The organism is Nocardioides salsibiostraticola (genome assembly GCF_054783655.1).
Window position 1 is genome coordinate 34,947 of sequence record NZ_BAAGQD010000016.1, and the last position, 41,939, is coordinate 76,885.

Here is a 41,939-nt window from a genome sequence, read left to right on the forward strand (position 1 = left end):
TTCCCGGCCTCGACCTGGTTCCACAACAACGGGAGCCGGTACCGCAGTTCAGAAACCCGACAGATGTAGGCACCACCACTGTCAGTGGTCATCCCCAACACCGCGGCGAACTCCATCAGATCGAACTCGGTCACGAACGGGGAACCCTCCCCAGAGGTCCGCACCGCCCGGTTGCACATGTGGTCCATCTGATGGGTCGCGGGATCAACCTCGTTGACCACGATCCACTCCACGAGCGCCCGAAGCTTGTTGACCTCGAGGTCTTCGATCTCGCCCCTGATCCCAAGCACCCTCTTGAGCGCCACCTCGGAGGCGTCGGGAGACTCAGCCCCCGAGGGGCACGAATCGAGAGGTAGGTCGGTCATGAACTCATTGAATAGCAACCCACCGACAGTCCTTTTCGGTCGACGGATCGGTCTTCGCGGCGCTGGTTTCGAGGCTCGCTGCGCTCGCACCTCAACCGGCGCCAGGCTCGTTGTGCGTGCGGGGCCGGTGGTTTCGAGACTCGCTGCGCTCGAACCTCAACCGGCGTCCGAAGGCTCGCACCTCAACCGGCGCCTGTACCGGAACCTGCGGTAGGCTGGAAATCGTTATGACGCGACCACTGCTACTCCTTCGTTGCCGCACCGAGGTCTGACAAGTCCGGACCCCTCGTTGCGGAGAGTTCGCTGTGCCGGCCACCAGCTGCAACGAAGCGAGGAAGCATGACGAAGAAGCAGAACCCCCAACAGCCCAGTGGGATGCCTTTCGCGAGGTATGCGCCGTTCGAGCCGGTTCAACTGGCTGACCGGACCTGGCCCGCCAAGACCATCGCCGAAGCACCCCGGTGGTGTGCGGTCGACCTGCGCGACGGCAACCAGGCGCTCATCGACCCGATGTCTCCGGCCCGCAAGCTCAGCATGTTCAAACTGCTGGTCGAGATGGGCTACAAGGAGATCGAGGTCGGCTTCCCCAGCGCGAGCGAGACGGACTTCGACTTCGTCCGCCAGCTCATCGAGGGCGATCACATCCCGGACGACGTGGTCATCCAGGTCTTGACGCAGTGTCGTGAGCCGCTGATCGACCGCACCTTCGAGTCGCTGGTCGGGGCCAAGCAAGCGATCGTGCACTTCTACAACTCGACCTCGACCCTCCAGCGACGCGTGGTCTTCGGGCTCGACAAGGACGGCATCACCGACATCGCCACCCAGGGTGCGCGGCTGTGTCTGAAGTACGCCGAGATCCACACCCCGGACGCGCAGATCTACTACGAGTACTCCCCGGAGTCCTACACCGGCACGGAACTCGACTACGCGCTGGAGGTCTGCAGCGCGGTCATCGACGTCATCGAGCCCACGCCCGAGCGGCCCCTGATCATCAACCTCCCGGCCACAGTCGAGATGGCGACACCCAACGTCTACGCCGACTCGATCGAGTGGATGGATCGGAACCTGCCGCGACGCGACAGCATCGTGCTGAGCCTGCACCCCCACAACGACCGGGGAACCGCCGTGGCCGCCGCAGAGCTGGGGTACCTCGCGGGAGCCGACCGCATCGAGGGATGCCTGTTCGGCAACGGTGAGCGCACCGGCAACGTCTGCCTGGTCACCCTGGGTATGAATCTCTTCAGCCAGGGAATCGACCCGCAGATCTCGTTCGCCGACATCGACGAGATCCGGCGGACCGTCGAGTACGCCAACCAACTGCCCGTGCCCGAACGGCACCCGTACGGCGGAGACCTCGTCTACACCGCCTTCTCCGGCTCCCACCAGGACGCCATCAAGAAGGGCTTCGAGGCGCTGGCCGCCGACGCCGATACCGCGGGAGTCCCGATCGGCGAGCAGGACTGGGCCGTGCCCTACCTGCCGATCGACCCCAAGGACGTGGGCCGCACCTACGAAGCGGTCATCCGAGTCAACAGCCAGTCCGGCAAAGGCGGCGTGGCCTACATCCTCAAGGCCGAGCACAACCTGGAACTGCCCCGGCGGGCCCAGATCGAGTTCAGCCAGGTCATCCAACGCCGCACGGACGCCATCGGCGGCGAGGTGACACCGGAGCAGATCTGGACCGCCTTCCGCGCCGAGTATCTCGACCAGTCCAGTCCGCTCGCCCTCGACTCCGTGCACACCAGTTCAGCGGCGGGGGAGAAGGACGCCCTGACGGTGAACGTCAGCGTGGACGGTCAGATGCGGACGCTCGAAGGCTCCGGAAACGGTCCGATCGCAGCCTTCGTCAACGCCCTGAACGAGATGGAGCGCCCCGACGGGCAGCCGCCCTTCGACGTACGGGTACTCGACTACCACGAGCACGCGCTCTCATCGGGCGGAGACGCCATCGCTGCGGCGTACGTCGAGTGCGCCGTCGGAGATCACGTCCTGTGGGGAGTGGGGCTGGACGCGAACATCGTCACCGCCTCGTTGCGCGCGGTGATCGGCGCGGTCAACCGGTCTCCTCGACCGTAGAGACCAGCGACAGGCTCGGGGGAAGGGGAAGGCGCACCACGACCTTGGTGCCTTCCCCGACCTTCGAGGTCAGATCGATGCGACCCTGGTGGCTCTCCACGATGCTGGAGACGATGGCCAACCCCAGGCCCGTGCCCTGGATCGCGCGCTCCTGAGCCGTGGCGGTCCGGTAGAACCGCTGGAAGACCTTCTCGCGGTCGGCGGCGGCGATACCGATCCCGGTGTCGGCCACCGTGATGCGGGCCTGATTGCCGACGACCTCCAGGCCGACCTCGATCCGGCCTCCGTCCTCGGTGAACTTGATGGCGTTGCTGACCAGGTTGATGATCACCCGCTCGAGTTGGGCGGCGTCGCCCACGACCTCGACGTGGCTGTCCACCCCGGCAAAGACCACGTCGAGCTGACGCTTGGTCAACAGGGGTGGCACCGACTCCTCGGCCGTCCGGAGGACACCGCCGAGGTCGATGCGGCGGGAGTCACGTCGAGTCGTGTCGGACTGGAAGCCACTGAGCAGGAGAAGGTCGTCGCAGATCACGACCAGCCGCTTGCCGTTGCGCTCGATCGCCCGCAGCAGCCGCAGCTGGGCAGTGTCTTCCTCGTCCTCCGCGTTCCCCAGGAGCAGCTCGGTGTATCCGACGATGCTGGTGGTGGGCGTTCGTAGTTCATGCGAGACCGTCGAGACGAACTCGTCCTTCGCCCGATCGAGTTCGCGCAGTTGGCGAATCGCACCGCGCTCTGTCTCCAGCGCCTCCGCCAGCGCCCGTTGCGTCTCCCGAGGTTTGGTCACATCCTGGCCCACACAGAGGAAACCCACCCGGTCGGAGACGATGTCGTCGGTCAGGGACAGCGACATGGACACATCGATGGGTGCGCCGGTCTTGGTGATCCACGTCCAGTCTCGGGGTGGAGCCTCCTGCTCCAGGTCGATCGACCCGACCAGACTCATGAACTGTTCGCCGGGCGTGGAGGCCGAGGTTCGGTTCTGAAGCTGTTGGGGATCGAGGATCTCCACGAACGGCTTCCCCAGCACCTCCTCGGCGTCGAACCCGAGCAGGAGGGACGCCCCGTGGTTGAAGACCATGACCATCCCGCGGTTGTCGATCCCGATCAGGGCCGTACCGATGCCGGCCTGCATCAGGTGGGTCAGCAACCCGGCGCTGGCCCGTTCGGAGGTGACGTCCACCCCGGTCACCACGGCGTACTCCGAGGGGTTGCCGGGCGCAGAGACCACATTGCAGCTCCACATCACCCGGAGCCGCTCCCCGCCCTTGCCGAGCATCGGACGTTCGGCATAGACCGGTTGCCCCGAGCGGTTGGGCCACATCAGGAGTGAATCGAAATCGGTCTCGTCGATCGGAGCCAGCGGGGTGTTCCACACGGGTACTCCCAGCAGGTCCACCTCGGAGTACCCGGTGAGTTCGCGGGTGGCCGCGTTGAGTCTCAGCACGCGACCGCGCGAGTCGACGACCATGATGATGCAGCGAGCGGTGTCGACGGTGGCGTCGGTGAGTTGTTGAACAGACTCCACCCGAGCCATCGCCACCCGTTCGTCGGTCAGATCGATGAGCTGCACGGAGTAGATAAGCCCACGGTCGGTGTGCATGGTCGCGACGTGCACGTCGAGCCAACTCTCGTGTCGCAGTTCGGCCCGCGCCAACCCACGCCAGATCGGTCCTACGTCATCGCGCACCCAAGTGTGCGGCGTGGTGCGTACGTCGATTGGTTCGATGAGGTCGAGGAGATCCCAGCCACCCTCGCCCTCAGACGTCATCCCCAACGATTCTCGGGCGGCTTCGTTGATCTCGTCGACCACGAGGGTCGCTCCCTCGGCGTGCAGCAGCAGGATGCCCACGGGGGAGTCCAGGAACAGTTGATGCATGACCTCCTCGTTGTCGCGCGTGCGAGCCGACACCAAGGACGCCTGGTAGACGGCCGTCACCAGAGGGAGCGCTACGAGGTACAGCGACAGGACGAAGGCGTTGGCCACCAGCGCCACCACGATGGGTTCACTGTCCTGGGGGAGCAGGCTCGCGAAGGGACCGTCCCCGCGGAACGACACCGTGCCGACGATCGCTGAGAGGGCGCCCAACTCCAGGGCAACGACACGCCGGTCGAGACGTAGTGCCGCCCAACCGAGGATGGGAACGAGGAGGAAAGTCAGCGACAAGCCCTCGGTCATCCCGAACACCAGGTAGGCCACGGCGCTGATGACGCCGACTTGAGCAACCAGTTCGGTGGTGGTTCCTCGAGGTGGCGCGTAGCGCAGGGTGAGACCGAGGGCCAGGACCGCCACAACGGAGGTGGCGTGGGCCATCAGCGCTGCTGCGAAAACCCTCCAGTCGGAGGGGTTCAGTTCGGTCACTTCCAGGGCGGGTTGGGCCATCCCGATCGCACCGGCCGCCCCCGCGGCGATGAACAACCACAACACGTCTCGTGGTGTGGCAAGGCTTGGCACCTCGCGCCGACCGCGACGCAGCAACAGGGCCGCGACCAGGGCCGCGACGGTCTCGACGGCCCCGAAACGTACGGCGAGTTCCGCGTTGACCCCTTGCGCGACCGCCGCGCCCACCGGGATGATCAGGGTCAGCGGGACGAGCAGGATCCACCGACTCATGGGGGCGAGGGTCAGAAGAGCCGTAGCGAATCCGACCGCGCTCCAAGCCAACGACGTGCCCGCGAGGGCCACGTCGTTGTCGATGAGGGCAAGGTTCACTGCGATGACAAGAAGGACGAGCCCGAGCGTCCCTCGCCAACCGCTGAGCCGGGGGGCAGCGTTGGGCACAGGCCTATTACAAGCCACAGACGGCTCTCAGTCACGCTAATGGAACAAGTTTTGTCCGGTATCTCGGCCACAACGATAGGATTTGGCCATGTTGGTCTCAGAACGAATCGGCCAGTTCTTCATCGAGGGCGATTCCGGTCGCGACCGATTGGAGTTCACCGAGTACGGCGGCGGCGACCGCTGGGTCGTGTTGATCCACGGTCAACTCATGCCCCGTCGGATGCATCAGCCCCTCGCGATGGCGCTGGCCGCTGAGGGACTCCACGTCGTGACGGTGGATCTGCTGGGGCACGGTCGGTCGGATCGTCCTGCGGACCCGCTGGCGTACTCCATGACGGCGTTCGCGGAGCAAGTGGTGGCACTGCTGGACCACCTCGGTGCCGATCAAGCAGTCATCGGTGGCACCTCGCTGGGCGCGAACGTCTCCTTGGAGGTGGCAACCATCGCACCCGAGCGGGTGCGGGGGCTGATCGCCGAGATGCCGGTCCTGAACAACGCCCTCGAGGCCGGGATCCTCGCCTTCGCCCCGATGCTGTTCGCCGCCCGCTTCCTCCCCTTCACGATCGGCGGACTGCGCCTCCTCACCCGGCCGGTGCCGCGGGGCCTGGTCCCGTTCTGGGCAGGAATCGCCTTGGACACCCTGGACCAGCGCGCCGACTCGATGGCTGCCGTGGTGCACGGGATCTTCTTCGGGCGGGTGGCCCCGTCGTCCACCCAACGACGAGCCATCACCGCACCTGCTCTCGTCGTGGGGCACCCCTCCGACCCGATCCACCCGGCCGCCGACGCTGCGATGCTTGCCGAGGAACTGCCGACGTCGACCTTCGTCGAGGCTCACAGCATCTTGGAGTGGCGGGTCCGGCCCGCGCGATTGAACCGGGCTGCCTCCGAGTTCGCGCTGGAGTGCTGGAAACCGGCAGGCCGTTCGCAGCGCCGCGCCTGAGGTCTCACCGTTGAGGTCCCACTGTGGTCACCGACACGCCCCGCGCCACGCGTCCGCGGCACCGGTGTGGGGCAGACTGGGCCGGTGCCTCTCTATCGCGACGAGGCGATCGTGCTGCGCACCCACAAACTGGGCGAGGCGGACCGGATCGTCACCCTGCTGACCCGCAGCAACGGGAAAGTTCGTGCCGTCGCCAAGGGGGTGCGTCGGACCAGCTCAAAGTTCGGCTCGCGGCTCGAGCCCTTCACCTACGTCGATCTGCAACTGGCTGTCGGCCGCAATCTCGACATCGTCACGCAGGCTGAGACCCGCGCCTCCTTCGCCAACGAACTCGGGTCGGACTACGAGCGGTACACCGCAGGAACGGCCATGTTGGAGACCGCCGAGCGGTTGGCCTCCGAGGAACGTCAACCGAATGTGCAGCAGTTCCTGCTGCTCATCGGCGGACTCCGAGCGTTGGCCTCCGCTGACCGTCGTCCCGGTGCGGTCCTGGACTCCTACCTGCTTCGGTCGTTGTCGGTGGCGGGATACGCACCGTCGTTCGATCACTGCGCGCATTGCGGCCGCGAGGGTCCGCACACCTGGTTCAACCCCTCGATGGGAGGAGTGCTGTGCACGACCTGCCGACTCCCCGGGTCGGCCAGCCCTGCCGCACAGACGATCCAACTCCTCGGGGCCCTCCTCGCCGGCGACTGGGAGGCAGTCGCGGCGGCCGAGCCGCGACACCGCAAAGAAGCCAGCGGGCTCGTCTCGGCGTACCTCGCCTGGCACCTGGAGCGTCAACTGCGGTCGATGGCCTATGTGGAGCGATGACCGGAGCCGCATGTGGCCGGGTCGAGAGGTGAACAGACCATGAAGCGAACCGTCCGTCCTCCTACGCCACACCCCTCGGGTGCCCGACCCCCAGCCATCCCCCCGGCGCTGGTGCCGAAGCACATCGCCGTGGTGATGGACGGCAACGGTCGGTGGGCCCAGGAACGGGGTCTGCCTCGCACGCGGGGCCACCAGGAGGGGGAGAGCTCGCTCTTCGAGGTCGTCGAGGGGGCCATCGAGATCGGGGTCAAAGCCATCTCCGCCTACGCCTTCTCCACCGAGAACTGGTCGCGCTCTCCTGACGAGGTCCGGTTCCTGATGGGGTTCAACCGAGACGTCATCCGTCGGCGCCGCGACGAGATGCACGAGCTCGGCGTGCGGGTCCGTTGGGCCGGCAGGGCCCCGCGGCTGTGGAAGTCGGTCATCAAGGAACTCCAGGTAGCCGAAGAGCTCACCCGGGACAACGACGTGCTCACGCTGACGATGTGCGTGAACTACGGGGGTCGGGCGGAGTTGGCCGACACGGCGCGGTCGATCGCTCGTGAGGTCGCTGCGGGCCGGCTGAAGGCCGACAAGATCGACGAGAAGGTATTCGCCCGGCACCTGTATGTCCCGGAGTTGGCCGACGCCGACATGGTGTGGAGGACGTCCGGTGAACAGCGACTGTCCAACTTCATGCTGTGGCAGGCGGCGTACGCCGAGATGGTGTTCACCGATGTGCTGTGGCCCGACGTCGACCGACGCAGTCTGTGGGCGGCAATCGAGACCTACGCTCGCCGCGACCGGAGGTACGGCGGGGCGGAACCGGCTGGGCCGACTGGGCCGGCTGGGCCGGTTCAGTCAAGTGGCGCATCTGAGCCGAACGACCAGGGCTCCTAGTCATTTCGGGCCATTCTTGGTTGGCCCGTGACGCGGCCACCCAGCGAGGTGGAAGCATGGGGTCTGGTGGGGGCACCGATAGAAAGTGCGAAGCGATGATCAGTTTTCGGGAGGGTTCCGCGGTCATCGGGAACCGTCTGCTGTTCTCCGACGCTCCCGACCCGCGTGGCATCCAGGCTGTGCTCTTACTGTTGATCAGTTTGAACACCGGCGCCTACGTTCTGGCCGGTGAGCAACCGATCACCTCCGGGTGGTGGTTCGCGGGGGCCGGCGTACTCCTGCTGAGTTCCGTGTTGGCATTCGCCTCGTCCAGGGCTCGTCGTCACACGACGATCACCGCTCTGGTTCCCCTGCTCGATATCGGTGGCATCGGGTTGATGCGCATCGACCCAGCGGCCGGGGCGGTGGCCCTGCTCGCACTGATCCCCGCCCTGTGGCTCGCCCACTCCTTCGGCAGGCAAGGCGCCATCGCGGGCTCGCTGGCCGTGATGGCTCTTCTCAGCATGGGTCTGATCACCACGACCGACAGCACCGGCTTCAACATCTCGAGGGCACTGCTGTTCCCCGTCGTGGTGATCTGGGCCAGCCTGGCTCTGGCTCGCAGCATCGAACACGCCGAGGAGGCAGTCGAGGACGCCGAGCACGGGCAGCGATTGTTGCGGGAGGCTCTCGCGGCATCGGACCGGCAACAACGGTTCTCCTCCGCCATCATGGACACCGTCGACGTCGGTCTGGTGCTGGTCGACGAACGCGGCCGGATCCTCTCGGCCAACGACCAGTACCACGGTTTCTTCCACCTCTCGACCTTCCCGGACGGCTGGCACGTCTACACGGAGGACGGGACGACCTTGCTGACCAAGGAAGCCCGGCCGATCACGCGGGCCTGTGCCGGTGAGGAGTTCGACGATCTCCGTCTGTGGGTCGGCAAGGAGATCGAACAGAGACGAGCCCTCTCGGTCTCGGCACGATCGGTGCGCGACGACGACGGAAACATCATCGGAGCCGCGCTGGTCTGCAAGGACGTCACAGACTTCATGCAGGCCCTGAAGATCCGAGAGGACTTCGTCGCGTCGGTCTCCCATGAGTTGCGGACGCCGCTGACGTCGATCCATGGGTACGTCAGCATCATGCTGGAGGACGACGACCTGCCCGAGATCTCCTCACGACACCTCCGGGTGGTTGCGCGAAATGCCGATCGGTTGCACCGCTTGGTGAACGACCTGCTCCACACCGCACAGAGTGATCGCGGACCGATCGAGTTGCTGCGGGCGCCCACGGACGTCACCGAGATCGTGCGGTGCTCGGTGGGCGTCGCCACGGAGTTCGCCGCGAAGCACGCGGTCGAGATGACCCTGCAGGCCCCGCCCTACCTGAGGATCGACGTCGACCCACAGCGCTTCGCCCAGATGACCGACAACCTCCTGTCCAACGCGGTGAAGTACACCCCACCGGGAGGTTGCGTGAACGTCGCCCTGATCGCATGCGGGGACCAGATCGAGCTGAGCATCGCCGACACCGGCATCGGCATCGGGGAGACCGATCGCGAACGGCTGTTCACCCGATTCTTCCGGGCCAAGAACACCGCCGAGATCAACATCCAGGGGATCGGCCTCGGCCTGAGCATCGTGAAGCAGATCGTCGACGGTCACGGGGGACAGATCGAGGTCGAGAGCCAACAGGGTGTCGGCTCCGTCTTCCGGGTCCGTCTCCCTGTCTCGGTGCACAACGAGCTACATACCGCCTGACACGCCGAACCCGCACCGACAAGGAGCGGTTCACTCCAGGGCCCTAGGCTGTCGCCAGAGATGTAGACAGTTCGGAGGAGCCGATGGTGGCGGCGACATCTCTCGGGAAGCAGAACCACCTACGGTCACGCCCTGAGGGGCCCGACCCGAGGTTCCTGCAGGCGACCTTCGGGTTCGTCTTCGTCACCGGAGTCCTGGTCAAGTCGGAGTCGAGCGGGTCCTTTCCGTGGCAGCTGGCGTATGCCGCGGCGATCGCCGCTTTGCTCACAGTGGTCACCTTCCTGATCCGAGGTCGACACGCGCATCGCCTGTTCGCCACGGTAGCCGTGGTCGACATCGCAGTGGGCGGCCTGGCCAGGACGGCACCCGATGCGGCCGGCTTGGGGCTGCTCGCGCTGCTTCCGGTGCTGTGGCTGGGCTATCGCTTCGGCCGCGCCGCATCGGTGCTGGCCTTTGGAGCCCTGCTCGCTTGTGTCTCGCTACCTGCCGTGTTCGTCGCCAACGGTCTCGACCAGGCGCTGCCCGCCTTCGTGCTGCCTCCGGCGGCGGCGGTGGTGTTGATCGCAGCGACCAGGATGACCGAACGGGTGGACCGGCTGCGGAACGACGCTGAGGTCAAGACCGCGCAACTGGGCGCCCTCATGACCAGTGTTTCCCTCGGGGTGATCGTGATGGACGACACCGGCCACATCACGACCATCAACCCGCACGGCCGGGAGATCTTGGCGGTGGCCTACCCCGGCGAACAGACGCTCGATCTGCCGATGGGTCCGAACTCGACGTTCGCTCTGGACGGAGTCACCCCGTTGACGGAGGAGCAACGACCGACCGTGCGGGCGGCTCGGGGAGAAGAGTTCACTGACGTCCAGCTGTGGATCGGGCCCGATCCCGAGACGCGCCGAGCGGTTTCGGTCACCTCGCGACGACTCCGAAGTGTGGATCGGCGGCTACCGGGCCAGGTCATGGTCATCCAGGACATCACGGACCTGGTGTTGGCGACCCAAGCGCGCGACCGCTTTCTCAGCGTGGCGTCCCACGAGTTGCGCACCCCCCTGATGATCGTTCTCAGTCACGCGGATCTGTTGGCGACCAGGACCGATATCGACCTGGATGACTTCCCGGAGATCGCTGCGATCTCACGCGGGGCGGAGCGATTGTCACGGTTGGTCGCCGACATCCTGAGGGTCGCCGAACTACCGCCGGACGCCGCGTCGGCGGAGCGTCTCCTCAGCGAAACACAGCGCGTTCTCGATCCTCCCTACGATCGCGCGCCCGGGGGTCGGCGCGAGGACCAGGTGCCCCCCTCCAGGAGCGTAGAGCGCGACCCGGTCTGAAGTCAGTGCTCGTCGTAGTGCGCGCCGTGCGGGGCGTGCCGGTGGCCGTCGTGGACGTAGTCCACGTGGTCCCCGTGCTGAATCGCCGGATGTCCGCAGTCCTCGCCATGCACGTGAGGGTGCTGATCGGTGTGATCGTGCTCGCCGCCTGCGCGGCCCTCCTCGTCGACGCCCAAGTCGTCGTCGGGGAACGGCGCCCACAGTCGCCGACGGTGACGTAGCCAGGCCCCGATCGGCCAGGTGAGGGTGAAGCCGGCAAGCGAGAGCAGGACGATGCTGGGTCCCGGCTGGACCTTGGCCTGGAAGCCGACGGCGGCGTACGCCGCGATCAGCAGACCTCCCATGGACGCGCCCAGGCCCAGACCCATCGCGGCCAGCAGGGTCGTCCGGAACGAGCGGGTCAGCTGTTGGCAGGTGGCCACCGGCACGATCATCAGGGCTGAGACCAGAAGGAGCCCGACGGTCCGCATGGCCACCGTGACGGTCACGGCCGCGAGCACGGCCACGAGAAGGTTGTATCCGCGGACACTCAGACCCGTGACGCGAGCGAAGTCCTGATCCTGAGCCACGGCGAACAGCTGCGGCGAGAGGCCCAGCCCCACGACGACCACCACGATGGCCAGCGCTGCGGTGATCAGGACGTCGGTGGAGGAGATGGCGTTGATCGAACCGAAGAGGTACTGGTTGAGACTGTTGGCGCTCTGCCCGGCGAGCCCGGTGATGAGCACGCCGCCAGCCAGCCCGCCATAGAACAGCAGGGCGAGCGCGACGTCACCGTTGGTTTGTCCTCGCTCACGGATGGTCTCGATCAGTACGGCGCCGAGCACAGCGACCGCCACTGCGGTCCACGTGGGAGAGGCTCCGGTCCACAGACCCACGGCGACACCGGTGACGGCGACGTGTCCGATGCCGTCGCCCATCAGGGCCAGACGGCGCTGAACGAGATACGTCCCGACCACGGGGGCGGCCAGACCGGTCACGATGGCAGCGATCAGGGCGCGCACCATGAAGGGTTCGGTCAACAGATTCAACATCGGTGAAGTTCCTACCGACCCTGACGGGACGGGTGGTCGAAGGGAGCGGCGAGATCGGGAAGATGGTCGCGCGCGGGAGGCCGGTGGTGATCGCTGTGCTGATGGGAGGATTCCCCGGCTGCGCCGTCACGGCCGAAGCCCGGGAGGTGGACCTGCGCATCGGTCAGCGGTGGACCCGCGTAGGCGACCCGACCCTCTCGCATCACGATCGCCCGGTCGACCAAGGGCGTCATCGGGCCCAACTCGTGGGCGACGAGCACGATGGTGGCTCCGCGGGAGGACAGGACACTGAGCGTGTCGGCCAGGACCTGCTGGTTCGGCAGGTCGACTCCGGCGGTGGGTTCGTCGAGGAAGAACACCTCGGGCTGACCGGCCAGCGCCCGGGCGATCAGGACCCGTTGCTGCTGTCCGCCGGACAGGGTGCCCACCCCGGCCGTCGCCTGGTCGGCGAGACCCACGGTCTCCAGGGCCTCGCTGATGGCGGCGCGGTCCTGCTTAGTCAACCTCCGAAAGGGCTTCCGGCGGGTGAGCCTGCCGGAGGCGGCGACCTCCCACACCGAGGCTGGGATGCCGCTGGTGGCCCCGGCGCGTTGGGGGACGTACCCGATCCGGTGCCACTGCTTGAAGTCGTGGAAGTCCGTGCCGAACAGGCGCAGCGATCCTCGGGCGAGGGGCCGGAGCCCGGTCAGAGCTCGGACCAGCGTGGACTTCCCCGAACCGTTGGCGCCCATCAGCGCCAGAAACTCACCTGGCTCGATGCGCAGATCGACACCCCGCAGCACCGGCCGGCCACCGATGGCCACACTGCCGTTGACCAGTTCCACGACCGGTGCCGCGACGGACTCGGTCATCGGCAATCGTTGGCGAGGCGGAGGGCCGCGAGATTGGAACGCATGACCGAAAGATAGTCCGCGTCGGCCGAATCGTCGCTGAGACCTTCGAGGGGATCGAGGACCGCGGTGTCGATCCCCAGATCGGAGGCAAGGGTCTCCGCGAGCTTGGGGCTGACCAGGGTCTCGCTGAACACAGTGGTGATGCCGTCGGTCTCGACGACCGACCTGACGTCCTGGAGGTCGGCTGCGGTGGGTTCGGCGTCGGGGGAGAGGCCGAGGATCGAGTGCAGCTTGAGGCCGTACTTCTCGAGGTATCCGAAGGCATCGTGGTTGACCACCACCGTGGCTCTGGCGCAGTTCTCCAGGGCCTGGGTGTACTCCTGGTCGAGGGCCTCGAGATCAGCGCGGAGCGCTTGCGCGTTGGCGACGAACGTCTCTTCACCCTCGGGGTCGATCTCGGTCAGTCGCTCGGCCAGAGCATCGCTGACGTCCGCCATCCGCAGGGGGTCCAGCCAGAAGTGAGGGTCGGTCTCGCCCGAGTCGAGCGTCTCGAGTTCCACGACGGCGGTCGCGTCGAGCGTGGCTCCCTCGGCGTTCTCGTCCACGGAGGCGTCGATGGCCGGTTGGAAACCGGATTCGTAGACGACCAGGGCGGCGTTGCTGACCGTCACGGTCTCAGCGATGCCCAACTCCAGGTCGTGGGGCTCGGCTCCAGGGGTGGTCAGGTTCTCCACGGTGTAGGTGTCACCAGCCACCCGCTGGGCGAGGAACTCCAACGGGTAGAAACCGACCGCGATGGTGGTCTCGGAGTCCGAGGAAGCGTCGGTGCCGCAAGCGGTGAGCAGCCCGAGGGGCAGGAGGAGGGCGGCCCAGGTCCGTTTCGCAGTCATCATGATGACGACTCTGCGCCTTAGTGAGAATGATTGTCAACTCCGATAAGGGGCAGAGGGCCCATCGGGCCTGCGGCCGGGGAGCAGGGATATAACTGCACCATGTTGGTCGTGAACCGTTTCGTGGTGCCCGAAGCCGAGTCCGATGCGTTCCGTCGGGACGTCGAACGGGCCCACGAGGTGCTCGCCGAGCGTCCGGGTTATGTGAACGGACAGATCGGACGCAACCTCGACGACCCGACCCTCTGGGTCCTGCAGACCACGTGGGAACACACCGGTGCCTACCGACGTGCGCTGTCGGCGTACGACGTCAAGATGCACGGCGTGCCCCTCCTGAGTCGCGCCATCGACGAGCCCAGTGCCTACGAGCCGGTGGAGCCGGGAGCCGACCTCAACGTCTGGGGCAGTCGGTCGATAGGCTGACGCCGCCGTCGGCAGCCAGCCGACCTCTCATCCTCAGTACCCCAGGAGTGTTGCCTCGTGGCTAAACCGCCCGCAACGACCGTTGATCACGTCGTCTCCCTCGCCAAGCGGCGGGGTTTCGTCTACCCGTGCGGCGAGATCTACGGGGGGACGCGCTCGGCGTGGGACTACGGCCCGCTCGGCGTAGAGCTCAAGGACAACATCAAGCGCCAGTGGTGGGCCTCTATGGTGCGCATGCGCAACGACGTCGTGGGCCTCGACTCCTCGGTGATCCTGCCGCGCCAGACCTGGGAGGCCAGCGGTCACGTCGAGACGTTCTCCGACCCGCTGACCGAGTGCCAGTCCTGCCACAAGCGGTACCGCGCCGACCACCTCCAGGAGGAGGCGGCCGAGAAGGCGTCGAAGAAGGGGGAGGAGGTCGACCCCGACTCCGTCGATCTGTCCAACCTGGCTTGCGCGAACTGCGGGACGCGCGGTGCGTGGACCGAGCCGCGTCAGTTCTCCGGCCTGCTGAAGACCTACCTCGGCGTGATCGAGGACGAGTCCGGCCTGCACTACCTGCGCCCCGAGACCGCCCAGGGCATCTTCCTCAACTTCGCCAACGTCGTCACCAGCTCGCGGATGAAGCCGCCGTTCGGGATCGCCCAGATCGGCAAGTCCTTCCGCAACGAGATCACCCCGGGCAACTTCATCTTCCGGACCCGTGAGTTCGAGCAGATGGAGATGGAGTTCTTCGTCAAGCCCGGTGAGGACGAGGAATGGCACCAGTACTGGATCGACGAGCGCACCCGCTGGTACACCGACCTGGGCATCAACCCCGACAATCTGCGGCACTACGAGCACGCTCAGGAGAAGTTGAGCCACTACTCCAAGCGCACGGTGGACATCGAGTACCGCTTCGGATTCTCGGGTTCGGAGTGGGGTGAGCTCGAGGGCGTGGCCAACCGCACCGACTTCGACCTCTCGACCCACGCCAAGGCCTCGGGCAAGGACCTGAGCTACCTCGATCAGGCGAGCAACGAGCGCTACATGCCCTACGTCATCGAGCCGGCCGCCGGTCTGTCTCGCAGCCTGATGACGTTCCTGGTCGACGCCTATGACGTCGACGAGGCTCCGAACACCAAGGGCGGGGTGGACACCCGCACTGTGCTTCGTCTCGACCCCCGCCTCGCGCCGGTCAAGGTCGCGGTGCTGCCGCTGAGCCGCAACGCTGACCTCAGCCCGAAGGCCAAGGACCTGGCCAGCGAGCTGCGTCGCAACTGGAACGTGGACTTCGACGACTCCGGAGCGATCGGCAAGCGGTATCGCCGCCAGGACGAGATCGGCACCCCGTTCTGCGTCACCGTCGACTTCGACACGCTCGACGATCAGGCCGTGACGGTGCGCGAACGCGACTCGATGCGACAGGAGCGGATCGGTCTGGACGCCATCAGTGGCTACTTCGCCGAAAGGCTCCTGGGTTGCTGAAGCACCTTTCACTCTCACCCAGGGGGCCCGTTGTGGCCACCCGGCATGATGTGGGGGTGAACAGCCAATCGTCACGCCGCCGGGCGACGCGGGTGCGGATGGGTGCGGCCGTCGCGGGAACGGCGCTGCTGGCCGGGGTCCTGACCGCCTGCAGCGGGTCCGACCCGGACGAGGCCGAGCCCACGTCGGGGGCGACTGCTTCCTCGAGCCCGTCGGGGACGCCCGGAACGGCCACGGTCGAGAAGGAGCCCTACCTCGAGGTGCCGGTCGGCGTGGAGTTGACCGAGCCCGGTCGCGCACTGCAGATAGGGGAGACGGCCACGGTCGCCTGGGAGCCGCGCCAAGATCAGATCGGTGCGCTCGACATCGAGGTGACCCGGGTGGACAAGACGAGTTTCAAGGAGTCCTTCGGGGGTTGGAAACTCGACGCCACCACCAAGAAGACGACCCCGTACTTCGTGCGAGCCAGGTTGACCAATGTCGGTGCCACCGATCTGGGTGAACGGCAGGTGCCTCTGTACTTGGTGGACACGAACGGGACGTTGATCCAACCGTCGCGGTTCCAGAGCCGCTTCGCCCCGTGCCCCAGCAACCCCGACTTCCCCAAGAAGTTCGCGGTCGACAAGTCTGAGAAGTTCTGCCTGGTCTACCTCGCCCCGGAGGGCACCGAGTTCCGCTCGGTGAGTTTCCGGCCGACCCAGGAGTTCAACCCGATCACCTGGAACGGTCAGGCCAAGGCCATCAAGCAGCCGAAGAAGAAGCAGAAGAAGTCAGAGAACGAGACCGAGGGCAACTAGGCATGGGCATCCCCACGTCGCTGACCCTCGGATCGCTCGAGGTATCGACCCCTGTGGTCCTGGCTCCGATGGCGGGCATCACCAACGCCGCCTACCGGCGTCTGTGTGCCGAGCACGGTGCCGGCCTGTACGTCTGCGAGATGATCACCTCACGTGGCCTGGTTGAACGCGACGCCACCACCATGAGCATGTTGGTCTTCGACGAGCTCGAGACCACGCGCTCGGTGCAGCTCTACGGCACCGACCCGACCTACGTCGCGCAGGCGACGAAGATCCTCTGCGAGGAGTACGGCGTCGCCCACGTCGATCTGAACTTCGGGTGCCCCGTGCCGAAGGTGACCCGCAAGGGTGGTGGGGGAGCCCTGCCCTGGAAGCGTGGCCTCCTGGGACGGATTCTCGAAGGGGCCGTCGTCGCCGCCGCGCCGTACGACGTCCCGGTGACGATCAAGACGCGCAAAGGACTGGACGAGGATCACCTGACCTATCTCGATGCGGGTCGCATCGCCCAGGAGACGGGGTGCGCGGCCATCGCCCTGCACGGGAGGACCGTGGCGCAGGCCTACTCGGGCGTCGCGGACTGGGAGGCCATCGCCGCGCTCGTCGACCACGTCGACATCCCAGTTCTGGGCAACGGAGACATCTGGGAGGCCTCGGATGCTCTCGCCATGATCGAACAGACCGGCGCGGCCGGCGTCGTGGTCGGACGCGGTTGTCTGGGAAGGCCCTGGATCTTCCGGGATCTCGCGTCAGCCTTCTCCGGTACGCCGGTGGCGACGCTGCCGTCGCTGGGTGAGGTGGCGACCATGATGAGGCGCCACGCAGAGCTCCTGTGCCAACACATGGGGGAGGAGCGAGGATGTCGCGAGTTCCGCAAGCACGTCTCGTGGTACCTCAAGGGCTTCGGCGCCGGCGGCGAGATGCGGCGTTCGCTGGGCCTGGTCGACTCACTGAACTCTCTGGACGAACTTCTGGCTCGACTCGACCCGAACGAGCCCTTCCCGGTCGCCGAACTCGGTACGCCCCGTGGGCGCCAAGGCTCTCCGCGGGAGCGCGTGGTGCTTCCGGAGGGTTGGCTCGATGATGCGGACGGGACGCCTGGGGCAGCCGATGCGGTGGGTCAGTTCACCGTGCCTCGTGAAGACGCGGTGGAGCTCACCGGGGGGTGATCGGGAACACCCATGAACTTTGTGCAAAGATTCACGATCGCTCGTTGACCTGTGTTTCACTCGAGATGTGCTCGACGGCCTCACGGCTGCCGGGCACACGCCCTGTCAGCAACAGCAAAGGACCAGTGCCGTGGCCAACAGCCACAAGCAGGAAGCCAATGCCCGCCGTACACCGCGAGCCGTCGTCATCGCCGGCCCACTGGCCGCATTCGCCACAGCCTCCGCCGTCGCCCTAGGAGTCATGGCCTCAGCGCCGGGTGGCATCCCGCTGGCCGAGGACGCCGTCGCCAGTAGCGTGGCCGCCGATCTGGGAAGCGTCGCCGACCGCGGCGAGAACGTTTCGCGGTCCGCCTCCCGGACGAACAATCGCGTCCCCAACGCCGCTCGCACCCAACGCGGTGAGGTGATCGTGAAGCTCACGAAGGCCGACAAGATCCTCGACCCGGCCGCGACCAAGAAGGCGTTGGCCAAGGCCGATTCGGAGCTCTTCACGACCGGTGTCCTGAACATCTGGACCCACCCGGGCAAGAAGGGCAAGAACCTCGGCGAGATCGACGCCGGCAAGCCGGTCGTGGCCACCGGCCGCAACCTCTACGGCCGCGACGAGATCGTCTTCCGGGACAAGTCCCGCTGGGTCACCGAGGGGTACCTCAGCCCCGACGAGCCGGTCGAGCCGACCGAGGAAGCCGTCGAAGGCGAGTCCGCTGCGGTCAGCTCCGGTGGATCGTGCACCAACGGAACCTCGACCACCGGCGGGTCCAATGTGCAGGCCGTCCACAACCTGGTGTGCGGTGCCTTCCCCGAGATCAGCACCTACGGCGGTCTTCGCGGCGGCGGTGGCGATCACGGCAGCGGCCGTGCCGTCGACATCATGGTGTCGGGCTCGCGCGGCCAGCAGGTCGCAGACTTCGTTCGCGCCAACGCCTCGGCCCTCGGGGTCAGCTACGTGATCTACGCCCAGCAGATCTGGTCCGTCGAGCGTGGCGGCGAAGGCTGGCGCGGGATGTCGAGCCGCGGCTCGACCACCGCCAACCACTACGACCACGTGCACGTCTCGACCTACTGACCCAGGGCAGGCCCAAAGCCTTCCTGGACAGATCGGCTGACGCCGCGACTGTATGCCCCCGGGCATGCGTGTCGCGGCGTTGCCGTTGGTGCGGTGAGCCCGATTGCGGGTGAGGCCACAGTCATGCGCGTCGTGGCCGGCGGTGTGCCATGGTGAGCGCACGAGCCGGTGCGGCTCGCCGGACGAGGGAGCCGTACCCGGATCGCGACAAGACGGCCGCCGAGGAGTTCGTCATGGCGTGGGTCGTTCTGATCGTTTCGGGTGTGTTGGAAGCCGTGTGGGCCGTCGCCCTCGGGAAGTCGGAGGGATTCTCCCGGCTCGTGCCCTCAGCGGTCTTTCTGATCGCCGTGGTGCTGAGCATGGGTGGTCTGGCCTACGCCATGCGCAGCCTGCCCATCGGGACCGCCTATGCGGTCTGGGTGGGGATCGGTGCGTCGCTCACGGTTGCCTTCGGCATGGCCACCGGCTCTGAGCCGGTGAGCCTGGTGCGAGTTGCTCTGATCGCCGGCCTCATCGGTTGCGTCATCGGCCTCAAGCTCGCCCACTGAGACCGACCGCGGACCGCCGTGTCCCCGGTGGCCAGTAGGGTCGCCCCGATGGACGCCGAGCAGAGTTCGTACGACGACGCCGCCGTCGAGCGGATCGTCCCCGAGCCCCCTAAACGGGTCGTGGCCCCCGAGCGGATTCCGTTCGAGCGGGACAGGGCTCGGGTCGTGCACGCCGCCTCCACGAGGCGGCTGGCGGCCAAGACCCAGGTCGTGGGTCCACTGTCGGACGACTTCGGTCGCAACCGACTCACACACAGTCTCGAGGTCGCTCAGGTGGCCCGAGACTTGTCGCGTGCGTTGGGCAGTCAGCCCGACCTCGCGGAGACCGCTGCTCTGGCCCACGATCTGGGGCACCCGCCCTTCGGTCACAACGGAGAGCGGGTGCTGGCCTCCCTCAGCGATGGGATCGGTGGCTTCGAGGGCAATGCCCAGACCCTGCGGATCCTGACCCGACTGGAGTCCAAGACCTTCGATGAGGCGGGTCGGTCCGTGGGGTTGAACCTCACCCGAGCCACGCTCGACGCCTGCACGAAGTACCCCTGGGCGCGCGGTCTCGGCCCGGACCCCCACAAGTTCGGCTTCTACGACGACGACCGTTCCGCCTTCGAGTGGATGCGGCACCGCGCTCCCGACCGTCGGCGCTGCCTGGAGGCGCAGATCATGGATCTGGCCGATGACGTCGCCTACTCGGTGCATGACGTCGAGGACGGCACCGTCGCGGACCGTATAGATCTGTGTGCCCTCGATACCGCCGCAGTGTGGGACACCGTCCGCGCGTGGTACCTCCCCGATGCCCGGGACGACGACCTCGACGAGGTTCTGCGCGGGCTCCGCGAGATCGAGTCGTGGCCGCGCTCGCCGTACGACGGCAGCCGTCGCAGCCTGGCCGCGCTGAAGAACCTCACCAGCGATCTGGTCGGACGTTTCTGCGGGGCCGTGCAAGCCGCGACGTTCGCGGCGGGCGAGGGCCCGTTCGCCCGCTACCGCGCCGACCTCGTGGTGCCCGAACAGACCAGCCTGGAGATCGCGGTGTTGAAGGGCATCGCCGCCCATTACGTGATGCAGGCCGCGGACCGGGTGACGGCCATGGGGCGGCAGCGGGAGCTGCTTCTCGAGCTCTCCGAGGTTCTGCTCGACCGCGGCCCGGAAGTGCTGGAGCGAGCCTTCGCCGACGACTGGCGCGAAGCGCCGGACGACGACGCGAGGTGTCGCGTGATGATCGATCAGGTCGCCTCCCTCACCGACGCCAGCGCTGTGAGCTGGCATCGGAGACTGTGCGGAAACCCTGTCGGAACCTCGGACTAGGATCGCCCCGTGGTTGGCAGGATCCGTGAGGACGACATAGCTGAGGTGCGGGAGAAGTCTCGGATCGACGAGGTCGTGTCCTCCTACGTGACCCTGCGCAACGCCGGTGGCGGGTCGATGAAGGGGCTGTGCCCCTTCCACGACGAGAAGTCACCCTCTTTTCATGTCACCCCGAGTCGCGGATTCTTTCATTGCTTCGGCTGTCAGGAAGGCGGCGACGTCATCACCTTCCTGATGAAGGTCGACGGTCTGACCTTCGCCGAGGCGGTGGAACGATTGGCCGACCAGACCGGCATCATCCTGCGCCGAGAGGACGACGACGGCCGACCGGCGCCGGACCGGCCGAAGGGGCCGCCTCGCCGTCGTCTGATCGAGGCGAACGCCGCTGCTCAGGAGTGGTACGCCCAACAACTCCTCACCTCCGACGCCGCCCAGGCCCGGCAGTTCCTCACCGAGCGCGGGTTCGACGGGGACACCGCCGACACCTTCGGCCTCGGTTTCGCCCCCCGCGACGGCGAAGCGCTTCTGCGTCACCTGCGGCAGCAGCGCTTCACCGAGGAGGAGACCGTGGCCGCCGGTCTCATCGCTGTCGGGCGTTCGGCCTACGACCGCTTCCGGGGCCGCCTCCTGTGGCCGATCCGGGACCCGAGTGGGGACACGATCGGGTTCGGAGCCCGAAGGATCTTCGACGACGACAAGATCGAGGCGAAGTACCTCAACACCTCGGAGACCGCGCTCTACAAGAAGAGTCAGGTCCTCTACGGCATCGACCTGGCCCGCCGCGAGATCGCCAAGTCCTCCCAAGCCGTGGTGGTCGAGGGATACACCGACGTCATGGCCTGCCACCTCGCCGGTGTCGGCACCGCGGTCGCCACGTGTGGCACCGCCTTCGGCGATGACCACTCTCGGGTCTTGCGCCGCTTCCTGAACGACCACGAGGAGTTCCGGGGCGAGGTGATCTTCACCTTCGACGGCGACGCCGCGGGTCAGAAGGCCGCGCTGCGAGCGTTCGGTGGCGACCAGAACTTCGTGGCCCAGACCTACGTCACCGTGGCCCCGGAGGGGCAGGACCCCTGCGAACTGCGCATCGCCGAGGGCGACGCAGCGGTTCGGGAACTCATCGCCCGCCGGGTGCCGCTGTACCGCTTCGTGCTGACCAATGTGGTGTCCAAGTTCGACCTCGACCGGGCTGACGGTCGGGTCGACGCGCTGCGGGAGAGCGCCCGGCTGGTCTCGAGCATCCGCGACAAGTCCAAGGTCGACGCCTTCGCCCGCGAGATCGCGCAGATGGTCGGGATCGATGTCGACGAGGCCCGCACCGAGGTGCGGCGTGCCGCCAAGCAGCCCGCACGCAGCAACGACCAGCGCAGCACCCCCACCTCACGGCAGGAGGCACCACCGCAGCAGGCGCCACGCAGCGCGCTGCCGGATCTTCGTGACCCCCGCTTCGCGTTGGAGCGTCAGACCCTGAAGTTGATCATTCAGCACCCGCTGGCGGTCGGGCGGACCACCGCCGACATCGGGGCCAACGACTTCACCCACCCGACGTACCGAGCGGTGTGGGACCTCGTGGAGGCTGCAGGAGGAGCCGCAGCCGGAGCCGACGATGCTGGTTGGGGCACTCGGCTGCGCGATGCGGCCACTGACCCGGCGGTCTCCTCAGCCATCAGCGCGCTCGGCGTCGAACCACTGCTGACCGGTCGTGAACCCGATGCGGCGTACATCGCCCACCACGTCTTCAAACTCATGGAGCTGACCGCTATGCGTCGCATCTCCCAGGTGAAGTCCCGACTGCAACGCACCAACCCGGTGGAGAATCCCGGCGACTACAACAAGATGTTCGGAGAGCTCGCTGCCCTCGAGCAACATCGCCGGACGCTGCGCGATCGAATCGTGGGGACCGAATGAAGTTCTGGCCGACCCGACCGCCGCTCGAGGTGGCCAAGGGGGAACGCGTCCTGGCCTGGGCCCAGGCTGAGGCCGTCGCAACCGCCGAGGAGTCCGCAACCACGACGTGCGCCATCGGCGGCACCCGCGATGCGTTCTATCTGCCGGGGCGGGTGCCGTGGGAGCAGATCAAGGGCGCCGACTGGGATCAGGAGTCCGAGGTGCTTCGGGTCAGTGAATTGGGCGCCTGGGGTCAACCCCACACCGTCTACGAGTTCACGATGACCGATCCCGGACGGCTGCTGCAGTTGGTGCGGGAACGCATCACGGCCAGCGTCGTCCTGCAGCGCCACGTGCCGATCACCGGCAAGCGCGGGGTTCGTGTCGTGGCCCGCCGGCCCCCGGGTCGGTCGGCGCAGGTGTCGTGGTTCTTCGAGTACGACCACGGCATCGACCCCGAGGATCCCGTGGTCGCGCGGGCCGCGGACGATGCTTTGGCCGCGGCCCAGGCCGAGGTTGGCGCCTCCTGAAGCACGCTTGGGGTCAAAGAGGGAATCCCGATTTCGACGCGGGCACCACCCTTGCTAACCTTGCCTCGCTGCTCAGAGATGAGCAGCCGATCCCCTGTAGCTCAACTGGCAGAGCATTCGGCTGTTAACCGGAGGGTTACTGGTTCGAGTCCAGTCGGGGGAGCGAACGAAACCCGCCTGACCTGCTTACGCAGGGCAGGCGGGTTTCTACGTTCTGCCGCTTCTGACGACAGCGGACCCGTCAGCCCTGCATCTCGTAGGCCCCGGAGAGTCCCGCGATCTGACTCCAGACGCGTTCGAATCGGGTGTTGTCGACGATCGGGGTGCGCAACGCGGAGACGGCCCAGTTCTGCTGCGCCTCGGTGGCGCCCCGTTTGCCCATCAGGTCGACCGCCTGACTGGAGAAGTCACGGATGAGTACGTCGAAGGTGGCGTCGACGAGGTCGTCCTCGACCTCGCTCAGCGCGGCTTGCTCCAAGATGAGCTGGCCGTAGACGATCAGCGTGAAGAGTTCCCCGAAGTTGAGCATGAGGTCCATGTCGGTCAACTGGCTCTCATCGGGTGCGGCGGTGCCGAGCAGTTCGACGAATGCCTCGGCCTGCTCGGTGAAGCGGGCCACATTCGGAATGTGCGCACTGTCGACGTAGGGCTTGCGCCAGTCGGTGAACCGCACCTTGCCCAATCCCCGGGTGGGGCCCTGGCGGAACAGGAACTCATCGTCAGCGGCATCGCGACGTACCGGGATCTCCGGCAGATCCTCGGGCAGGAACAGGTAGGCGGGCATGAACTTGCCGATCAACATCAGGTTCACCGCGACCGTGCCTTCGAGTTTGGGTAGCCCCGCGACATCGACCTTGGCGATGGGGAGGAAGTTGTCGGCTTCGAAACCCTTGGCCGCCACGATCTCGCCGAGGAGGCCCATGACCTTCTCCGCCTCCGTGGTCGCCTTCATCTTGGTGACCGGATTGAACAGGAGATAGCGGCGGTCATCCGGGCCGGCGGACCGGAAGTAGTCGACGGCTCGGTCGCAAAAAAGTCGCATGCCGCTCAGGCGGGCGTAGGAGTCGACGAACATCCGTCGGATGTGAGGCATGTCGGTGACCGGCTTGCCGTAGAGGACACGGTGGTGCGCGTGGGTGATCGCCTCGTAGAACGAGTGAGTGGTCAGCCCGATGCCACCGAAGCAGAGGTTGAACTTGCCGATGTTGACCGTGTTCAGCGCGGCGCTGAAGGCGTCCTCGCCGGTGTGCAGCAGGTCCGCGGCGGTGACTGGATAGTCCTCGAGGCGGAACTCCGCGACGTACATCTGGGAGGGCACGACGTTCTTGATGACGTGGTAGGCCGGGTGAGTGGAGTCGGCGTAGAAGAAGACGTACTGGTCGGGGCCTTCCACTCCCTCGATGCGGCCGAAGATCGAAACGGTGGTGGCGCAGTTGCCGTTGCCGATGTAGTACTTGCTGCCCGTGGCTGTGTAGGTGCCATCGGGGTGGGGAGTCAGCACCATGTCGCTGGAGTAGATGTCGGCGCCGTGCTCCTTTTCGGACAGCCCGAAGGCCGCGACACCGCCGGCGTCGAGCGACTGCGCGGCTCGCTCGCGGGCCTCGGGATTCTCGCTCTGCCACACGGGGCCCAGGCCGAGGATCGTGACCTGCCAGGGGTACCAATAGTTCAGGCCGTAGAACCCGAGGATCTCGGACAGGGCCGCGACCCGGGCGGTGTCCCATCGCTTGTCTGGATTGCCCTCCGCGTCTCGTGCAGGAGTGAGGAACGTGGAGAACAGCTTCTCCTTCGCCGCGAACTCGAGGAACTCGGAGTAGAAGACCTTGGCGTGGTAATCGCTGACCAGCCGTGCCAATCCGCGCGTTTCGAACCAGTCGATCGTGGCGTGGAGGAGTCGTTGGGTTTCGGGATCGAAGTGCGAGGCATCGTAGGTGGCGGGATTCAGCAACAGGGATGAGGACAAGGTCAGGCTCCGGTCTGGTCGGGTCGAGGTGCGGGTTTGATGGGGGAGTGCTGCGGCGGGTTGGTTCAGGAACCCCAACCCATCGGGAAGACCTCGAAGGCCGCCGCCATCGGAACACCCAGTCGTTGACCGGCGGCACGGGCACCACCCTCCAGGAACTCGCGGGCGCTGAAGTCCTTCCAGCCGAGTCCGTCGATGTAGGCGCGGTGCGCCTCCAGTGATCGCACGCCGGCGTCGAAGGTTTCGGTCGTGTCGACGGCCTGGTCGGACAGGGGGGAGCCGAAGGCCCACACCTCGCCCACTCCGCCCCAGGGTTCGAGTCCGTCGACGAGTTGATCGGCGAAGATCCATCGGTTCCCGGCATCACGTACGGCGTCCAGGACAGCTCGGCCGACGGCGATGTGGTCGGCCTGGTTGAGGTTGGCCCCACCCCAGGTCTCCCGAAGGTTGCCGGTGATGACGATCTCCGGTCGTAGGCGTCGTACTTCTCGGGCGATGGCAGCCCGCAGGGGCACGCCGTACTCCACGACCCCGTCCTGCCATCCGAGGAAGTCCACGGTGTCGACGCCGACGATCCGGGCCGATTCGATCTGCTCGGCCTCACGGAGCCGGCGACACTCCTCGGGCTCGAGAGCGTCGATGCCAGCCTCCCCGCTGGTGACCATGCAGTAGGTCACCGTCTTCCCCTGTCCGGTCCAGCGGGCGACCGCGGCCGCAGCGCCAAACTCCAGGTCGTCGGGATGGGCGACCACGCACAGGGCGCGCGTCCAGTCCTCGGTCAGCGGTTGGAGCGGGACAGGTTTGGCGGTCGACATGACTTGAGACTGCCACTGGTCGAGCAGAACGCGCCAGCATCGCCCAGAGATCACCCGATTGCCGGTAGCCCAGGTGTAGCGTTGCGTCTGCGATGTTGCCCTCCTGATCTTCCCCCTCGACGAGGACACCCATGTCTGGTTCCGCCGCGCGCCCGAGTCGTCACGGTGCTCGGCGAGCGCCGAAGTCGCAGCGCCAGCCCACCGGTGCCCGCGGTCGCGGCGGCGCACGTCGTGGCGCAGGTGATCGTCGACGACGTACCCGCGGGCTCACCGGCACGTTGGGCATGACCTTCCTGGGTGCGCTGGTGCCCGGCTCGGGCTACCTCTACGCCGGTCGGCGCGCCTTGGGCGCGGTGGTGCTGGTGGGCTGGCTCGGGCTGATCGCGGCGACGCTGTGGTACTTCGGTCGTGATGTCCGCGCCGCCATCGACTTCGCCCTGGACCCGGTGCGACTCAAACTCGCCGCACTGGCGATCTCGGTGGGGTTGGTGATCTGGGCCTTCGTGGTGGTCACCTCCTACCGGCTGGTGCGGCCGCGTCACCGTCCTCGCTGGCACACACTGGTGGGGAACACCATCGTGGCCACGTTGTGCCTCGCGGTTGCAGCCCCCATGGCTTTGGCGGCGAAGTACGCCGTGGTCCAGGCGGACCTGGTCACCACCGTGTTCGACGACAAGGTCAGCGCGACCACACCGGAGAAGGCGACCGAGAAGGACCCCTGGGTGGGCGCGGACCAGGTAAACGTTCTCCTCCTCGGGGGTGATGGGGGAGAGGGCCGGACCGGGGTGCGCACCGACAGCGTGATCCTCCTCAGTCTGGACACCCGAACCGGTGAAGCGGTGACGTTCAGTCTTCCGCGCAACATGCGCTATGCACAGTTTCCCGAGGACAGCCCGTTGCAGGACCTCTATCCCGAGGGCTACGACGGGTACGACGACGACGCGTTCTACATGCTCAACGCCGTCTACGGACAGGTGCCCGCCCTGCACCCCGGGATATTGGGGGAGAGCGATGACGAGGGGGCGGACGCGGTCAAGCAGGCCGTCTCCGGTTCGCTCGGCATCCCGGTCGACTACTACATGCTCGTCAACCTGGCCGGCTTCCGCGAGATCGTGGACGCCATCGGTGGGGTGACGGTGAACATCAATGAACCGGTGGCCATCGAGGGGAACACCGATCTGGGCATCCCGCCGGTGGACTACCTCGACCCGGGGCCGGACCAGGAGTTGGACGGCTACGAAGCGCTGTGGTTCTCCCGTGGCCGCTACGGGTCCGACGACTACGCCCGGATGGAGCGTCAGCGCTGCATGGTCGACGCGATCATCGAGGCCGCCGACCCGGTCACCCTGCTTACGCGCTACCAAGCCCTGGCCAAGGCAGGCAAGGAGATCGTGTCCACCGACATCCCACGCAAGTTGGCCCCCGCCTTCGTCGACCTGGCGCTGCGCGTCAAAGCAGGTGGGGTGAAGTCGGTCGTGTTCCGTAACAACGATCGGTTCTTCTCCGGCGATCCCGACTTCGACTACGTGCGGGCGGTGGTGGAGAAGTCGCTGAACCCGTCGAAGCCCAAGCCCCGGATCCAACAGCGCAGCCCTCGCTTCCTGGAACCCGATGACAGCGCCACTCCGACCGACCCGTACCTCACCGTGACCCCGGAGGAGACCGACGCCGAGGAGATCCAGGCCCCGGACGACGCCGCGGACGTCTGTGCTTACAACCCGACTGATGAAACGATCGCGGCCAGCCAATAGTCTGACCCCGCAAGGGGCGGTAGCTCAGTCGGTTAGAGCAGAGGACTCATAATCCTTGGGTCGTGGGTTCGAGCCCCACCCGCCCCACCCGAGTACGCGCAAGTGGCGTTTTCAGCGCGAAGTAGCCCGACCGAGGGGTCAATCCACAGCAAGAGTGCGCTGCATCACCCTCGGAGTAGTCCGATCGGGCAGGGGCCATGGCCCGTCTGTGGCCGGGCCGAAACCCTTCTCGGGCAAGAGTTGAGCGTCACACGCCGTTTCTTGGACCTGAGACAGCTGGCCCCTCTAGCGTTGCGATCGACGTCGACCCCACCCGAGTCCGCGACGCACCCCCTGAGACCGTAAGGCCTTTTGAATGCTGTGTGCTCCCCGGTCGGTTCGCCGACCCCGGTTCCTTCCTGCCCTGGTGACTACCGCCCTCTTCTCCGCCACGCTCGCCTTCACCGCTCCGGCAGCCAGCGCCGCCGAAGTGCCCGGTGCGCCGGCGCGTCCCGGCGGGGTCGCTCTGACGTGGACGCCGGAGTACATGTCCGACAACCACCACTACTCGCGCGCCGAGGCCCTCGAGTTGGCGCGAGATCACGACCTGGTCGCCGCGATGCCGTTCGCCTTCGCTGAGCACTCCGACGCGATGCGGGTGGCCAACCCGAGAATCGACTTGTTGGCCTACGCGAACGCCACCTTGGCCACGGAGGGGGCGACTGCGGAACTTCCCGAGGCTGCCTTCGCTCACGACACTGAAGGGCGACGCATCAAGGCCCCGGAGTTCGGCACCTACCTCATGGAGTCGTCCACCTGGCGCTGGCGCGTCGAGGCGAATCAGCAGTGCGACGAACGGGCTGCACTGGGTGGCTTCGACGGTTGCCTGGTCGACATGCTGACGCTCGGTGTCTTCTCCCGCGGCTACGTCACCTCGCTCCCCGTCAACCCCTACACAGGTACGACGTACACCGAGGCGCAGTACCGCCAGCAGATGATCTCCCTGGCCGAGCACTACCGCAATCAGAGTCCCGGCCTGATCCACGTCGGCAACAGCGTCGAGAACGACTACCGCTACTGGCGCTCCAAGACCGCCCCGTCGCGGCCCCTCGTCAACAGCCAACCCGCCGCCCAGATGGAGGACTTCCTCCGTGGATCCGGGACCGGTGTCAACACCTTCCCCACACCTGAGGGCTGGGTCCGGAACATCGACGTGATCCGCGACATGGAGAGCCAGAACACCTCGGGGCTTTTCACCACCAAGCTCTGGGTGGGCGCCACCGCAGATCAGATCAAGCAGTGGCAGGCCTACACGATGGCGTCGTTCCTGATGGGCGCCGACGGACGTTCCTACCTCGCGTTCACGAGCTCTCGGAACAAGGCCGGCGTGATGGGAACCGCTCTGCCCTACACCATGCCGAAGAACATCGGGACCCCCAGCGGTCCGATGGCGCAGGAGCCCTCCGGTGTCTGGACCCGCGAGTTCAGCAACGGTCTCTCGGTGGTCAACCCCACCTCCAGCGGGGTGTCGGTGCCACTCGACTCACCCATGCGCACGCTCAACGGCGGCACGGTGTCCACGGTCTGGATGCCCCCCAACAGCGGCCAGATCCTCCTGGACACGACCTCGTCCTCCTCGACGAGCACTCCGGCGAGGGACGACACCACGGCGCCCACCGTCACGCTCGACGACACGAACCAGAACGGCGGCACCATCACCTGGTCCGGGCGGTTGAGCGACGACGTCCGCGCCGCCGCGGTGCGCTTCGCGGTGCGCAACCAGAGCACCAATCAGTGGTTGCAGCCCGACGGCAGTTGGGGTTCGTACACGCAGCTCGCCGCGCAGGTCACCAGTTCCACCGGTGCGAGTACCGACTGGACGGCGAGTCGGACCCTGCCGTCCGGCAGCTACGGCATCAGCGTGATTGGTGTTGACGGGGCGGGGAACCTCAGCGAGTCACGACCCTGGGGGGTCACGAGCGCCGACACGCAGGCACCCACCGTCACGCTCTCGAGCAACACTGTGAACGGCGGCACCGTCAGGTGGGCCGGTCGGTTGAGCGACGACGTCCGTGCCGCCGAGGTGCGCTTCGCCGTGCGCAACCAGAACACCAACCAGTGGCTGCGATCCGACGGCAGCTGGGGCTCCTACCAACAGCTCACCGCGCAGGTCACCAGTTCCACCGATACGGCCACCGACTGGACGGCGAGTCGGAATCTGCCGTCCGGCAGCTATGGCATCAGTGTGATCGGCGTCGACGGGGCAGGGAACCTCAGCGAATCGCGACCGTGGAGGGTCACCAGCGTCACAGGGTGATGAGGCAGGATCCTGCCTCAGCTGGTCTACACCACTCGACGTTGTGGTCGGGAGGGTGAGGCTTTGCCTGCAGTCATCCTCCGCAGGGTGTTGGATGCGGAGATAGGACCGAGCTTCCCGCCCAGGTCCTAGGGGGAGGCAAGATGCTGCGTATCGTCGTGGCTGACAACGACAGCGACGCTCTGGACCTGTTGTTGACCGATCTCCGTCTCGAGGGCCACGAGGTCCATGGCGCACCCGATGCTGCCGGGGCAGCGGCGCTCGTGGAGTCGTTGGCTCCTGATGTCGTGGTGCTCGACTACCGGATGCCGCCGGGGGAGGACGGGCTCAGCCTGGCCGAGCGACTGGTGGTTCAGCACGAGAACCTGCGTGTGGTGATCTACAGCAACTATCAGCAGACCGATCTCAGGGTCCGAGCGGCCGCTGTCGGGGTTCCCTTCCTGGCCAAGGGAAATCTGCGGGTCCTACGTGCGGCAGTGTGCGCCCCTTGAGAAGGCTCCGCGAAGCGGCAGCGCCGCTGGCGCTGACGGTGCTGACTGTTCTGGCCGTCCTCGCCGTACTGCTCGGCGGTCAGCATGTCGCCAACCTCGAGGCCGAGCACCGGGTCACACTTCTGGCTGCCCAAAGCGCAACCGTGGTGTCGGCCGCTATCGAGGAGCAGTTGGACGCGGCGACACGCACCGCCGCCGCACCCCAAAGTCGTTCCTCTCCCGACCGTGAGGTCGCCTCGGTCCCGCCCGCCACCCTGGCCATCGCGAGGGATTCCGGTACGCCGATGCTCGATGAGACCGACGGGGGGCGGATCGTGGCCGCCCGCTACGACGCCTTACCGCCCCCAGGGACCGTGGAGGCTCGACGCGAGAGCCTGCGGGGGTACGTCGTCACCCCGCTCCGCCTGGCCGATGTCCTTGCCGACCTGGCCCCCACTGACTCCGTTGTCGCGGTCGACGGGCCCCGCCAGCGCGTCGCAGTGAGCGCACCTTCCGGCTCGGGAGCTACGGTCAGCGACGCGGCGGCCATTTCTTCGGGTGACGGATCGACCTGGTCAGTGGTGGTGAGGGCCCCGGCGGGACGACTCTCGACGATGGTCTGGGGACTGGCCCTGATCATCCTTCTGGGCGGCGGCGGCGTAGCGACTGCGATCGGTCTGCGGCAACGAGCAGTGCGAACTCGTGAGGACGAGCTGAGAGGACTGCAGCAAACCCACGCGACGGTGGCGAGGATCGCCGTCCTCGCGCAGCAGACCCGTGACCTGGGTGACCTCCTGCCGTCGATGACGACCGAATTGGCCTCGAGTCTCGGACTTCGCGGGCTATCGATCACCACCGTGCTCCCGAGCGGGGACCGCCCGCTGTTCGGCTGGGGTGCGCCTCCATCGGGCGGTCGGTCGGCCGTCGGTCTCGAGTCCGTCGCGGAGGGTGAAACGGTGTGGCTGCGACTCGCCCGTGGGGGACGGACTGCCGCGCGACTCAGGGTGGTCGCTGGACGACACCTCGATCACTACGACGTCGACACGCTGGTCGGTGTCGCCGACCTGCTGGCCTCGTCCTTGACCAACGCCGACGCCTTCGCCGAGCAGCAGAACCTCGTCGAGCGGATGCGGGCGGTCGACGAGTTGAAGTCCGTGTTCCTGGGGACGGCCTCACACGAGCTACGGACCCCGGTGGTGGCCATCGCTGGCTATTCCAGCCTCCTGAACGAGAAGTGGGGCGAGCTCGGATCGGAGCAGGCGCACGGCATCGTGGGGCGCATCGACCGCAATGCGCAGCAACTGAGTCAGATGGTCGAGGACCTCCTCGACTTCTCTCGGCTGGAGCGAAGCAATCCTGTCGCCGACACTCTGACGCTTCTAGACCTGGGTCAGGTCGTCGATCAGATCCTGAACACCCACGCCGATCTGCTGGAGAGTCACCCGGTCACTTCGCGTCTCGAGAACGAGGTGCTGGTCTCTGGGTCGCATGAGGCCTTGGAACGGGTCGTCACCAACCTGGTCGGTAACGCCGCCAAGTACACCCCACCCGGCACCCCCATCAGAGTTCTCGTACGCGAGCACCACGGGGTTGCCGAGCTCGCGGTTGAAGATGATGGGTCGGGCGTGCCGGCCTCCGACCGGGATCGGATCTTCAGCCGGTTCTACCGTGGCGTGGGTGACGCGGTCACCCGGACCCGGGGTACGGGTCTCGGGTTGGCCATCGTCACCGAGTTCGCCGCTTCGATGGGCGGCGCCATCCAGCTGCAGGACGCTGAGAGCGGCGGTGCGCGTTTCGTCGTGACATTCCCGCTCGAGTCCAGGCACACCCCACCCGCGCCGGCGACGCTCGCTCCTGAGCGCGACGCTGATGCAGCCCCTTCAGGAGATAGCTCGTGACGACCCGTGACCGCATCGTTCCCGCTCTAGCCTTCGCTGCCGTTGCTGCCGTGGCCGCGATCGTCGTGACCTTGCTCAGCATTGCCACCAATGACGGCTCCCAAGCGCTCAAGGACGCCAAGGAAGCCCAGGTGCGCTCGACGGCGAACAGTTTCAACGCCCGACTCGAGTCCACCTTCGCCGCCGTAGCCGGTCTGGGTGCTCAACCGTGGGAGCTCGAGCCCGACAGTGCGGCGGACCAAGCGGGTCTCGACGCCTACAAACTCGACACCGAGGCGGTCTCGGGCTACTTCCTGGTCGACGACGACGACACCATCACGACCGGAGTCCTGCTCCGGCCCGACGAACTAGGCTCGACCTATGCCCCGCCCGAGTGGGCCGGGGTCAAGGAGACTTTGGCGAGTGTTCCTGCGGTCGTGCTGCCGGTGCAGCAGTCGGGGATCACCACCGAACTACCGTCGTACGCCTTCGTGGTGGCCATTCGTGGTGAGGACCCGACCAGCGTGCGCGGCATGTTCGTCTTCGAGCAGGCGCTGACGTCCGACTCGACCTTCAACCTCGAGATCCAGGCCCTCGCCGAGGATGACGCAGGGACGGCTGCGTGGCGTTTCGTCGACAGCAACGGTCTCGTACTGGCCACCACCCTGCCCACGGGTCTGGGGGAGCCCTCCTCTGACCGCGGGGTCGAGGATGTGGTCGACGGCCTGCGGGTCGTCGACGGCGACCTGATCATCAGCGCCGCGGTGCCGGTCGTGGGGTGGCGGGTCGTGTTCACGCAGGACGAGGCGGAGTTCGTCGAACCGCTGGCGGGGCCCCTGCAGACCGCAGGACTGATTTTGGTGCTGCTGCTCCTCGCCATCGGTCTGGGGCTGACCGTGGTCCTGGCCAAGAGGCTGCGACGAGCCCGGGAGGAAGAGACGCGGTTGCGTGCCCTACACAGGGCCCAGGAGGAGTTCATCTCCGTCGTCTCCCACGAGTTGCGCACCCCGGTATCCGGAGTCCTCGGATTCCTCCAGACGACCTTGGACCACTGGGAGTCGATGCGTGACGAAGACCGCCACGACGCCGTACGCCGGGCCTACGCGAATGCGCGACGACTCCAGGCGACGGCCCGCGACGTCCTGGACACCGAGAGCATCGAGGCCGGGGAGTTCGGCTACGTCAAGCAACACATCGACCTCGTGGAGGAGGTGCGCACCTGCGTCGACTCGTTCGCCTCGGGCGGCACCGAGATGACTCTCAGGCTGCCCGAAGCCCCCCTCATGATCGACGGGGACCCCGACCGCATTCAGCAGGTCCTGTCCAACCTCCTCGAGAACGCGCTCAAGTTCGCGACCACCGATGCTCCGGTCGAGGTGACCGTCGAAGCCACCGATGAGTTCGTGCGCGTGTCGGTGACCGATCAGGGGGTCGGCATCGAGCCCGACCAGATCGAACGAATCTTTGACAAGTTCGTTCGCACCCGAGAGGGGACGGTGACCGGAACGGGCCTGGGGCTCTACATCGCCCGACGCATCGTCGATGCCCACGGCGGCACCATCTATGCCCGAAGCGTGATCGGGGATGCCACGACCTTCGTCGTCGAACTCCCCAGGGTGGCAACGGCACAGGGTGGAAACGGTGCGGGGCTAGAGTAAAGGAACAGACGAATTCACACCACAACTTGAGCGAGGGCCCCACCCCATGTCGACAACGGTTGTAGAAGCTGTGGCTCCACTGGTCCTGGTGGTGGACGACGAGCCGGACATGCGCGAACTGGCCCGCATGATCCTCGAGCTCGACGGTCTGGAAGTGGTCGAGGCTGCCAACGGCACCGAGGCCTTGGAGCAGTACTTCGCCCTTGCTCCGCCGCCCGTTCCGGCCGTGGTCATCCTCGACAACCGGATGCCAGGACTGACGGGTCTTCAGGTGGCCGAATCGATGCTGGCTCACCACCCCGATCAGGCGATCATCGTCTTCTCCGCCTACCTCGACCGGGAACTCGAGGCAGCCGCCCGTGCCCTCGGCGTCGCAGAGTGCATCTCCAAGACCGAAGCCCGCCACCTTCCCGACCTGGTACGGCGGTTGCTCCGGCCCTAGCAGGACTGCCGGTTCCGGCTACTCGCCCCGGCCAGTCTCGCCCTGAAGTCGTTCGCACGTGTGTTCGTCATGTGGGCGGGGTGCCCGTCGACCACGAACTCAACTGGCGGTCGAACGCGGGTCGTTCACTGCGAGGGTTCGGGCACCGTGCAGTCGACCTTGGGGTTCACCCCGACGTAGTTCAAGACGCCCGCGGCCACCGTCAACGCGGTGTCGCTCGCCGTCTTGCAGTTGACCTCTCGGTCGCTGCCGAAGTATCCGCGCTGGTAGGCGGCGAAGGCGCCGATGATCAACCAGACGACGATGGCGGTGCTCAAGATGCTTCTCATGAAGGTGGCCTTTCAGTAGACGCGGTGGACGCGGAGTAGGTCGCTTGGTAGGTGCCCAGCAACTCGCAACCGTGGGCAACGCTGCGGCCCAGGCGCTCCAGGATTGTCGCGTACTGGTGGGCGTCGGCATCCACGGCCCTCAACTCGAGGTCCCGAGCGTCGTCGGATGCTTCGAGCACACCCAGGTTGGAGGCCGAGCCACTGAGCTTGTGGGCAAGCGCTCTCACCTGGGTGTCGTCGTCGCTCGCGATCGCTTCCTCCAACGAGGTGAGAACCGTCTGCGATCTGGCGCTGAAGTTGCCGATGGCCCGGTCGAGGTACGTCGTATCGCCCGGATCCAGATCGCGCAGCATGTCGAGTCGCTGGGTATCGAGGCCGTCGATGGGTGGGGTCGGATTGATCGTCGGCTCCTCGAGATCGTTGTCGCCTGACTCGGTACTGCCTGACTCGTTAGGGGCAGAGCCGTTGTCGGTGCGGTCGGACAGCCACTCCGCCAGGGTCGCGGCCAAACTCTTGGGATCCATCGGTTTGGTCAGGTAGGCATCCATCCCCGCCGTCAGGCAGCGATCCCGTTCTCCCTCGACCGCGGCGGCGGTCATCGCGATGATCGGCAGACGGTGATGTCCGGCGTCGCGGATGGCCCGGGTGGCGGCGTACCCGTCCAGCACCGGCATCTGCACGTCCATCAGGACGGCATGAACATCTCCGCGTTCGACCCGTGCCACGGCTTGGGCACCGTCCCCCACGGCTTCACCGTCGTAGCCGAGCGACTGGAGGACTCCTAACGCCACCATCTGGTTCACTTCGTTGTCCTCGACGACCAGGATGCGCCGATGTTTCGGCTGGCCGGCCTCAGCAGCGGCAGTGGGGATCTTCGCAGTGGCCCCGTGACGCCGCATCAACACAGACCGAAGGATGTCGACGGGGACGGGTTTGGTCAGGCATTCGTCGAATCCGGCACTCTCCACCGCCGACCGGTCCACGCCGGTGATGGAGGTCAGCATGATCAGCGCTGGCGCCGTCTGCTCGAGCCCGACGATGTCGTGCGCGAGTTGCAGCCCGTCACGGCCCGGCATGGCGTAGTCCATGAGGACCACATCGAAAGGCTCGTTGTGTCCGTGAGCGGACTGGATCTCGGCAAGGGCATGCTCGGCCGAGGAGGCGTCGCGGGCAGACATGTTCCAGTGCGAGACCTGTTCCATCAAGATGAGTCGGTTGGTGTCGTTGTCGTCCACCACCAGGACCCGGGTGCCGGACAGGATCGATCGAGCCTCCGCATCCCGCCCCTCTGCGGCCTGCGCGCTGGCTTCGGCGAACAGGGCGGTGAATCGGAAGACGCTTCCTCCCGCTGTCCTGGGGAAGTAGCTCAACTCGCCACCCAGTGCTTGGACGAGTTGCTGGGAGATGGCGAGTCCGAGCCCGGTTCCGCCGTACATGCGGGTGGTCGAACTGTCGGCCTGAGTAAACGGCTCGAGCAACGTGGCGACCGACTGAGGATCGATGCCGATCCCCGTGTCGGACACCTCGATGGACACCCGGACCCCGTCCTGATCGCGGGACTCGAGGACGGCCCGCACCGCGACCTCGCCCGAGGGTGTGAACTTCACGGCGTTGGAGACCAGATTGGTCAGCACCTGAGCCAGTCGGGTCGGGTCGCCGGTGACCATCTCGGGTACGTCGGGATGGCAGGACATGATGAGCTCCAGGCCTTTGGACCGGGCGCTCTCGCCGAGGACATCGCCCACCTGTTCGAAAACGGTCCGAAGGTCGAAGTCCAAGGACTCGAGATCGATCATCCCGGCCTCGATCTTGGAGAAGTCCAGGACGTCGTTGAGCACCGCGAGCAGAGCTCGGCCAGCGACCTGGACGCCCGAGGCCAGACGTCGCTGGGACTCGTCGAGATCGCTGCGCATCAACAGGTCGTTCAGGCCGATGACTCCGTTCAGGGGAGTCCGGATCTCGTGGCTCATGGTGGCCAGAAACTCTGACTTCTGTCGTGAGGCATCCATCGCCGCGTCACGGGCCGCACTCAGCGTTCGCGCGGACTGTTCACGCTCGATGACGCGAGCGATCTGCACAGCGCTGGACTCCACGCTTTCCTGAATCATCGCGTGGCGGAGGATCGGTGGGGCCGAGGCGATCAGGAGCACCGCCGCAATCAGCTCGTCGACCACTACGGGCGCTGCCAGGACCAGGCCGTCCGGGGACCAGACGACTCCGTTCTCGGCGATGGACCGCACCGCCAGAGCGAGGTCTGCCTCAGCTGTAGCGGGGAACTCGAGATCCGCGGCCGCATCGTCGGGGTGAACCACATTCGGCACCAACTGATCTTCCGCGACCCGATAGAACCGGGCGCGGGTCCAGTCGTCGTGGGAGAGCAGTAGCCCCCGCAGGAAGGGAAGTACCTCATCCAGGGTGCTGGCCCGGTTGGCGCTGCTGGCCACGGCCCGGAGCAGTTCGTTCTGAGCGACCTGATCCTCGAGGGCCGACTCAGCCAGCATCAGTTCGGTGACGTCCTGATGCGTACCGGAGACGTGCAAGGCCTGGCCGGCGTCATCGCGCTGGATCACGCCGCGGGCACGGATCCACAGCCAGTCCAGAGTCGGGTCGACCCGAAAACGCGCCACGAAGGAGAACGAGTCCTCCCCGCCACCGATGGGCGTCATCGACTCGACCATCTCCGCCAGATCGTCGGGATGGGCCATCTGGAACAACGAGTCGACGTCGCGGGGGAACTCTTCGACCGACACGCCGTACAGCTCGGCCAATGCCTGGGTGCCGATCAGTTCGTTGGTCAGGAGATCCCACTCCCAGCCACCGACGCGGGCTATCCGCTGGGTCTCCTCCAGCCTTCGTCGGCTCTCGACCAACTGGTCGTGGGTCGCCCGACGTGCGTGGTACTCGGTGATGCGATGCACCACCCCGATCAGTTCACCCGATTCGTTGAGCCAGGGGCTCTCTTTGACCAGAACCCAGAGCGTGTCGCCGTTCTTGCGGACGAAGAGGCATTCCACGTCATGGTGGATGAGCACACCGGCCCGTAGATCGACCAGGTGGGCGGCGAAGGCGATCCGGCCTTCCGCGTCCAGGGTGTCGAAGACGGTCAGGTCGACCAGCGCGTCCTCTTCGACGCCGTACAGGTGAGCGAGTCGGGAGTTCGCATAGATCGTGTCGCCCTGCAGATCGATGACCCAGAAGACGTCGGGGGAGGTCTCCACGATCGCCTTGAAGAAGCCCTCCGAGTCCGCCGTCATGACTCGCCGTCGATGAGGTACTTCCCGTCCCGGAAGACCAGCTGCAGACTGACCTCGTCCGAACGACGGCCCTGGCCCGCTCGGTTGTACTGGTAGACGTACGTCACCGTTTGCGCGTCGGCGTCGGCCGAGATGCTGGTGATTTCGGGGTTCTTGACCGAACTCCAGAAGCCGACGTAGTTCGGGCTCGCGGATTGGAAAGAGGAGGTGAGCATGGTGAACCCCTCGTCGGGGTTGCTGCTCGCGGTCTCGAGGTAGTCACTGATGAACTGCTTCATTCCAGCCTCGGTCGGTTCCGGGGACGGCGACTCGCTCGCCTCGGCTGGCTCGGTGGGCGCGCCTGTGTCCTCGGTCTGCGAGGTAGGGGTCGCACTCACGTCGTTCGCGGCCGGGTCGTCCTGGGTGATGAGCAGTCCGACCATCACCACCAGTGCCACGACAGCCGCCACGACCAGCAGCGGGACGATGCCGACGGCGCTCCGTTTCGGCGGTGGTCGGTGCCGGGTGACGGCCGGGGGGTAGGCCCGCGACGCCGTCGGTTCGGGCGCTGGGACGGCGGGTTGCGTGGAGGTCGTCTCCGCAGGAGAAACGGACGCCGGTGAGTAGTTCGGCGCCTGCGCCAGGAACTCGACGATGTCGTCCATCTTCCAACGACGTGCGGGGTCGTGGACCATGGTCGACTCGATCATCGGGGTCAGCCAATCGGCACCCTCCGGCCGCGGTGGCGGTTCGTGCACGATGCGGTAGAGCGCCCCCATGAGGTTGTCACCCACGGCGTAGGGAGGTCGTCCCGTCAAGGCGTGGAAGGCGGTGGCGCCCAACGACCACACATCGCTCGCCGAGGTGGCCGGACCTCCGGAGGCCACCTCCGGTGCGAGATACGCGGGGGAGCCGGTCACGAGTCCGGTCTGAGTCAGATGCGAGTCAGCTTCCGTGCGGGCGATGCCGAAGTCCGAGATCTTGACCGAACCGTCGTCGCCGACCAGGACATTGGAGGGTTTGACGTCTCGGTGGACGATCCCGGCCCCGTGGGCGGCGGTGAGGGCTTCGGCCACCTGCCCGAGCACCGCAGCGGTGTCGGCGGTCGACAGCTGGCCGTTCCGACGGATCACCTCAGCCAGGGTCGCTCCGGCGACGTACTCCATGACCAGCCAGACCACCTCGCCTTCGGTGACCAGATCGAAGACGGAGACCACATTGGGGTGGTTCAGATGCGCAGCGATGCGCGCCTCTCGTTCGGCGCGTTCGAGTTCGGCCGATCCGGCGCTCAGAGCCGCTCCCAGACGCTTGACCGCGACGGACCGTCCCAACACTTCGTCGCGTCCCAACCACACCGCGCCCATGCCGCCGCGTCCGATTTCTCGGTCGAGTGAGTACCTACCTCCGATCACCTGCCCACCTTAAGGGGCCGATGCACAACGCATGCCCCAATGGTCCAGGCCGCTCGGTCGGCGTACCCCTGCGATGGTGCGAGGCAGGATGCGGCACTCTGGAGGTTCCGAAACGACCGGCCCTCGGCGGCAGGAAAGGTTCCTCTGTGTCTGTTGACCCCCAGCTCCTGGACGATCTCGAGTGGCGTGGCCTCATCGCCCACTCGACGGATCCGGCGTCGTTGCGCGAGGCACTGTCCACCGGTGTGGTGAGGTTCTACGTCGGCTTCGACCCCACGGCACCCAGCCTGCACATGGGAAACCTCCTGCAGATCCTGACCGCCCGCCGTCTGCAGCTGGCCGGCCACGCGCCCTTCGCCCTGGTGGGGGGAGCCACCGGAATGATCGGTGACCCGCGCGATTCCGGGGAACGCACATTGAACTCCGGCGACACCGTGGCCGACTGGGTTCAGCGGGTCCGGGCGCAGATCGAACCCTTCTTGTTCTTCGAGGGCGAGAACGCCGCGACCATGGTCAACAACCTGGACTGGACCGCCGGGCTGTCGACCATCGATTTCCTGCGCGACATCGGCAAGCACTTCCCCGTCAACCGGATGCTGGCCCGAGATACGGTCAAACGTCGCCTCGACGCCGGCGGGATCAGCTACACCGAGTTCAGCTACGTCCTGTTGCAGTCGATGGACTTCCTCAGTCTCTACCGCCAGCACGGGGTCTCACTCCAGTTCGGTGGGTCGGACCAGTGGGGAAATATCACCGGAGGATGCGAGTTGATCCGCCGTGCGGAGGGTGGAACCGCCCACGCTTTCGCCACGCCGCTGGTCACCAAGGCCGACGGAACGAAATACGGCAAGACCGAGGGCGGTGCACTCTGGCTGGATCCGGAAATGATGTCGCCCTACGCGTTCTTCCAGTTCTGGCTCAATGTGGAGGACGAGAAGGTCGGCGAACTCCTACGACTCTTCACCTTCCTAACTCGCCCGGAGATCGAGGCGCTGGAGGCGGAGCACGCGGAGAAGCCGTTTCTTCGCTCGGGACAGAAGGCCCTCGCCGAGGAGGTCACCACGCTCGTGCACGGAGCGGAGGAGACCGCCCAGGCGCAAGCGGCGGCGGCCGCGTTGTTCGGCGGCGGGAACCTCGAGGACCTGGCCCCCTCCACGCTGGTGGCGGCGCTCCGTGAGGCCGGCGCGGTCGCTGTCGACATCTCTGAGGGGGTGCCCACCGTGACCGACCTCCTGGTGACCAGCGCGCTGGTGGCGAGCAAGGGTGAGGCCCGCAGAGCCATCAAGGAAGGCGGCGCCTACCTCAACAACCAACGCATCGAGGACCCCGAGATGATCCCGGGTGAGGATGACGTCCTGGCCGGGTCCTGGCTGCTCCTGCGACGAGGCAAGAAGCGGTTCGCGGGGATCGAGCTCGTCCGGTGACGCAGGAGGCCGCCTGGTTGTCGGACCTCGAGCAGTGGGCGGCCGACCACGTGGACCCCGCACTCCTCGACTACATCGTCAGTGGAGCCCGCGAGGGCCGTACCGCGGCCCGCGCGATCGACAGTTGGGCGGAGGTGGATCTCTACCCTCGCGTCCTACGCGATGTCTCCGTCATCGACGTTTCCACCAGCCCGCTGGGTCGCTTCTCGCAGGGACCCTGGGGGATCGCCCCCACGACCCTCCAGCGGGTCGTCCACCCCGATGGTGAGCTGGGTATGGCGCGAGCCGTCGCAGGCACGGGCACGGTCTACGCGGTCTCGAGTAACGCGGGGACGAGATTCGCGGACATCGGTGCGACCGGATGCCGATGGTGGCTGCAGCTGTACCTGCCGCAGGACCGAGAATTGGCAAGGCCACTCCTGGACAGGGCGGTGCGAGCCGGCGCCGAGGCAGTGGTCCTGACGCTCGACACCCCCGTGGTCGGGACCAAGTACCCGCACCACGCGACCGACTCGATCTGGTCACGGGTCGACCCGTCGCTGGTTCGCGTGAACTTCGACCCCGGCTACGAGGATCAGGCAGGAAGTGCCAAGTCCGATCGCGTGAGCCCCGTCGACCTCGCCTGGGTGCGGGATGTCTCGGGGCTCCCCGTGGTCGCCAAAGGAGTGGTGCGAGCCGATGATGCGCTGCGCTGCGTACAGGCCGGCGCCTCCGCCGTCTGGGTCTCCAACCACGGCGGCCGCCAACTGGACCGAACGGTCTCGACTGCGCGCGCGCTGACGCCCGTCGTGGCGGCTCTGGACGGCGCCGCTCAGGTGTACGTCGACGGGGGAGTGCGCGGGGGGTTGGACGTGGTCGCGGGGATCGCCTTAGGCGCCGACCTGGTGTTCCTGGGACGAACGCCGCTGCTCGCCCTGGCGCAGGGGCAGGCTGGAGTGACGCGGATGGGGCGCGAACTCGATCTGCAGGTCGAGGAAACCCTGCGTCTGCTGGGTTGCGAGGACATCGCTGCGTCACGGGGATGCGCCTTCTGGCCGGTCGAGCACCAGGGCTAGACGGAGCTACAAGCCTCTGACCTGCACAAACGCTGATGTGGCCCGCGTCACGGTCGTTCGATTTGGCAAGACCCCTCAAAACATCTAATGTTCACCACGTCGCCAGGGAGCGGCGGGGAACAAGACCTACTGGGTCGGGTTCCCGGCCCCATAGCGATCACCTCTGCAAAGCCCCGATGAAAGCCGCGCCGCAAGCGTGTGCAAGGATCAGGGCGAAGCGGAAACAGGCCCCGCGGGGATTCGAGAGAGTCTAGCGTGTGCGTCTGATACTTGAGAACTCAACAGTGTGTCATATAGTCGACGAATTAGTTTGTTATGCCCAGTTTGTTTT

The 41,939-nt window shown here is 66.6% G+C and carries 32 protein-coding genes, 2 tRNA genes, 1 pseudogene and 1 riboswitch; of the genes and pseudogenes, 25 read left to right on the forward strand and 10 right to left on the reverse strand.

Annotated elements, in window-relative coordinates:
- A pseudogene (locus tag ACYVLV_RS10440) lies at nt 1-365 on the reverse strand (hypothetical protein); the annotation flags it as partial.
- A gap of 339 nt (nt 366-704) precedes the next feature.
- Here ACYVLV_RS10440 and leuA point away from each other — a divergent pair.
- Nucleotides 705-2,441 (forward strand): 2-isopropylmalate synthase, encoded by a 1,737-nt coding sequence (gene leuA / locus ACYVLV_RS10445; protein ID WP_460809741.1) that lies wholly within the window; start codon nt 705-707, stop codon nt 2,439-2,441.
- Here the strand turns inward: leuA and ACYVLV_RS10450 are convergent.
- Complete coding sequence (locus tag ACYVLV_RS10450; RefSeq protein WP_460809743.1) at nt 2,419-5,154, reverse strand: ATP-binding protein; 2,736 nt, start codon at nt 5,152-5,154, stop codon at nt 2,419-2,421. The two genes, leuA and ACYVLV_RS10450, sit on opposite strands and share 23 nt — an antisense overlap.
- A gap of 157 nt (nt 5,155-5,311) precedes the next feature.
- Here ACYVLV_RS10450 and ACYVLV_RS10455 point away from each other — a divergent pair, with 157 nt between their 5' ends.
- The 5 genes from ACYVLV_RS10455 to ACYVLV_RS10475 all read left to right on the forward strand — a co-directional run bounded on the left by ACYVLV_RS10455 (nt 5,312) and on the right by ACYVLV_RS10475 (nt 10,937).
- Nucleotides 5,312-6,166 carry an alpha/beta fold hydrolase gene (locus tag ACYVLV_RS10455; protein ID WP_460809745.1) on the forward strand — a complete coding sequence of 285 codons (855 nt, stop codon included), beginning with the start codon at nt 5,312-5,314 and terminating at the stop codon, nt 6,164-6,166.
- Between the two features lie 84 nt (nt 6,167-6,250).
- Nucleotides 6,251-6,979: a DNA repair protein RecO gene (recO, locus tag ACYVLV_RS10460; protein WP_460809746.1), complete on the forward strand. Its 729-nt coding sequence runs from the start codon at nt 6,251-6,253 to the stop codon at nt 6,977-6,979.
- A 39-nt stretch (nt 6,980-7,018) separates the two neighbouring features.
- On the forward strand, nt 7,019-7,858 hold the full coding sequence (locus ACYVLV_RS10465; RefSeq protein WP_460809747.1) for an isoprenyl transferase: 840 nt from the start codon (nt 7,019-7,021) through the stop codon (nt 7,856-7,858).
- A 95-nt stretch (nt 7,859-7,953) separates the two neighbouring features.
- A complete protein-coding gene (locus ACYVLV_RS10470; protein WP_460809751.1) occupies nt 7,954-9,603 on the forward strand; it encodes a sensor histidine kinase in 1,650 nt (549 codons plus the stop codon).
- Nucleotides 9,604-9,689: 86 nt separating this feature from the next.
- Complete coding sequence (locus tag ACYVLV_RS10475; protein ID WP_460809752.1) at nt 9,690-10,937, forward strand: histidine kinase dimerization/phospho-acceptor domain-containing protein; 1,248 nt, start codon at nt 9,690-9,692, stop codon at nt 10,935-10,937.
- Between the two features lie 2 nt (nt 10,938-10,939).
- Here the strand turns inward: ACYVLV_RS10475 and ACYVLV_RS10480 are convergent, their stop codons facing one another.
- Genes ACYVLV_RS10480 through ACYVLV_RS10490 form a run of 3 tightly spaced genes read right to left on the reverse strand, consistent with a single transcriptional unit; the run spans nt 10,940 to nt 13,697 of the window.
- Complete coding sequence (locus ACYVLV_RS10480; RefSeq protein ID WP_460809754.1) at nt 10,940-11,971, reverse strand: metal ABC transporter permease; 1,032 nt, start codon at nt 11,969-11,971, stop codon at nt 10,940-10,942.
- An 11-nt stretch (nt 11,972-11,982) separates the two neighbouring features.
- Entirely contained in the window at nt 11,983-12,822 is an 840-nt protein-coding gene (locus ACYVLV_RS10485; RefSeq protein ID WP_460809755.1) for a metal ABC transporter ATP-binding protein, read from the reverse strand.
- On the reverse strand, nt 12,819-13,697 hold the full coding sequence (locus ACYVLV_RS10490; RefSeq protein ID WP_460809756.1) for a metal ABC transporter substrate-binding protein: 879 nt from the start codon (nt 13,695-13,697) through the stop codon (nt 12,819-12,821). The genes ACYVLV_RS10485 and ACYVLV_RS10490 overlap by 4 nt, the downstream gene beginning before the upstream one ends.
- Before the next feature lie 99 nt (nt 13,698-13,796).
- Between ACYVLV_RS10490 and ACYVLV_RS10495 the strand changes: the two genes are divergently transcribed.
- The 10 genes from ACYVLV_RS10495 to ACYVLV_RS10540 all read left to right on the forward strand — a co-directional run bounded on the left by ACYVLV_RS10495 (nt 13,797) and on the right by ACYVLV_RS10540 (nt 23,046).
- Nucleotides 13,797-14,117: an antibiotic biosynthesis monooxygenase family protein gene (locus tag ACYVLV_RS10495; protein ID WP_460809758.1), complete on the forward strand. Its 321-nt coding sequence runs from the start codon at nt 13,797-13,799 to the stop codon at nt 14,115-14,117.
- A 57-nt stretch (nt 14,118-14,174) separates the two neighbouring features.
- Nucleotides 14,175-15,584 (forward strand): glycine--tRNA ligase, encoded by a 1,410-nt coding sequence (locus ACYVLV_RS10500; protein ID WP_460809759.1) that lies wholly within the window; start codon nt 14,175-14,177, stop codon nt 15,582-15,584.
- Between the two features lie 56 nt (nt 15,585-15,640).
- Nucleotides 15,641-16,381, forward strand: a complete 741-nt coding sequence (locus ACYVLV_RS10505) for a hypothetical protein (protein ID WP_460809760.1) — start codon at nt 15,641-15,643, stop codon at nt 16,379-16,381.
- Nucleotides 16,382-16,383: 2 nt separating this feature from the next.
- Entirely contained in the window at nt 16,384-17,547 is a 1,164-nt protein-coding gene (gene dusB, locus ACYVLV_RS10510; RefSeq protein ID WP_460809762.1) for a tRNA dihydrouridine synthase DusB, read from the forward strand.
- A gap of 130 nt (nt 17,548-17,677) precedes the next feature.
- The gene (locus ACYVLV_RS10515; protein WP_460809764.1) at nt 17,678-18,613 is read left to right on the forward strand and encodes a hypothetical protein; all 936 of its coding nucleotides are present in this window, start codon (nt 17,678-17,680) and stop codon (nt 18,611-18,613) included.
- Between the two features lie 158 nt (nt 18,614-18,771).
- Nucleotides 18,772-18,834, forward strand: a riboswitch (guanidine-III (ykkC-III) riboswitch).
- Between the two features lie 12 nt (nt 18,835-18,846).
- Nucleotides 18,847-19,161 carry a DMT family transporter gene (locus ACYVLV_RS10520; RefSeq protein WP_460809765.1) on the forward strand — a complete coding sequence of 105 codons (315 nt, stop codon included), beginning with the start codon at nt 18,847-18,849 and terminating at the stop codon, nt 19,159-19,161.
- Between the two features lie 48 nt (nt 19,162-19,209).
- Nucleotides 19,210-20,466, forward strand: a complete 1,257-nt coding sequence (locus ACYVLV_RS10525; RefSeq protein WP_460809767.1) for a deoxyguanosinetriphosphate triphosphohydrolase — start codon at nt 19,210-19,212, stop codon at nt 20,464-20,466.
- Nucleotides 20,467-20,475: 9 nt separating this feature from the next.
- A complete protein-coding gene (dnaG, locus tag ACYVLV_RS10530) occupies nt 20,476-22,374 on the forward strand; it encodes a DNA primase (protein WP_460809769.1) in 1,899 nt (632 codons plus the stop codon).
- Nucleotides 22,371-22,883: a hypothetical protein gene (locus ACYVLV_RS10535; protein WP_460809771.1), complete on the forward strand. Its 513-nt coding sequence runs from the start codon at nt 22,371-22,373 to the stop codon at nt 22,881-22,883. Before dnaG ends, ACYVLV_RS10535 begins: the two co-directional genes overlap by 4 nt.
- A gap of 90 nt (nt 22,884-22,973) precedes the next feature.
- Nucleotides 22,974-23,046, forward strand: a tRNA-Asn gene (locus tag ACYVLV_RS10540).
- Nucleotides 23,047-23,124: 78 nt separating this feature from the next.
- Here the strand turns inward: ACYVLV_RS10540 and ACYVLV_RS10545 are convergent.
- On the reverse strand, nt 23,125-24,846 hold the full coding sequence (locus tag ACYVLV_RS10545) for an acyl-CoA dehydrogenase family protein (RefSeq protein WP_460809773.1): 1,722 nt from the start codon (nt 24,844-24,846) through the stop codon (nt 23,125-23,127).
- Nucleotides 24,847-24,911: 65 nt separating this feature from the next.
- Complete coding sequence (locus ACYVLV_RS10550; protein WP_460809774.1) at nt 24,912-25,661, reverse strand: PIG-L deacetylase family protein; 750 nt, start codon at nt 25,659-25,661, stop codon at nt 24,912-24,914.
- 131 nt (nt 25,662-25,792) lie between these two features.
- Here ACYVLV_RS10550 and ACYVLV_RS10555 point away from each other — a divergent pair, with 131 nt between their 5' ends.
- The 7 genes from ACYVLV_RS10555 to ACYVLV_RS10585 all read left to right on the forward strand — a co-directional run bounded on the left by ACYVLV_RS10555 (nt 25,793) and on the right by ACYVLV_RS10585 (nt 34,155).
- Nucleotides 25,793-27,412 carry an LCP family protein gene (locus ACYVLV_RS10555; RefSeq protein WP_460809775.1) on the forward strand — a complete coding sequence of 540 codons (1,620 nt, stop codon included), beginning with the start codon at nt 25,793-25,795 and terminating at the stop codon, nt 27,410-27,412.
- A 13-nt stretch (nt 27,413-27,425) separates the two neighbouring features.
- Nucleotides 27,426-27,499, forward strand: a tRNA-Ile gene (locus ACYVLV_RS10560).
- Nucleotides 27,500-27,818: 319 nt separating this feature from the next.
- A complete protein-coding gene (locus ACYVLV_RS10565) occupies nt 27,819-29,708 on the forward strand; it encodes a putative glycoside hydrolase (protein ID WP_460809776.1) in 1,890 nt (629 codons plus the stop codon).
- A 143-nt stretch (nt 29,709-29,851) separates the two neighbouring features.
- The gene (locus tag ACYVLV_RS10570; RefSeq protein WP_460809777.1) at nt 29,852-30,199 is read left to right on the forward strand and encodes a response regulator; all 348 of its coding nucleotides are present in this window, start codon (nt 29,852-29,854) and stop codon (nt 30,197-30,199) included.
- Entirely contained in the window at nt 30,196-32,076 is a 1,881-nt protein-coding gene (locus ACYVLV_RS10575) for an ATP-binding protein (RefSeq protein ID WP_460809778.1), read from the forward strand. Before ACYVLV_RS10570 ends, ACYVLV_RS10575 begins: the two co-directional genes overlap by 4 nt.
- On the forward strand, nt 32,073-33,713 hold the full coding sequence (locus ACYVLV_RS10580; RefSeq protein ID WP_460809780.1) for a sensor histidine kinase: 1,641 nt from the start codon (nt 32,073-32,075) through the stop codon (nt 33,711-33,713). The genes ACYVLV_RS10575 and ACYVLV_RS10580 overlap by 4 nt, the downstream gene beginning before the upstream one ends.
- 46 nt (nt 33,714-33,759) lie before the next feature.
- A complete protein-coding gene (locus ACYVLV_RS10585; protein WP_460809782.1) occupies nt 33,760-34,155 on the forward strand; it encodes a response regulator transcription factor in 396 nt (131 codons plus the stop codon).
- Between the two features lie 125 nt (nt 34,156-34,280).
- On the opposite strand, the gene ACYVLV_RS10590 is transcribed toward ACYVLV_RS10585, so the two are convergent.
- The 3 genes from ACYVLV_RS10590 to ACYVLV_RS10600 are packed head-to-tail and all read right to left on the reverse strand — an operon-like array spanning nt 34,281 to nt 39,129.
- Nucleotides 34,281-34,484: a hypothetical protein gene (locus tag ACYVLV_RS10590; protein ID WP_460809784.1), complete on the reverse strand. Its 204-nt coding sequence runs from the start codon at nt 34,482-34,484 to the stop codon at nt 34,281-34,283.
- Nucleotides 34,481-37,738 (reverse strand): response regulator, encoded by a 3,258-nt coding sequence (locus ACYVLV_RS10595; RefSeq protein WP_460809786.1) that lies wholly within the window; start codon nt 37,736-37,738, stop codon nt 34,481-34,483. The genes ACYVLV_RS10590 and ACYVLV_RS10595 overlap by 4 nt, the downstream gene beginning before the upstream one ends.
- Nucleotides 37,735-39,129 carry a serine/threonine-protein kinase gene (locus ACYVLV_RS10600; RefSeq protein ID WP_460809788.1) on the reverse strand — a complete coding sequence of 465 codons (1,395 nt, stop codon included), beginning with the start codon at nt 39,127-39,129 and terminating at the stop codon, nt 37,735-37,737. The genes ACYVLV_RS10595 and ACYVLV_RS10600 overlap by 4 nt, the downstream gene beginning before the upstream one ends.
- Before the next feature lie 146 nt (nt 39,130-39,275).
- Between ACYVLV_RS10600 and tyrS the strand changes: the two genes are divergently transcribed.
- Complete coding sequence (gene tyrS / locus ACYVLV_RS10605) at nt 39,276-40,553, forward strand: tyrosine--tRNA ligase (RefSeq protein WP_460809790.1); 1,278 nt, start codon at nt 39,276-39,278, stop codon at nt 40,551-40,553.
- Nucleotides 40,550-41,608: an alpha-hydroxy-acid oxidizing protein gene (locus tag ACYVLV_RS10610; RefSeq protein WP_460809793.1), complete on the forward strand. Its 1,059-nt coding sequence runs from the start codon at nt 40,550-40,552 to the stop codon at nt 41,606-41,608. The genes tyrS and ACYVLV_RS10610 overlap by 4 nt, the downstream gene beginning before the upstream one ends.
- Nucleotides 41,609-41,939: the final 331 nt, after the last annotated feature.

Excerpts from the sequence above, each read along its gene's own strand:
- ACYVLV_RS10485 (WP_460809755.1), bottom strand. The coding sequence starts at position 12,822 with ATGACCGAGTCCGTCGCGGCACCGGTCGTGGAACTGGTCAACGGCAGT.
- ACYVLV_RS10570 (WP_460809777.1), top strand. The coding sequence starts at position 29,852 with ATGCTGCGTATCGTCGTGGCTGACAACGACAGCGACGCTCTGGACCTG.
- ACYVLV_RS10495 (WP_460809758.1), top strand. The coding sequence starts at position 13,797 with ATGTTGGTCGTGAACCGTTTCGTGGTGCCCGAAGCCGAGTCCGATGCG.
- ACYVLV_RS10590 (WP_460809784.1), bottom strand. The coding sequence starts at position 34,484 with ATGAGAAGCATCTTGAGCACCGCCATCGTCGTCTGGTTGATCATCGGC.
- ACYVLV_RS10455 (WP_460809745.1), top strand. The coding sequence starts at position 5,312 with ATGTTGGTCTCAGAACGAATCGGCCAGTTCTTCATCGAGGGCGATTCC.
- ACYVLV_RS10465 (WP_460809747.1), top strand. The coding sequence starts at position 7,019 with ATGAAGCGAACCGTCCGTCCTCCTACGCCACACCCCTCGGGTGCCCGA.
- ACYVLV_RS10480 (WP_460809754.1), bottom strand. The coding sequence starts at position 11,971 with ATGTTGAATCTGTTGACCGAACCCTTCATGGTGCGCGCCCTGATCGCT.
- ACYVLV_RS10470 (WP_460809751.1), top strand. The coding sequence starts at position 7,954 with ATGATCAGTTTTCGGGAGGGTTCCGCGGTCATCGGGAACCGTCTGCTG.
- ACYVLV_RS10520 (WP_460809765.1), top strand. The coding sequence starts at position 18,847 with ATGGCGTGGGTCGTTCTGATCGTTTCGGGTGTGTTGGAAGCCGTGTGG.
- ACYVLV_RS10585 (WP_460809782.1), top strand. The coding sequence starts at position 33,760 with ATGTCGACAACGGTTGTAGAAGCTGTGGCTCCACTGGTCCTGGTGGTG.
- ACYVLV_RS10550 (WP_460809774.1), bottom strand. The coding sequence starts at position 25,661 with ATGTCGACCGCCAAACCTGTCCCGCTCCAACCGCTGACCGAGGACTGG.
- ACYVLV_RS10490 (WP_460809756.1), bottom strand. The coding sequence starts at position 13,697 with ATGATGACTGCGAAACGGACCTGGGCCGCCCTCCTCCTGCCCCTCGGG.
- ACYVLV_RS10555 (WP_460809775.1), top strand. The coding sequence starts at position 25,793 with ATGTCTGGTTCCGCCGCGCGCCCGAGTCGTCACGGTGCTCGGCGAGCG.
- dusB (WP_460809762.1), top strand. The coding sequence starts at position 16,384 with ATGGGCATCCCCACGTCGCTGACCCTCGGATCGCTCGAGGTATCGACC.
- ACYVLV_RS10595 (WP_460809786.1), bottom strand. The coding sequence starts at position 37,738 with ATGACGGCGGACTCGGAGGGCTTCTTCAAGGCGATCGTGGAGACCTCC.
- ACYVLV_RS10525 (WP_460809767.1), top strand. The coding sequence starts at position 19,210 with ATGGACGCCGAGCAGAGTTCGTACGACGACGCCGCCGTCGAGCGGATC.
- ACYVLV_RS10535 (WP_460809771.1), top strand. The coding sequence starts at position 22,371 with ATGAAGTTCTGGCCGACCCGACCGCCGCTCGAGGTGGCCAAGGGGGAA.
- leuA (WP_460809741.1), top strand. The coding sequence starts at position 705 with ATGACGAAGAAGCAGAACCCCCAACAGCCCAGTGGGATGCCTTTCGCG.